Annotated in this window: 47 protein-coding genes (2 of these 47 cut by a window edge); 15 read left to right on the top strand and 32 right to left on the bottom strand. The window is 61.0% G+C overall.

Features of this window, described 5'->3' with window-relative positions:
* Positions 1 to 203, top strand: partial view of a sigma-70 family RNA polymerase sigma factor gene (locus tag N688_RS14665; protein WP_052889974.1) — the 3' end only. It extends 424 nt beyond the left edge of the window; 203 of the gene's 627 nt are visible here — the last part of the coding sequence; its start codon lies beyond the left edge, outside the window; the stop codon is at positions 201 to 203.
* A 127-nt stretch (positions 204 to 330) separates the two neighbouring features.
* Positions 331 to 1,131: an anti-sigma factor family protein gene (locus tag N688_RS14670; RefSeq protein WP_162179565.1), complete on the top strand. Its 801-nt coding sequence runs from the start codon at positions 331 to 333 to the stop codon at positions 1,129 to 1,131.
* A 29-nt stretch (positions 1,132 to 1,160) separates the two neighbouring features.
* On the opposite strand, the gene N688_RS14675 is transcribed toward N688_RS14670, so the two are convergent.
* Positions 1,161 to 1,835: a TlpA family protein disulfide reductase gene (locus N688_RS14675; protein WP_162179566.1), complete on the bottom strand. Its 675-nt coding sequence runs from the start codon at positions 1,833 to 1,835 to the stop codon at positions 1,161 to 1,163.
* 172 nt (positions 1,836 to 2,007) lie between these two features.
* A complete protein-coding gene (locus N688_RS24015) occupies positions 2,008 to 2,220 on the bottom strand; it encodes a helix-turn-helix domain-containing protein (RefSeq protein WP_081838878.1) in 213 nt (70 codons plus the stop codon).
* 85 nt (positions 2,221 to 2,305) lie between these two features.
* Here N688_RS24015 and N688_RS14680 point away from each other — a divergent pair, with 85 nt between their 5' ends.
* On the top strand, positions 2,306 to 3,094 hold the full coding sequence (locus N688_RS14680; RefSeq protein WP_052889977.1) for a hypothetical protein: 789 nt from the start codon (positions 2,306 to 2,308) through the stop codon (positions 3,092 to 3,094).
* A gap of 151 nt (positions 3,095 to 3,245) precedes the next feature.
* Here the strand turns inward: N688_RS14680 and N688_RS14685 are convergent, their stop codons facing one another.
* Positions 3,246 to 4,544 (bottom strand): S1C family serine protease, encoded by a 1,299-nt coding sequence (locus tag N688_RS14685; protein WP_081838879.1) that lies wholly within the window; start codon positions 4,542 to 4,544, stop codon positions 3,246 to 3,248.
* Positions 4,545 to 4,970: 426 nt separating this feature from the next.
* On the opposite strand from N688_RS14685, the gene N688_RS14690 reads away from it, so the two are divergent.
* Positions 4,971 to 6,005: a tetratricopeptide repeat protein gene (locus N688_RS14690; protein ID WP_052889979.1), complete on the top strand. Its 1,035-nt coding sequence runs from the start codon at positions 4,971 to 4,973 to the stop codon at positions 6,003 to 6,005.
* Positions 6,006 to 6,115: 110 nt separating this feature from the next.
* Here the strand turns inward: N688_RS14690 and N688_RS14695 are convergent, their stop codons facing one another.
* Positions 6,116 to 7,588 carry an HD domain-containing protein gene (locus tag N688_RS14695; RefSeq protein WP_081838880.1) on the bottom strand — a complete coding sequence of 491 codons (1,473 nt, stop codon included), beginning with the start codon at positions 7,586 to 7,588 and terminating at the stop codon, positions 6,116 to 6,118.
* Positions 7,589 to 7,976: 388 nt separating this feature from the next.
* Here N688_RS14695 and N688_RS14700 point away from each other — a divergent pair, with 388 nt between their 5' ends.
* Positions 7,977 to 8,876, top strand: a complete 900-nt coding sequence (locus N688_RS14700) for a Cof-type HAD-IIB family hydrolase (protein ID WP_052889980.1) — start codon at positions 7,977 to 7,979, stop codon at positions 8,874 to 8,876.
* Here N688_RS14700 and N688_RS14705 read toward each other — a convergent pair.
* The 4 genes from N688_RS14705 to rpmE all read right to left on the bottom strand — a co-directional run bounded on the left by N688_RS14705 (position 8,813) and on the right by rpmE (position 12,568).
* Complete coding sequence (locus tag N688_RS14705) at positions 8,813 to 9,484, bottom strand: protein-tyrosine phosphatase family protein (protein WP_162179568.1); 672 nt, start codon at positions 9,482 to 9,484, stop codon at positions 8,813 to 8,815. The two genes, N688_RS14700 and N688_RS14705, sit on opposite strands and share 64 nt — an antisense overlap.
* Before the next feature lie 238 nt (positions 9,485 to 9,722).
* The gene (locus N688_RS14710; protein ID WP_202901933.1) at positions 9,723 to 10,721 is read right to left on the bottom strand and encodes a DUF1385 domain-containing protein; all 999 of its coding nucleotides are present in this window, start codon (positions 10,719 to 10,721) and stop codon (positions 9,723 to 9,725) included.
* Positions 10,718 to 12,055: an MGDG synthase family glycosyltransferase gene (locus tag N688_RS14715; RefSeq protein WP_052889983.1), complete on the bottom strand. Its 1,338-nt coding sequence runs from the start codon at positions 12,053 to 12,055 to the stop codon at positions 10,718 to 10,720. Before N688_RS14715 ends, N688_RS14710 begins: the two co-directional genes overlap by 4 nt.
* Positions 12,056 to 12,346: 291 nt before the next feature.
* The gene (gene rpmE, locus N688_RS14720; RefSeq protein ID WP_052889984.1) at positions 12,347 to 12,568 is read right to left on the bottom strand and encodes a 50S ribosomal protein L31; all 222 of its coding nucleotides are present in this window, start codon (positions 12,566 to 12,568) and stop codon (positions 12,347 to 12,349) included.
* 447 nt (positions 12,569 to 13,015) lie between these two features.
* On the opposite strand from rpmE, the gene purB reads away from it, so the two are divergent.
* From purB to fni, 3 genes are all read left to right on the top strand, one after another.
* On the top strand, positions 13,016 to 14,329 hold the full coding sequence (gene purB, locus N688_RS14725; RefSeq protein ID WP_052889985.1) for an adenylosuccinate lyase: 1,314 nt from the start codon (positions 13,016 to 13,018) through the stop codon (positions 14,327 to 14,329).
* Between the two features lie 70 nt (positions 14,330 to 14,399).
* Positions 14,400 to 16,067 (top strand): MptA/MptB family glycosyltransferase, encoded by a 1,668-nt coding sequence (locus tag N688_RS14730; RefSeq protein WP_156025431.1) that lies wholly within the window; start codon positions 14,400 to 14,402, stop codon positions 16,065 to 16,067.
* The gene (gene fni, locus N688_RS14735) at positions 16,064 to 17,236 is read left to right on the top strand and encodes a type 2 isopentenyl-diphosphate Delta-isomerase (RefSeq protein WP_052889987.1); all 1,173 of its coding nucleotides are present in this window, start codon (positions 16,064 to 16,066) and stop codon (positions 17,234 to 17,236) included. Before N688_RS14730 ends, fni begins: the two co-directional genes overlap by 4 nt.
* Before the next feature lie 85 nt (positions 17,237 to 17,321).
* On the opposite strand, the gene mobA is transcribed toward fni, so the two are convergent.
* Positions 17,322 to 17,999 (bottom strand): molybdenum cofactor guanylyltransferase, encoded by a 678-nt coding sequence (gene mobA / locus N688_RS14740; RefSeq protein WP_052889988.1) that lies wholly within the window; start codon positions 17,997 to 17,999, stop codon positions 17,322 to 17,324.
* Positions 18,000 to 18,236: 237 nt separating this feature from the next.
* Positions 18,237 to 18,707 (bottom strand): hypothetical protein, encoded by a 471-nt coding sequence (locus N688_RS14745; RefSeq protein ID WP_052889989.1) that lies wholly within the window; start codon positions 18,705 to 18,707, stop codon positions 18,237 to 18,239.
* A 310-nt stretch (positions 18,708 to 19,017) separates the two neighbouring features.
* Between N688_RS14745 and N688_RS14750 the strand changes: the two genes are divergently transcribed.
* Positions 19,018 to 20,094, top strand: a complete 1,077-nt coding sequence (locus N688_RS14750; RefSeq protein WP_052889990.1) for an N-acetyltransferase DgcN family protein — start codon at positions 19,018 to 19,020, stop codon at positions 20,092 to 20,094.
* 19 nt (positions 20,095 to 20,113) lie between these two features.
* Here N688_RS14750 and N688_RS14755 read toward each other — a convergent pair whose 3' ends face one another.
* Positions 20,114 to 22,573 carry an endonuclease MutS2 gene (locus N688_RS14755; RefSeq protein WP_052889991.1) on the bottom strand — a complete coding sequence of 820 codons (2,460 nt, stop codon included), beginning with the start codon at positions 22,571 to 22,573 and terminating at the stop codon, positions 20,114 to 20,116.
* Positions 22,574 to 23,156: 583 nt separating this feature from the next.
* On the opposite strand from N688_RS14755, the gene N688_RS14760 reads away from it, so the two are divergent.
* Together N688_RS14760 and N688_RS14765 are read left to right on the top strand one after the other, a co-directional pair.
* The gene (locus N688_RS14760) at positions 23,157 to 24,257 is read left to right on the top strand and encodes a cupredoxin domain-containing protein (RefSeq protein WP_052889992.1); all 1,101 of its coding nucleotides are present in this window, start codon (positions 23,157 to 23,159) and stop codon (positions 24,255 to 24,257) included.
* Positions 24,258 to 24,532: 275 nt separating this feature from the next.
* On the top strand, positions 24,533 to 25,018 hold the full coding sequence (locus N688_RS14765; protein ID WP_052889993.1) for a hypothetical protein: 486 nt from the start codon (positions 24,533 to 24,535) through the stop codon (positions 25,016 to 25,018).
* Positions 25,019 to 25,815: 797 nt separating this feature from the next.
* On the opposite strand, the gene lepB is transcribed toward N688_RS14765, so the two are convergent.
* Both lepB and N688_RS14780 read right to left on the bottom strand, forming a co-directional pair.
* The gene (gene lepB, locus N688_RS14775; RefSeq protein WP_052889995.1) at positions 25,816 to 26,664 is read right to left on the bottom strand and encodes a signal peptidase I; all 849 of its coding nucleotides are present in this window, start codon (positions 26,662 to 26,664) and stop codon (positions 25,816 to 25,818) included.
* Positions 26,665 to 26,936: 272 nt separating this feature from the next.
* Entirely contained in the window at positions 26,937 to 27,629 is a 693-nt protein-coding gene (locus N688_RS14780; protein ID WP_156025432.1) for a hypothetical protein, read from the bottom strand.
* A gap of 491 nt (positions 27,630 to 28,120) precedes the next feature.
* Here N688_RS14780 and uvrA point away from each other — a divergent pair, with 491 nt between their 5' ends.
* Positions 28,121 to 31,336 carry an excinuclease ABC subunit UvrA gene (gene uvrA, locus N688_RS14785; protein ID WP_052889997.1) on the top strand — a complete coding sequence of 1,072 codons (3,216 nt, stop codon included), beginning with the start codon at positions 28,121 to 28,123 and terminating at the stop codon, positions 31,334 to 31,336.
* A gap of 148 nt (positions 31,337 to 31,484) precedes the next feature.
* On the opposite strand, the gene N688_RS14790 is transcribed toward uvrA, so the two are convergent.
* The 5 genes from N688_RS14790 to N688_RS14805 form a co-directional block, all read right to left on the bottom strand.
* Positions 31,485 to 32,462 (bottom strand): SMP-30/gluconolactonase/LRE family protein, encoded by a 978-nt coding sequence (locus tag N688_RS14790; RefSeq protein WP_052889998.1) that lies wholly within the window; start codon positions 32,460 to 32,462, stop codon positions 31,485 to 31,487.
* Between the two features lie 318 nt (positions 32,463 to 32,780).
* Positions 32,781 to 33,083, bottom strand: a complete 303-nt coding sequence (locus N688_RS14795; protein ID WP_052889999.1) for a hypothetical protein — start codon at positions 33,081 to 33,083, stop codon at positions 32,781 to 32,783.
* Positions 33,058 to 33,216 (bottom strand): hypothetical protein, encoded by a 159-nt coding sequence (locus tag N688_RS23620; RefSeq protein WP_238321087.1) that lies wholly within the window; start codon positions 33,214 to 33,216, stop codon positions 33,058 to 33,060. The genes N688_RS14795 and N688_RS23620 overlap by 26 nt, the downstream gene beginning before the upstream one ends.
* Positions 33,209 to 34,744, bottom strand: coding sequence for a hypothetical protein (locus tag N688_RS14800; protein ID WP_156025433.1), 1,536 nt, complete (start codon positions 34,742 to 34,744; stop codon positions 33,209 to 33,211). Before N688_RS14800 ends, N688_RS23620 begins: the two co-directional genes overlap by 8 nt.
* Complete coding sequence (locus N688_RS14805) at positions 34,725 to 35,495, bottom strand: ABC transporter ATP-binding protein (RefSeq protein ID WP_052890001.1); 771 nt, start codon at positions 35,493 to 35,495, stop codon at positions 34,725 to 34,727. Before N688_RS14805 ends, N688_RS14800 begins: the two co-directional genes overlap by 20 nt.
* 473 nt (positions 35,496 to 35,968) lie before the next feature.
* Here N688_RS14805 and N688_RS14810 point away from each other — a divergent pair, with 473 nt between their 5' ends.
* On the top strand, positions 35,969 to 36,439 hold the full coding sequence (locus N688_RS14810; protein ID WP_156025434.1) for a hypothetical protein: 471 nt from the start codon (positions 35,969 to 35,971) through the stop codon (positions 36,437 to 36,439).
* A 270-nt stretch (positions 36,440 to 36,709) separates the two neighbouring features.
* On the opposite strand, the gene N688_RS14815 is transcribed toward N688_RS14810, so the two are convergent.
* From N688_RS14815 to N688_RS14850, 8 genes are all read right to left on the bottom strand, one after another.
* Entirely contained in the window at positions 36,710 to 36,976 is a 267-nt protein-coding gene (locus N688_RS14815; RefSeq protein ID WP_052890003.1) for a hypothetical protein, read from the bottom strand.
* A gap of 397 nt (positions 36,977 to 37,373) precedes the next feature.
* Entirely contained in the window at positions 37,374 to 38,030 is a 657-nt protein-coding gene (locus N688_RS14820) for a hypothetical protein (RefSeq protein WP_052890004.1), read from the bottom strand.
* Positions 38,031 to 38,155: 125 nt separating this feature from the next.
* Positions 38,156 to 38,884, bottom strand: coding sequence for a hypothetical protein (locus tag N688_RS14825; protein ID WP_052890005.1), 729 nt, complete (start codon positions 38,882 to 38,884; stop codon positions 38,156 to 38,158).
* Between the two features lie 239 nt (positions 38,885 to 39,123).
* The gene (locus N688_RS14830; RefSeq protein ID WP_052890006.1) at positions 39,124 to 39,408 is read right to left on the bottom strand and encodes a hypothetical protein; all 285 of its coding nucleotides are present in this window, start codon (positions 39,406 to 39,408) and stop codon (positions 39,124 to 39,126) included.
* 76 nt (positions 39,409 to 39,484) lie between these two features.
* Positions 39,485 to 40,912 carry an MraY family glycosyltransferase gene (locus tag N688_RS14835; RefSeq protein WP_052890007.1) on the bottom strand — a complete coding sequence of 476 codons (1,428 nt, stop codon included), beginning with the start codon at positions 40,910 to 40,912 and terminating at the stop codon, positions 39,485 to 39,487.
* 293 nt (positions 40,913 to 41,205) lie between these two features.
* Positions 41,206 to 42,075, bottom strand: coding sequence for a peptide chain release factor N(5)-glutamine methyltransferase (gene prmC / locus N688_RS14840; RefSeq protein ID WP_052890008.1), 870 nt, complete (start codon positions 42,073 to 42,075; stop codon positions 41,206 to 41,208).
* Between the two features lie 73 nt (positions 42,076 to 42,148).
* A complete protein-coding gene (locus N688_RS14845; protein ID WP_052890009.1) occupies positions 42,149 to 42,550 on the bottom strand; it encodes a DUF2203 domain-containing protein in 402 nt (133 codons plus the stop codon).
* A 75-nt stretch (positions 42,551 to 42,625) separates the two neighbouring features.
* Complete coding sequence (locus N688_RS14850; protein ID WP_052890010.1) at positions 42,626 to 44,569, bottom strand: hypothetical protein; 1,944 nt, start codon at positions 44,567 to 44,569, stop codon at positions 42,626 to 42,628.
* Between the two features lie 543 nt (positions 44,570 to 45,112).
* Here N688_RS14850 and N688_RS14855 point away from each other — a divergent pair.
* Positions 45,113 to 45,730 carry a sulfite oxidase-like oxidoreductase gene (locus tag N688_RS14855; RefSeq protein WP_081838885.1) on the top strand — a complete coding sequence of 206 codons (618 nt, stop codon included), beginning with the start codon at positions 45,113 to 45,115 and terminating at the stop codon, positions 45,728 to 45,730.
* A gap of 127 nt (positions 45,731 to 45,857) precedes the next feature.
* Here N688_RS14855 and N688_RS14860 read toward each other — a convergent pair whose 3' ends face one another.
* The 6 genes from N688_RS14860 to N688_RS14885 all read right to left on the bottom strand — a co-directional run bounded on the left by N688_RS14860 (position 45,858) and on the right by N688_RS14885 (position 55,080).
* Positions 45,858 to 46,667: a hypothetical protein gene (locus N688_RS14860; RefSeq protein WP_052890011.1), complete on the bottom strand. Its 810-nt coding sequence runs from the start codon at positions 46,665 to 46,667 to the stop codon at positions 45,858 to 45,860.
* A 247-nt stretch (positions 46,668 to 46,914) separates the two neighbouring features.
* On the bottom strand, positions 46,915 to 48,378 hold the full coding sequence (locus tag N688_RS14865) for a SpoVR family protein (RefSeq protein ID WP_052890012.1): 1,464 nt from the start codon (positions 48,376 to 48,378) through the stop codon (positions 46,915 to 46,917).
* Positions 48,379 to 48,403: 25 nt separating this feature from the next.
* Positions 48,404 to 49,552: a sporulation protein YhbH gene (gene yhbH, locus N688_RS14870; RefSeq protein WP_052890013.1), complete on the bottom strand. Its 1,149-nt coding sequence runs from the start codon at positions 49,550 to 49,552 to the stop codon at positions 48,404 to 48,406.
* A gap of 214 nt (positions 49,553 to 49,766) precedes the next feature.
* A complete protein-coding gene (locus tag N688_RS14875; protein ID WP_052890014.1) occupies positions 49,767 to 51,662 on the bottom strand; it encodes a PrkA family serine protein kinase in 1,896 nt (631 codons plus the stop codon).
* An 843-nt stretch (positions 51,663 to 52,505) separates the two neighbouring features.
* Positions 52,506 to 53,948 (bottom strand): sensor histidine kinase, encoded by a 1,443-nt coding sequence (locus N688_RS14880; protein WP_052890015.1) that lies wholly within the window; start codon positions 53,946 to 53,948, stop codon positions 52,506 to 52,508.
* Between the two features lie 259 nt (positions 53,949 to 54,207).
* Positions 54,208 to 55,080: an SAM hydrolase/SAM-dependent halogenase family protein gene (locus N688_RS14885; RefSeq protein WP_052890016.1), complete on the bottom strand. Its 873-nt coding sequence runs from the start codon at positions 55,078 to 55,080 to the stop codon at positions 54,208 to 54,210.
* Positions 55,081 to 55,516: 436 nt separating this feature from the next.
* Here N688_RS14885 and N688_RS14890 point away from each other — a divergent pair, with 436 nt between their 5' ends.
* A protein-coding gene (locus N688_RS14890; RefSeq protein ID WP_052890017.1) for a hypothetical protein crosses the window boundary here: on the top strand, positions 55,517 to 57,671 show its 5' portion. It continues 191 nt past the right edge of the window; the window shows 2,155 of its 2,346 coding nt (coding positions 1-2,155); its start codon is at positions 55,517 to 55,519; its stop codon lies beyond the right edge, outside the window.

The following is a 57,671-nucleotide window of genomic DNA, read 5'->3' on the forward strand; positions in this document are numbered from 1 at the left end:
GCGGGCTGGCCGAGCTTCCTCCCGAGCAGCGGCTGGCGGTGATCCTCTGCGATATCGAGGGGCTATCGTACGAGGAGATCGCGGCTGTCATGCAGACGATGCTCGGGACAGTGCGCTCGCGCATCGCGCGGGGCCGCTCCCGCCTGCGGGCTTATCTGGCTCGCCATCAGGAACTTTTGCCGCGCCCGTTTCGTTCCCCCTAAGAGGTGCTGTCTCTGGTCTCTGTACTCCTCCGAGCAGGTGGCTTGCCCGGGAAGGAGGAAGGAACAGCGCCATTGTGACGCAGGCTTGCTTGTAGAGGGGCATTTTTCCGGCACTGGAGAGAGAGTCGTGGCACAGGATCATCAGGAGCATCCAACGCTTGAGCAGCTTTCAGCCTATCTGGACGGGGCGCTCTCTTCCGAGGAAGGAGCTTTCTGCGCTGCTCATCTGCCTCACTGCGCTTCCTGTCGCTCAGAGCTGGCAAGTCTGCGCCTGACACGCGACCTGCTGCGGACACTGCCGCGCGCTACGCCTCCGCGCACCTTTACGTTAACGCCTGAGCTGCTTGAGAGCGCATCCACACCTTCCACTCCTTCTGTACCAGCACAGTCGGCAACTGCCTCGCCCGAGGCTGCTCCCTTGCTGCTTCCGCGTCAGCAGCGGCCTGCGGCAGGGGCCCGCGCGGGACACCCGCGGCTGCATCGCTTTGTGCGCGTCCTCAGTACCTTGGCGGCGGTGATCGCCCTGGCGCTGCTGCTGTCAGGACTGCTGGTGCTAGTACAGGGCAGCAACTCGTCGAGCAGCGTGAGCACAGTGGCTCGACCGGCGCCCGCGGTCTCTACTGCTTCTTCTGCTGCTCAGGGGGGCCATCCGAGAGCGACGGCGACTCCTTCAACGGTGGAACCGCACGGCCTTCGGCCTGGTTCGACAGCCCCCCCCGCTTCCTCTAATCCTATGTCCGGCAGCGAGCGGGGACCCAGCCCTACCGCTTCCCTGGAAGCGCTTCTGAGTGCCCCTGTGCTGCTCCTGCTGCTGGGGGGCCTGCTGCTGATCGTCAGCCTGGTCGGCCTGCTGCTGACGCGCAGGGCTGGCCTGCCTTCCTGGCCCCACCAGGAGGGAGATAAGGGGAACAGACAGGCCACTCGCTAGGCCCAGCTCTCAGTCGCCCTTCTCGCCCTTCAGGGAAGCTGGACTCCAATGTCGGCCAGCCCTTGACGCAAGCTCTGCTCGTTGAGCTCGGTAATGGCTACGGCGCGTACAATGCCCTGGCGATCGATAAAGTAGGTGGTGGGAATAGCTGTGACGCGATAGACGGCGTTGACCTTGCTACCGGCGTCGAAGAGGAGAGGATAGGTGACCTTGAAGGTCCGGCCAAAGCTGGCGATGTCTTCTTTGGGATCAGCCTGGTTGATGCCTAGCAAGACAAAGGCCCCCTGGGCGCCATATTGTTCGTAAGTGCGCTGGAGAAGGGGGACTTCGCGCCGACAGGGATCACAGGACTCCGACCAGAAGTTGATGACGACTGGATGGCCACGCAGGGCTTTGAGATTGACGGTCGGGCCGCCACGTCCACCATAGACGGGCAGGGTGAAGTCGGGAGCCGCCTGCCCGACGGCGATCCCCGGAGTCGGCGCCGTCGCTGGCGCCGGCAATAAGGTCAGCACAATATAGCCCCCGGCCAGCAGGGCGACCAAGACCAGGACGCCAATGAAGATGAGCCGCCGCCGATTCCGTGGCCTGCCTACCTGCTGCTCATAGTGAGCAGCCAGCTCTTCTTCAAATTCGCGCCGCTGCTCCCGCACTCGTTGCTTCTCTGTTTGCTCTTTGTTGATGACTCCGCGTTTCTGTGCCATGCCTTTGCTCGTGAGGGGATAGAATGCGCTCCGCACAGGCGGATCTGCCTCCTCGATCTCTCCCATACTATAGGCCGGGCTCCTCCTCTCGTGCAAGTCCTGGCCCCAGCATCAGGCCCTTCCTGCTCCCCCTCGCCACCCGCTCACTCCTGCGGCGGGTTCGGCACTTCTTCTAGCAGATCCGCAACGCGACACGCAGCCCTAGCGCTTTTGCCAGTTGCTCTAGTGTGTGCACCGTCGGGCTATAGCTCGGATCATTGCAGATTCGGGTAATGGTGCTAAAGGAGATATCCGACATCCGCGAGAGCTTGCTCATGCTGATGCCACGCTGCGGGGGGAGACCAGCCAGCAAGGAGAGAGGGCGGCAGGCAGTGCAAGTTTGCATAGGTTTTTGTATAATCTACACGATCTGATCAAGCTTTTGCAGGGTTGACCGCTCTCAAAAGGGCACCGCCTGCGGGAGGCCATGTATGGAGACAGCTCTACTCGTCAGCTTTGCCATTGTCAACGTCATTGTCACCGCCGCCTTCGCCGGTGTCGTGTTGATGCAATACGTGCAGCGTCATCGTCCCCATCAGCTCTACTGGTCGCTGGCCCTCGGGATGGCCTTTGTGGCCACGCTGGCCTATGTTCTCATGATTCCAGCGCAGCCGACGAGCGGACTGGGGACCATCCTTTTCCGTATTTACTACATTCTCGGCGCCGCCCTTACCTCAGCCTGGCTGGGTCTGGGCAGCATCGCCCTGGTCGGAGGTCGGCGTGTGACCCTGGCCAGCCTCATCGTGCTCTCCCTCGTCAGCGTGCTGGCCATTATCTCGATTGCCACGGCGGGCGTCGATCAGCAAGCCCTCAGCCATGTGGTTGGCAGCTCTGGCCGCGGCGTCCTCCAGCTCGGGGTGGGCGTCGTCACCATCATCATCCTGAATACCGCCGGCGTCGTGGCCGTCGTCGGCGTGCTGCTCTACTCCCTCTGGAAGCTGCTGCGGCGCCAGCCCTCGATCCGCGGTTTGCAGACCAGTAACATCTTTTGGGGGAACGTGCTCATTCTCCTGGGGGAGCTGCTCAACGCCGCCGCTGGCAGCTTCGCCCGCTTCATGGGCCTGGAAAGCACCTTCTGGCTCTTCATGGCCCTGGGCTGGCTCGTCTTCTTCTGCGGCGTTCTTCTCACCGGGCGCCGCGCACCCCGAGCGGCTCCAGCCAGCGCCGCCGCAACCACGACTAGCGTCCCAGCCTCTAGCCAGCAACCAGCATCATCCTAGACAGCCCGCCAGCGGACCGCTCAGGGCTGGGCCGTCACCTGCTTGCTTATTTGACCGCCCCCAAGAAACAAAGGGGCGAGCGAGAGGCTGTCCTCAACCAACCTCTTGCTCGCCCGTTGCAGCCCACGCTATGGGATCTAAGGGGCCAGCCTTAGCTGTTCGCCTGCAGCTCACCCAGGGTCACGTTGATTGTCAGCTGCTGATTGCCGCGATAAACCGTTACCCGGGCGGTTTGGCCAGGACTCTTGTTGACCAGGATATCGCTGAGCGTCTGGTTATCGGTGACCTTCTGGCCATCGATGGCTACGATGATATCACCAGCCCGCAGGCCCGCGCGAGCCGCTGGCCCGTTGGCCGTGACCGAGACGATCAAGGAGCCGTAGTCAACCGGCAGGTTATCCTGAGCCGCCAACTGGGGCGTCACTGAAGCCACGCGCACGCCCAGGGCCGCCCGCCCCGTATGCGTGACCTGGCCTGTAGCGATAATCTGCTGTGCGATGAAGCGCACGCGGTTCGAAGGGATGGCAAACCCCACGCCGTTCGCTGGCGTATTGAACTCGGGATCGATGGCCGCCACGGTCGGGATACCAATGACGTTGCCCGAGAGATCAACCAGCGCTCCGCCGCTATTGCCCGGGTTGATTGGGGCATCGGTCTGAATAGCGTTGGCGATCACTGCCGACCCCTGGCCCTCCTCAGAGACCGTGCGCCCCAGTGCACTGATGATGCCGTGGGTGACCGTCTGCGTCTCGCCCAGGGGGTTTCCGATGGCCAGCACCTCCTGTCCAACCTGCAGCTTCGACGAGTCGCCCAGGGTGGCCACCGTGATATTGCTCGGTGGATTGATCTTAATGACCGCCAGGTCGTCGGCGGGATCGGTGCCAGCCACCTGAGCCTGCAGGTGGGTACCATCGGCCATTACCACTTCAATCTGCTGGGCGCTCTCCACCACGTGATAGTTGGTCACGATGTAGCCGCGCTTATCAATAATGACGCCGGAGCCGATGCCTGAAGCGCCTGAGGACGTCGTGACATTGATCTGCACCACGGCAGGCTGGACCTTAGCAATGGCGGCTTCTCGCGCCTGCTCGGCGGTCGTCACCACCTTGGCGCTCGTCGTGCTGTTACTGCTGCCGGTCTGCAGGGTCGCTGAGGCCACGCCGTTGGCATTGCCAAATTGCCAGCCGGCAGCGAAGAGCAGCCCCCCAAAGATCGCAGCCAGAACCAGGGTGATCACCACCGCCCGGAACGAGGACCCGCGCCGTGGCGGTGGCGCCGCCGGCGTGAGCGGCCCACCTGCTCCATAATAGGGACTGCTAGCCGGCATCGCCGTATTAGCTGGCCCGCCCGTTCCCGCTGCGTTCTCGCTCGGACGATAGTGAGCAGCTACTGTCTGCTGATCGTAGGGATCGCTCATCCCTGCTTCGTCTTCTGCGTGCGGATTATACATGAGCCTGCAACCTCCGTCGATACTCTCTCCCGACACTGCTTTCTATAATACTACTAAAGAGAAGGTCCCCGGGTGAGACTGTGAGCAGGCAAAGCAGGCACGAAGCTCCTTCTTTCGCCGCCTCGTGCACACCAGACCGCCTGGCTGACCGACGGTCTCGGGCAACGCTGCCTTTACGTGTACTCTGTGGGGATGATGTCGATCACAACCGGGTTCGCGCATTTGTCTTGCTGTTTGTACTATAGCGGGAGATCGTCAGAGATTCTTCAGACTTCTGTAAAGGATTTGTAAGCCAGCAGCGAGATGAGAGCGGAGACCCCTCTTGCCCGGACGCTCCTTCTCATGCGATAATGGCCCCTACAGATAGTGAGGCTGCGCACTCTGCTTGCAAGACAGAGAAAAGGCAGCCCTCAAGGCAGAAAAGGAATGGCAGAGAAGCAAACACCTCAAGGGGAACAAAGGCCATCAACCGTCGATGACCTCTGGAGCGAAGCCAGAGAGCAGCTTCAGCGCCACAACTGGCAGGCTGCCGTCGCCAGCTATCAGCAATTGCAGGCGCTCAATCCCGAGAACGAGGAAGCCCTCACCGGCCTGGCCCTCGCCCTCGATGGCAGCGGAGCTTATGAGCAGATGCTGGCCATCAGCGAGCAGGCGCTGGAACTGCAGCCTCATTCGGCCCTGGCCCTGGCCTGCAAGGCGCGCGCTCTGCAAAAGCTAGAGCGCCTCTCTGAGGCCACAATTGCCAACGATCAGGCTCTGCTGCTCGATCACCAGCTGGCGCTCGCCTGGCTCAACCGCAGCGGACTGCAGATTCTCCAGCAGCGCTTTCCCGAGGCGCTGCGCAGCGCCGAGCGCGCCCTGGAGCTTGATGCCAGCGACGCCCGTGCCTGGGCCAACAAGGGCACGGCCCTGCTCAATCTCAATCGGCTGCCCGAGGCCCTCGAGGCCTTCAACCAGAGCCTGGCGCGCGACCCGGACTATCTCTTCGTCCTTCAGATGAAAGGTGAGCTCCTACGGCGCCTGGGTCGCCCCCAGGAAGTGCGCGAACTGATGCATCGCGCTCTGCAGCTCGCCCCGAACGATCCTTTCTCGCTCTCACTGCTCGCCCAGGCCCTGCGCGCCCTGGGCGAGATGGAAGAACTGTTCGAGGTGACCAGCCAGCTGACGCGCCTGACCCCCGGCAGCCTGCTGGCCTGGGAGATGCACATGCGGGCCTTGCGCAGCCTGGGACGTTTCGAGGAAGCCGTCGAAGCCATCGAGCGCGTGCTGGAACTTGATCCGCACAACGTGCGCTTCTGGACTATCAAGGCCGATAATCTTTATCGCCTGGGCCGCTACCGTGAAGCAGCCCGCGTCGCCGGCTACGCTTTGCAGCTGGCGCCCGACTATCGCCCGGCTCAGCGCATCCACGAAAAAGCTGTCCGCCTGATGTACCAGCACAAGGAGCGCCGCCTGCGCTGAGCGTGCGCGAGCGCTGTCCAGTTCCGGCCAGGCTGGGCTAATGACAGTCGCTCCCCTCTCAGCGCAGATCAGGCGCTTTGTCCGCCTCCGCCCGCCAGGCTCTTGCTCGACTACATCACGAGCAGCCGCTGCAGGAGGGGAAGCAGCAGATCCTGGCGATGAGCGCGCAGCGGCGCTCGCAGGCGTTCGGGTACCAGCACCCGAATGCGCCGCTGATGTTGCTCATAGCGCGCCAGATCATCGGGCTGCAGGCCCGTCGCCTGGACCCAGGTCACCAGGGCCTCCATGCCAACTGGCGGATTGGCAAACCAGACCCAGACGTCCATCTCCCAATTAACCGGACGAGGAATGTCGATCAAAACCTCGTAGTCGGCAATCTCCGTCTCCAAAGCCGGGGCTAATTCCGCCGCCAGAGCCTGCTCGACGCGCCGCCGGCGTTGGGCATCCCAGTAGAGGGCATCCAGGCGCTGGAAAAGCTGGCCCGCTGGGCGACTGATCTCCAGGGCATCCTTGTAGGGCCGGCGCAGCTCCAGGGCCTCCGTCAGCGCCCGTGAGGCTGGCGGCATCTGTGGCTCAGCCAGCAGGGTCAGGAGAGAAGCATCGTCCAGCCCGGTCAGCCGCTCGGCGCTCAGCGCCCCCGCCAGCAGCGCTTCTTGCACGGCCCGCATCAGCATCACCTGAAAGGCGCGATTGGTATGATGCCAATAGATATTGTCAAACATCTCCTGGCGGGCGTGCAGTAACGAGTGGAGCGGACTGATCCCCTTATGCGTCACCACGATGCGCCGCTGCCCCTGGACACTGGGGTGAACACGCAGCGCTCCCAGCAAACGTGCCACATCGACACCCCCATAGGGCACGTTGCAGGCCCGCGCATCTCGCGGCAGATAGTCCAGCTTGTCGACGTCCAGGGCCCCGCTCAGCAGATTGCGCAGCAGCTCGTCGTCTTCGGGCAGGCGCTTGCCCGGCGGAGGATCGATAAAGTCCGCCACACGCCCAGGCGAGAGCTGGTACTCTTCTTCCAGAATCGTAGCAATCTCGCTCCGCTCGATGATCGAGCGCCCGACACGCTCATGGGCAATAATGGGATGGCCCAGCTCCTCAATGACGTGCGAAAACGGGTAGTGCCCGATATCGTGCAGCAGGGCCGCCACGATAAGTGCCTGTACGCTCTTGAGGGAGACACCATAGAGGCCGCCGTTGCTGCCACGCTGCAGCAGCGCGCGCACGGCACGCACCGCCAGATGATAGCAGCCCAGGCTGTGCTCATAGCGCGTATGCGTCGCTCCCGGCCAGATGCGATAGACAAAGCCCAACTGCTTGACCTTCTGTAGGCGCAAGAAGGGGACACTGCTGATCAGCTTGATTTCACGAGGACCAAGAGGGATCAGATCGTAGAGGCTATCTCGCACTGTGCTGACGGGATCTTCATCGGGCAGAAGCGGCAGGCCACGACGATCACGCCAGGGCTGCCACATGCCTGGCTGCGCCACCTCCGGCCCCACCGGCGCCATCTCCTCCGCCGCCAGCGCTCCTTGACGCTCAAATGCGAGCGAATCGCTTGCTTGCTCCTTTGTGCTCATGCTTCGATTCTACCAGCTTCCTGGAAAAGAGAGCCAGTCCCGCCGTGTCACAGCCCCTTGCTCTCTCTGTCGACAGCGGGCGGAACCAGGAACAGAACAGCCAGCACAGCAGAGCAGTCAGAGGGCGACAGCCTGGCACGGCCAGCCAGACAGACAGGACAAGACAGGACAGGACTCTTGCCCTAGGAATGGCCCCCTGCGCTTGCATTCCCCCAGAGCGGCGCCTATAATTAGGCTTGTCTTTCAGGGAAGCCAGCCAGCGTGCTGTGCAATGTGCAAGCGACGGGCGCTTTATTCCCGTCGCTTTCTCATTTGTGTCGCGCTTTCCTGCACAATCGTTTTTTCTGTCTATCTCTGGACTATGTGGAAAGAGGGAGAACCAGCATTGATGACTACCCCACCAGATCAACCAACCTGCAAGCTGCTGGTGATCGATATCGACGGCACGCTACTAACGCCCGGGGGCGAGATCACGGAGGGAACGCGCACCGCCATAGCGGAGGCCCGGGCCGCTGGCGTCACTGTGACCCTGGCCACTGCCCGCCGCTATGGAAATACGGCCAGCATCGCGCGCGAGCTGGCCTTGAGCACGCCACTGATCCTCTACGACGGCGCCCTGATCGTTGAGCACCCCAGCGGGCGCATCCTCTATAGCAACCCCCTACCGGACCACATTGCCCAGCAGGGGATCGCGCTCCTCCTGGCCGAGGGCCTGCAACCAGTGATTCAGCCGCTTGGCGATCCTCTGCACGAGGAAGTATGGACCGGCCCCGCCGAGCTAGATTCCCCCTGGCAACAGCGCTACTTCACGGTCCACGCCGCCGAGCTGCGTCGGCTGCCGCGCGAGCAGCTATTGAAACCGCGCAGGCCAGTGCTGCGCCTGGTCGCCCTGGAGGACCCCGAGCGACTCCGCCTGCTGGCGCCAGCGGTGGCCGCCCTTGATTGCTCCTGGCTCCTGCTGGAGCGCGGCAACTACCAATGCGGCGAGCTGTCACTGTTGTGCACCGGCTGCTCTAAGGCCACAGCGGTGGCTGCCCTGGCCGACCGGCTGGACATTCCACTGAGCGAGGTCATGGCCATCGGCGACAACGAGAACGATATTAGCATGCTCTCTCTGGTCGGTCTTGGGATCGCTATGGGCCAGGCCAGTGCCGCCGTCAAGCAGGCTGCACGCGCAACAACCACCAGCAACAGCGAGGATGGTGTAGCTCACGCCATCGAGCGCTACTTACTCCGTTCCGCCCGTACCAGCGATTCAAATTCGCGCAGGCGCTCGACCTGCTTGTGATTCGGGGCCGCCTGCCAGCGCCGCTGCTGCACCAGCGCCAGGGCATCGCGCGCATGCATGCCCCCATAGACCAGAACGGCGCAGGCCAGCAGAGCGCTGCGACCTACCCCATGCTCACAGTGGACAAGTACACGCCCGCCACGCTGGATGCGCTCGTTGACCCAGCGTGCCCCCTCTAGCAGCTGCTCCCGCGAGAGCGGCTGCGTGTCGGGCGTCGGCAAATGGAGTAGCTCAATGCCAACCCGGGCCAGAGCCTGGCGATCGTCGACATACTCGGCGCGTGTATCAACGACATGCGTGACGCCCAGACGCGCCAGCGCCTTGACGTCCTGGGGATGGATACGCCCCCCGACAGCCAGCTGATCGGTGATCCAACTGAGATTGAGCTGATCAGGAAGAGGAATATGGAGAGCACGCGCCAGGCGCTCACTCAGTGAGTTTTCGGGGAAGAGGTGCGCCGCAATGCGCGTCCAACGACGATAGAGAACGCGGACAACCCCGGTCAAGGCCCAGCGCCAGCGCGAGAACCGGAGGCGTGGAGCCTCGCTAAGCACCGGGGCCGCGGTCGCCGTCGGCGTCGGCGGATCAGCGTAGCCAGGATCTCTCATGAGTGGTTGCTGCGGCGTGTTGCCTTCTTTTCGTTGTTTGCTCGTCTGCTTTTGCTCCATGCTCTCTAAGAAAAATGCCCCCTCATCTTCTTTTTCTTCTGCATCGCATGCATCTCCTGCATCGCCCCCCCTTTCACCACAGTCCCAGCGGTGCGAGGCCCGGCCCGCCGGCGGCAGCTAGAACCTTCACGGGTCTGGACCTGGCTCAATCCGGCCACGGCCAGAGGCGCAGCAGGAACTAGCGGGAAGTTACAAATGGCGGCACATCAGCGTCCTGCCCCTGTTCTTCGGCGGCGTCGTGCTGCATAACGCGCTCTAGCGCCACAATTGCACACTCTATCATGCTATCATCAGGCTCGCGCGTCGTCAAACCCTGAAGCGCCAGGCTGGGAGCTAACAGGAAACGTACCGGCGGCAGATGATACCAGGCTGCTCCCAGACGCAGCAGTTCGTAGGCGACAGTCGCAATGACGGGCACAAGCAGAACACGCGAGAGCAGTCGCAGCCAGAGCGAGGGGAAGCCAAGTAGGGCAAAGGCCACGATCGAGACGACAACGACCAGGAGCAGGAACCCGGTGCCGCAGCGCGTGTGGACCCGTGAGGCGGCTCTCACGTGAGGCACATCGAGCGGCTCGCCCTGCTCCATCGCATTGATGGCCTTATGCTCGGCCCCGTGGTAGCCGAAAACACGCTGAACCTCGGCCAGGCGCCCGATCAGGAGCAAATAGCCAATGAGCAGCGCCAGACGGATCAGACCTTCCACCAGGAGATTGAGCCAGGTCTGCCCAGGCGGCTGCGGCACCAGACCGGCCAGAAAGACCGGCAGCAGGAAAAAGAGCACGATAGCGAAGCCGAGTGAGATCACCAGCGGGCCAGCCAGAGCTATCCCCCCAGGCCGCCCCGACCCTTGAGCTCCAGCAGCCTCAGCTGTCTTCCCTGACTCCTCCTCCAGTCCAAGGGCGACGTTGGCCGAGAGCGCCATCATGCGCGTCCCCAGGACCAGCGTCTCCCACAGGAGCAGCAGGCCGCGCAGCAGTGGAAGACGAAACAGAGAATTGCGATAGAGCCGCGGCTCCAGCGGCTCTTCGTAGAGGTAGATACTGCCATCGGGACGGCGCACAGCCATCGCGACCGAGGTGCGCCCGCGCATCATGACGCCCTCCATGACGGCCTGCCCGCCATAGTAGAATTTGGAGAATCTCGCTTTGACGCTCGCTTTGACGCGCTTGGCCATCATTTCCCCTTCATTTTGGCAATGGCAGCCTGGGCCACGGCCTGCCGCTCTTCCCAGGGACCAGGCTGACCCGGCGGCGGCAGATAACTGAGGATGAGACGAGCGATGTCAAAGGCCGCCTGGGGCCGGCTCAGGCGCCGCGCGTTCTCGATTCGCTCCTGGAGGAGGGTCGACCCTGGCTCTAGCAACTCTTGTAGCGCACGCACCAGTTGCTGTGGCTTTCGCGCCAGTACTCCCACCCCATTCCGCTCAACAAAGGTGACGTTTCCCTCCTCTTGACCCGGAACATAGCCGCTGAGGATGATAGGCAGGTTGCAGGCCAGAGCCTCGCAGATGGTACCCGGGCCAGCTTTGGTGACGATGACGTCAGCGGCGTGCATCAGCTCGGGCATATTGGTCACAAACCCCATGATTCTGGCAGGCACCTGCCACTTCCCCTGCTCTTTCTGCAGCTGCGCATAGAGACGCCGGTTGCGCCCTGTGACAACCAGCAACTGCACCGGTAGTCGCGCCTGCGAGATGGCTTCTACCGCGGTGCGCAGGCCGCCACTGCCTTCACCCCCTCCTACCAGCAATACGACTGGACGCTCCGGCTCAAGCCCAAGCTGCTCCCGCAGCTCCTCACGGCTGGCTACCGGCAGAGTAAAGCGCGGGTGAATCGGCATGCCGAGAAGGTGAACGCACCCCGCTTCCAGGCCACGCGCCAGATAGAGCTGTCTGGTCTCTTCGGTAGGAAGAACGTAGGCTGTGGCTCCTTCAGTAAACCAGGAGTGATGAGCTGAGATGAGGTCGGTGACAACAACCAGGAAGGGCACCGGGCGCGCCAGATGCCGCAGTGCAGCCACCGTGACATAGTTGAGTAAAGGATGGGCCGAGACAATGACATCAGGCCGCAGCTCGCTGAGGCGCTGCTCTAGCCTCTTGAGCATCAGCGGGCTGAGGAGCTGCTGCACTTCGTTGATGCGCCCAGGATGGTTGGAAAGATGGAAGATCAGCCCATAGAGGCCAGGGGTATAGCGACTGGCCGGGCCATATAGCCTGGCAAACTGGCGCAGGGGAAAGGCTCCACACTCCTCAAAGGCTTCGACAATCTCTAGACGAAGCGGCGTAGCAGTCTCCTCTCCCTCAGCCATTTCTGGGCCAGCACCAGCTCCATTGCTCGGACCTGGCCACGCCCCCGCTGCTACTTCAGCCTCGCCTCGCTCTCCTCGCTTGATGTCTCCGTTACCTGCTGCGCGCTCCTGCAGCAGCTGAATGGCGCTGCTGATGGCCAGAGCCGCACTACGATGGCCTCCTCCCGTATCGGCGATCAGAAAGACAATACAGCGTTGACTCACTGGGGCACGCTCCCCCTTCCGTTCACTGCCCGGCTCCCTGATAGGAGCCGATAGGCCGAGTATAGCATAGCCCAGAATAGAGAAGCAAGCAGCGATCGCTCTGCCGCTCCTGCATGAGATAGCACCGTTTGCCTGGTGAGGCAGCAGAGCAGACAGCAGGGCCGACCTCCTGCCCAGAGGCTGCGCGCGGCCCTGCTCACTTGCGCTCAGCGTCGTCTGGCTGAGCGAAATAGCAGACCGGGTCACGCGGCGAAGGACAGGCGATCGGCCCGCGCCATCTGTCAACTGCCCTCACTTCATGGCCGCTTCTTCTTCCTGCAGGTTAAAGCGCTTGCGGAAGCGCTCCACACGACCAGCCGTATCGAGGATGCGCTGCTGACCCGTGAAGAACGGATGGCACTTTGAGCAGATGTCGACCTTGAGCACCGGCTTGACACTCATGGTCTGGAAGGTATTGCCACAGGAACAGACAACTGTGGCCTCAACGTAGGTTGGGTGAATACCCTTCTTCATGACACAGACTCCCTAGTCGTATTGACACGTAGGATTAATAGCGAGCACAATGGTATCGCGTACGCTGGTAGCGACACGATTGTAGCGAGAGGAATGGAGTACGTCAAGGCGCGGCAGCCCCGAGCATGCGGGGCCGCTTATGCGCTCGCGAGACCGCGGCCAGCCCTTGCCAGCCCACTCCCGCAGATGGGGAGCTTTCCCTTTCTCTCTCCTCCCCCGGCCAGGATGAGCCACCCTGGCTTCGCCGTGGGGATGGATATCCGGGACTATTTTATCATAGTAACACAAATCTGGCAGGATTTATGCCCGATCCTCCTGCCGACCTTCCGCCTGTCCCGGCCACCGAGCCTTCGTCAGGCCCTTCTCATGTGGTACACTGCACTTGGACAAGGTGAGCTATTCCCGCCCGTGAGTGTGGGGCGGTCAGAAGAGGAGGCTCTTGCCCATATGATCGAACGCTATACTCTGCCGGAAATGGCCGCCATCTGGTCGGACCGGCATAAAACAGATACGTGGCTGCGGGTGGAGTTGCTGGTCTGCGAGGGCTGGGCGCGCGAAGGCGTGATCCCCGCCGAGGCTCTGGAGAAGATCCGCCAGGCCAGCTATAGTGCCGAGCGCATGCGCGAGATTGAGCGCGAAACGCACCATGATGTGATTTCCTTCCTGCGCTCGATTCAGGAGCAACTGGGGCCAGAGGGGCGCTTCATCCATCTGGGCCTGACGTCTTCGGATGTCCTGGATACGGGGCTGGCGGTGCAGATCAAGGAGGGCGGTGCGTTGCTGTTGGCCGGCCTTGATCGCTTGTTGGCAACGGTCGAGCAGCAGGCTCGCACTCATAAGCAGACGGTAATGGTTGGGCGCACGCACGGTATCCACGCAGAGCCGCTGACCTTTGGGTTGAAGCTGGCGCTGTGGGTCGATGAGCTACGCCGTGCTCGCCAGCGCCTGGAGGCCGCTCTGGCCGAGGCCACGGTCGGCAAGATTTCTGGCGCGGTGGGCACGCACGCGACGGTTCCCCCGCAGATCGAGGAGTTCGTTTGTGCGGAGCTGGGCATTGGGGTAGCACCGGTCTCCAGTCAGATTGTGACGCGCGATCGCCATGCTCAGTTGATGACGGCCCTGGCTCTGGTCGGCGCTTGTCTGGAACAGATGGCGCAGGAGATTCGCCATCTCCAGCGGACCGAGGTCGGCGAGGTCTTCGAGCCGTTCGGGTCCGGTCAGCAGGGTTCGTCGGCTATGCCGCATAAGCGTAACCCCGAGCTGTGTGAGCGCATTTGCGGCCTGGCCCGTGTCTTGCGCGGCTTCGCGGTGACAGCGCTGGAGAATGTGGCCCTCTGGCATGAGCGCGACATCAGCCATTCTTCGACAGAGCGCATCATTCTACCCGATGCCTTTACGCTGCTGCATTACATGCTCCATATTTTCACACAGGTGATGGCCGGCCTGGAGGTGGATACCCACCGTATGCAGGCCAATCTCCAGATGACTGGCGGCCTGATCTTCTCGCAGCGGGTGCTGCTGGCACTGATTGAGAAGGGAGTTGGACGCCAGGAGGCTTACAAGATGGTCCAGCGCAATGCCCGGCAGGTTTGGCGCCTGGCCAGCGATGGCCCGATCCGCGGTCCGGCCCTTTTGGAGGCGCTGAGCAGCGACCCCGAGGTGACGCGCTATCTCTCGCCCGAGGAACTGCAGCAGCTGATGCAGCTCGATTACTATCTTCCCTATATTGACACCGCCTTCCAACGTCTGGGATTATCTTAGGCAGGGAGGCACCGGGCACATTGCTGCGTCCGCGTCGCCATTGATTTTGGCCCGGTGAAGAATCTGACGTGTGACTAGAACATTGTTTGCCTCAACGGTCGAGCAGCCGCAGGTCATCTCTCGGCGCCCCTGGCCTGCGCTGCTCGGTCTGGCTCTCGTGAGTGAGGGGCTGTATCTGCTCCTTTTGCTGACGCTGCGTCCGATCGCGGGCCTGGGATTGGTCCCGACGCCGCTGCCGGCCCGGCAATTGTGGAACGGTTGGGATCTGGCCCCTCCCTCTTCGCGCGTCGGCGCCATAAGTCTCTTACTACTCCTCTTGCTGGCGCTGGCTGCTTGCTATGCCCTGGCCGCCTGGCGAGCTTTGGCGAGCGGGGACCCGAGTGGCGCTGGCTCGCTACTGGGCCTGGTACTGGGTCCTTCTTTGCTCTTCGGTTTGACGCTGTTGTGTTTGCCGACGGTTTTCAGCGATACAGCTTTCGCCTCTTTATTTAGCGGGCGCCTGACTGCGCTCTACGGTCTGGCCCCCTGGCGGACGGCGCCGCCCGCACTTGTCTCTGACCCATACTGGCCCTGGCTAACGCCGCTGACCCGCCATAGTCCCCTGGTCTACGGTCCACTCTGGGAATGGCTCTGCGCCTTGCTCGCCCTCGTGCCCGGAGCGTCGTCGCCGGCCCTGGGCCTGCTCCTGCTCAAGGGCCTGCTCCTGCTAGCTCACCTGCTCAACACGCTCTTGATCTGGTCCCTGCTCGGTCGGCTGGGGGCCTCATGGCGCGCGCGCTTTGCCGGTAGTCTCCTCTATGCCTGGAACCCGCTGGCCCTGCTGGCCCTGGCCGGCGATGGACATAACGAGGGGTTATTGTTGACGCTGCTGTTGGTCGCCCTCTGGTGGCTGCTGCGCAGGGAGGAGGTGAGGCACTCACGGGGCCGCGCGCTGCTGGCCGAGAGTGCCGGCCTGGTCGCGCTCGGTCTGGCTACCGCTCTCAGCTCGTTGGCTTTGCCACTCTGGCCGCTGCTGGCTGGCTTCTCGCTCTGGCAGAGAGCCGACACGACAGGCTTCGGGTGGGGCAGGCTTTGGGCCTGGGTCTGGCGTTTGCTCCTGCCAGCTGTCGTGGTGCTGATCCTGGCGCTACCCCTGTGGCGTGGGGCCGACAGCTATCGTGCTATCATGGCCGCCTCGGGCTGGTCCTCCTTCTCTCGCTCGCCGCTGGCGCTGCTGGTCCCTCCTCTACGCTGGCTCTATACGCCTCTGGCCGTGCTGCTGGATTCGCCGCGCCATCGCCAGCCGGCTCAACCTGCCGAGCTCACAGTCAAAGGCGGGGCCCTCTTCTGCTTTACCCTGCTCTTCATCTGGCTCCTGGCCAGGATGCCCGCCCGGCTCCGCTCGCGTCTCTACGATGCGCCAACGTCGCCCGCTGCCCCATCCCTATCGGCGCTTATTACTGCCTGTTTGCTAGCGCTTGGAGCCTGGCTGCTGCTGCTCAACTTTCATTTCTGGCCCTGGTATGCCCTGCCCGTTCTGGGACTGGCAGCGTTGCGCCGTTGGGACGCCCTGAGTTGGAGCGCACTCCTCTTCTCGCTGAGCGCGTTGCTGAGCTTTGGGCTGCTGGGAATCGGCAGTACGCTTGGGCTGGCGCTAGAGGGATTACTCATCTTTGGGCCTCCTCTCGTCTATCTGACAGGAGCTTTTTTCTGGAGAGGAAGACGAGCCATTTCCGAGGAGGCGCAAAGCAGTACATGACAGAGGAGATCAAACAGCGAAAGCTCGAACATATTACCGTGGCATTGGAGGAAGGGATCGCTGTGAGCCAGCGAGCCGGCTGGGGCGATATTCACCTGGTGCATCAGGCGCTGCCCGAGGTAGACCTGGAGGAGATCGACACAACGGTCTCCTTCCTGGGGCGACGCCTGGCCTGCCCGGTGGTCATTTCGGCCCTCACTGGCGGTCACCCGGAGGCCGTGACCATCAATCGCCACCTGGCCCGGGCCGCGGAACGCTACGGATTGGCGCTTGGGGTAGGCAGTCAGCGGGCTGCCCTGGTCAATCCTGAGCTAGTCCCAACCTACGCCGTTGTCCGCGAGGAGGCACCTCATGCCTTTATCATGGCCAACATCGGGGCGCCGCAGCTGATTGAGCAGGCGCGCCATCCTGCCTTCAGGCGCTCCCAGGTCGAGGCAGCCATCGCCATGATTCAGGCCGATGCCCTGGCGGTGCATATGAACGCCCTTCAGGAGGCGACCCAGGTCGAAGGCGACCGACGCATGCGTGGCGTGGCCGCGGCTTTGCAACGGCTGACGGCTGAGGTCACGGTGCCGGTGATCGCCAAGGAGACGGGGGCCGGCATCTGCCGTGAACAGGCCCTGTTGCTGCGTTCCTGTGGCGTAGCTGCCATCGATGTGGGCGGGGCTGGCGGCAGCAGTATGTCAGCGCTGGAGGCCGCCCGGGCCCGCGCTCACGGCGAGACACAGGCGCAACAGATCGGGCAGCTCTACCGCGACTGGGGCATTCCAACGCCCATCGCCCTGGTGGAAGCAGGAACAGCAGGGTTACCGCTGATCGCCACAGGCGGCGTGCGCAGCGGGCTGGATGTGGCACGCGCCGTGGCCCTGGGTGCGACGCTGGTCGGTATGGGCTTTCCCTTCCTGAAGGCGGCCAGCGAGAGCTACGAACATGTCTGTGAGTTGCTGGAGCAGACGCTGACGGAGCTGAAAATCGCCATGCAGCTCAGTGGAGCAGTCAATCTGGCAGCCCTGCGCCAGGCGGATGTGGTCGTCTCCGGCGAGACGCGGGCCTGGCTCAGCTTGCGCGGCTTTGAGGAGGAGCTGCGGACTTTGGCCAATCGCCGCGCCAGAGCCGCCGCCTACCGCCTCGCTGTGGCCGAGGAGACCCAGGCAAGAGCGCACCAGTAGGCCTCGCAGCTCTATGGCTACCCCTGAGCGAACCAGGCCGCCGGTGGTCCGTCTGCCGGCGCTTTCTTCCGCCTCACTGGCTACGTCACTGGCTCAGCCGCTCTTCCAGCAGCTGCCAGTCCTGAAGGGTGTTGACGTTGAGAAAGGAGCACAGGTCGGGATCAAGAGGCCGTAGCTCTTCCTCGCTAAGCCAGCGGACGGGAGCGACAGTGAGCAAACTGCGCGGATTGCGCTGACCGCGGGCCAGCAGAGCGGCGATGGTGCTCACCAGGAAGCGCGGATAGCGGGCCAGCAGGACCTGCGGACGCTGCTCAATCAGGGGGACATAGAGCCGCTGATCGTGAGCAGGCAGAGCGAGCAGCCAGGCCAGCAGCTGAGAGCGCAGCAGGGGCAGGTCGACGGCCAGCGCCACCGCCTGCGGAGCTTGCAGGGCGAGCAGGCCACTATAGAGACCCATCAGGGGGCCTTGATCGGGAACAAGATCGACAACCAGGCGGACCGCCGGGGGAAGATAGTCAGCATAGCGCGCGGCGGTGCACTGATCGCGTACAACGACCAGCACTTCCGGCGTGAGAGCAAGAGCCAGGTGGGCCAGACGCCCAAGAAAGGTCTGATCTTTCGCCTCAGCCGCCGGGAACGGCAGCAGGGCCTTATCATACCCCATGCGCTGGCTGCGTCCGCCAGCCAGGATCAGGCAGGCTGTGGATGGACGGCTAGGCGCGGCGACTCTTTGACGCTCGGCTGGGCACAGGTGCTGCTTCATAGGACGTGGGCACGTGTCATGTCGGGTTGCTTCAGGGTGGCCCGGACTCATGGCTTCGTCAGCAAAAAAGCCTCCCTCAAGCCCGCGCTCAGTCGTGGCGAGAGCACGAGGGCAGGCCCGATGCGATGGCTTTCTTGTACGCTGGCGCGCAAACTAACTCACAAGTAAGTGAGCGGGCGAAGGAAAAAGTCGCTGTTGCTGCCGCTGTTCACTGGAGCAAGGCTGAGCGCTGAGCGATCAGCGCGAGGCCGCCCGTGCCTTGGCCTTGCGGCGGCTGTTCTTGGGAATGTACTGTTGGCGCTGCCGATAGGCCACAAAGCTCGCCTGTTCTTGGGGGAACTTGCGCACCAGATAGACCAGCCACCAGATCGCCCAGCCTACCAGCCAGAGCAGCCAGAGATAACGCCAGACCCGCCAGGCAAAGAAGTACTGATCCAGATAAGCACGTGCAAAGATCAGCGGATAGCCAACCAGGCAGATGGCCGCGAACCAGCTCAAATAGCGATCCAACATGTACTTGATCACGGCCTGGTTCTTGAAGAAGCGCTTACGGCCCTCGACCGCGTAGTAGAAGCAGATCAGCAGCCCGGCGGTACAGAAAATGAGCCAGGGCACATAGAAATGGAAGGCTTCGGGGCCGCCTAGGCCAGCGTTCTGTCCTGCCGTCCAGGGATCGGAGAAAAGCCAGCTAATCAGGTTAAAATTCATCGTGCTCCCTTCTGCTCCGAGCGAATGAGTTCGCTGCGCTGCGCAGATATCAGCAGATATCAGAGGACATGATACCATGCTCGGGCTAAGGAGTCTAGAGGTTCTGGCAGGCCCTCCCCCCGCGGCCCTTGTCCGCCGTCTGGCTGCCCTGGCCGCTCTGACCGACCGGCACCTTCCTGCCAGCGTCCAGGCAGGCGAGCGGTGAGCGCCAGGGGCGACTGGCAGCGCCGCCTCTGATATAATGAAGAGCAAGCGGTCTCAGCATGCGCTTCTCCGCTAGCCTAACCTGACAATGTCAAGGAGTCCCCTTATGCCTCCGACGCGACGCATCGTGATCATGGCCGAGGGCCATTTCGAGTGGCACTACGGCAAGACGGCCACGGGCATCATCCGCTACAGCCAGGACCCGGTGGTAGCTGTGATTGATAGCACCCGAGCCGGCCAGGATGCCGCCCAGGCACTGGGCGGAGATCTGGGGCACGGCATTCCCGTGGTGCGAGACATCCACGAAGCCTTGCGCTACCAGCCCACAACGCTCATCATCGGCGTGGCTCCGATCGGGGGTGACCTGCCGCGAGCCTGGCGCGCGCAGCTCCTCACTGCCATCGAGGCCGGGCTGGAGATCATCAGTGGCCTCCACTATTTCATCGCCGACGACCCCGAGCTGCGGGCTGCTGCCGAGCGGCGCGGTGTGACCATCTGGGATGTGCGCCGCCCGCCCGACAAGAAGGTCGTGGCTGCCTACCAGCCACACCGTCCCGGCAGCCACACGGTGCTCACCGTCGGCTCCGACTGCGCCACTGGCAAAATGACCATTGCTATCGAACTCGATCGCGCCGCCCGCGCCCGTGGGCTGAACAGCGCCTTCTTTGCCACGGGACAAACAGGGATTATGATCGCCGGGCGCGGCATACCCGTCGACCGCATCATCAGCGATTTTATCGCCGGCATGGTCGAAGAGATGACGCTGGAATTGACGGCCCAACATGATTGGGTCTTCGTGGAGGGCCAGGGTTCGATCAACCACCCCGGCTACTCGCCGGTGACGCTGGGCCTCCTGCACGGCTCGCTCCCAGACGCCATGATCTTTTGCCACCAGGCCGGGGCCACCACGATCGAGGGCTACCCTCATTGTCCGCTGCCGCCTCTGCCTCGCCTCATTCAGATGAACGAAGAGGTCGTTAACTGGCTGCATCGCCAGCGCAACAGCAAAGTAGTGGGCATCTCCCTCATCACGCGCGGCCTCTCACCGCAGCAGGCCGAGGAGGCCATTCGCCGCACCGAAGATGAAACGGGCCTGCCAACTACCGATGTGCTACGTTTCGGCCCCGAGAAGCTGCTGACGGCCTTGCTACAGCACTTCAGCGCCGCTACCAGCACCAGCTAAGCAGCGCCTGCTCACTCACTCAGGCGCTCAGGCTCACAACCGTCACGCCATCGCCGCCTTCGCGGGCTGAGCCCGGCTGATAGGACTTGACCAACGGATGCTTGGCCAGATGCTCGCGTACTGCTGAGCGCAGAGCGCCGGTCCCTTTGCCGTGGACAATGCGCACCGCCGCCAGACCCGCCAGGGCGGCATCATTGAGGTAGCTCTCCAGCTGCTCCAGCGCCTCCTCGACGCGCCAGCCGCGGATATCAAGCTGCATGGAAACCTCGGGGCGATCCTCCGCACGCGGCAGCACGACTGCCGAGGCCTGACGACGGCTCTGCTGCTCGGCTGCCTGACGTCCGCCGAGACGCCGCAGGTTCTCCAGCGGCACCCGGAAGCGCAAGGCCCCCATCTGAACCTCGGCCTCGCCGCGCTCAGGCGCCAGGCTCACTAACTCGGCATTCTGGCCAAAATTGAGCACCCGCACCAGGTCGCCAACCCGCAGCGGTCCCTCGCTTAGCTCTTCCCGCTCTTCTTGCGGCTGACTCTGCGCCGGTTCGGGGAGCAGCTCCAATCTCTCGTCAAGCTGACGCACCTGGCGCCGCGCCTGATCGAGACGTTCGCGCGTCAAATTGACGCGGTGCACGTCTAGTTTGATACGCGCGAGCTGAGCCTGTACTTCCTCAACCTCACGCCGCGCGCTGGCTCGCGCCTCGTTGAGGATACGCACGCGCTCGCGCTCCAGGAGTCGCCGCTCCTCCTCAAGCTGACGACGCTGATGCTCGGCCTCAGCGCGCTCCATGCTCAGGCGGAAGCGCTCATCGGCCACGGCCTTGCGCTCGTGCTGCAGGCCCTCTAGCAGTGTCTCCATGCGCACACCGGCGCTGCCCAAGAATTCGCGCGCCCGCTCGATGATGCGCTCATCGAGGCCCAGGCGACTGGCAATGGCCAGAGCATTGCTGCGGCCCGGCAGGCCGATGCTCAGGTGATAGGTTGGCGAGAGGGTCTCGATGTCGAACTCTACCGAGGCGTTCACAGCCCCAGGTTGCTCGTGGGCAAAGGCTTTCAGCTCGGTGTAGTGTGTTGTGGCCACGGTGGTAATGCGCCGCTCCAACAGGAAGCTCAGGATGGCCCGCGCCAGCGCAGAGCCTTCGCTGGGATCGGTGCCAGCCCCCACCTCGTCGAGCAGAACCAGGATAGGTGGCACCTGCTCGCCGCCCCTGGCGCTGCTGGCTAGCAGCTCATGGGCGCTCCCCCCACCGATGGCAGGCCGATTGCGCTCTTGCCAGTCCTCGATCTGGCGAACGATCTCGATGATCCGGCTCAGATGGGAGGAGAAGGTGCTCAGGTTCTGCTCGATGCTCTGCTCGTCGCCAATGTCAGCAAAGACCTCCTCAAAAACGGCAATCTCGGAGCCGTCTTCGGCAGGGATATGCAGCCCAGCTTGAGCCATAAGGGTCAGCAGGCCCACCGTCTTGAGGGCGACGGTCTTGCCACCGGTGTTCGGTCCAGTGATGACGACCATGAAGAAGTCGCGCCCGATGTGAAAGTCGATCGGCACGACCCGCCCGCTCAGCAACGGGTGACGGGCCCCACGCAGCTCGATGCGCCCCTCGTCGTTGAGGCGCGGCGCGCTACAGCGCAGCAGGCGACTGTAGCGGGCTTTGGCCAGGTGCAGGTCGAATTCGGCCAGACGCTCGACCATGTCCGTCAAAGCCTCGGCCTCACGCCCAATCTCGTGCGAGAGGGTGCGTAAGATGCGCTCGATCTCTTGCCGCTCCTCAATCTGCAACTGGCGCAGATGGTTGTTCATTTCGACGATGACCAGTGGCTCAACGAAGAGCGTGGCGCCGCTGCTCGACTGGTCGTGGACGATGCCCCGCACGAGGTTGCGGTTCTCGACCTTGACCGGGACCACGTAGCGCTCGTTGCGGATGGTGATGATCGGCTCCTGTAGAGCGGGCGCCAGTTCGTTGACGATGGTGCGCAGCCGCTCTTGCAGACGTTGGGTGGCACTGCGAATGTCGAAGCGCAGCCGCCTCAGCAAGGGGCTGGCGCTATCGAGGATCTCGCCATCTTCATTGACGGTCTCTTCGATGCGCCGCATGAGATGGGGCCGCTCGGGAATGGCTTCCCCCAGGCTCCGCAGGAGCGGAAACTCTTCGGGATCAAGCTTCTCCAGCAGACGCGCCACCTGGGCGGCGCTGCGCAGGGTATTGAGCACCTCCAGCAGTTCGGGAGGCGTCAGCACCCCCTCACGGGCCGCTCGCACGACCAGCAGACGGATGTCTCGCGCCGGCCCTACACTGGCATTGGCCTGGACATCGAGCAGACGCGCCGTTTCGCTGGTGTAAGCCTGCCGCTCACGCACTTCTTCAAGGCTGGCCGCTGGCTGCAGTGCTAGCACCAGCTCTTTGCTGGCGGAGAAGCTGGCTTCTCGGGCTACTCGCTCCAGAATTTTGGGATATTCAAGGGTCTGAATACTTTTTTCGTGCATAAATGTCTATGACCACCTGCCAATATTCGCGTGCAATGAGTTCTCTTGATATCGACTGCCCAGCGCAATAGCTCCTGTCTTGGACGCCTTTGTCTCATCCGGTCAGCATCATCAGAGCGGGACCAGGGCGTCAAAAAAAATAAGATGGCTTTAGCATACCATAGAAAACAAACACGAGGGAACGGCGAAACTATGCCCGGTGGGGTCCCCGATCGCCAATATTTTGGCCCCCAGTGACCCGGCCCCATCAACTTCTCTCGCTCCTTTGCACAACGCTGGCAACGAGGAGAGCGACACTCTGTTCTACCTTCACCAGACCGTAGTACTTTGCAACTACAGTCCCGCTTATAGTAAGGCACCTGCTGATTCTTTGAATAGAATTGGTATTAGCTATATTGCATATTTCTATGCATAGATGCTAACCACCGTTCCTCAAGGTGTTCCTGAGTCGGGGATCGCGGAGCTGCGACACAACCAGAGCCGGACGCTAGCGAGGTTGCTTGTTCGCTCCTTCTTTGCCGGGCAATGGCCGGGACCTGGCCTTCTAGGGAGACGGTGGACAGTAGGAAAGGAAGAGCCAACGATGAAAGCGCGTACGTTTGCACCTCCAACGCTGCTCTGCCTACCATTGCTGTTCGTGTTGTTGATGGCCTGTGGGAGGGTTGCCTCTAGCACAGAGGTCACTGGTCCTCAGACCGTCAAAATTACCATTGGTGATTTCCTCGTGCGCTCGCCGCAAACCACCTTTGTCACCGGTACGCGATACCACTTTGTGGTCACCAATCAGGGCCAGCATCACCATGATTTTCTCATTATGCATCCCATGAATACTGAAACAATGGTCATGGATGAGGTTTATCAGCGTGCCCTGGCCTATATTTACAATATCGCTCCCGGCGAGAGCAAAACGCTTGACTTTACTTTTGATCACACGGCCCCGCCCGGCATGCTTGAATTCAGCTGTCATTACGGTGGCCACTATGAGGCCGGCATGCACCAGTCCATTGTTGTCAAGGCTGCCCCAGGGGCGCAGGTGACTCCTTATCCTAACAATGGCATTCCGGTTCAGGCCACCAGCGCGACCGGGTCCGGAGGGACATGCGATCAGCCGGTCAGTGTGATGATCCGAGAAGATGATACCTTCGATCAGCGCAGTGTCTCGCTTAAGATGGGCGATACGCTGACCATCGTCAACACCACGCAGCAAACCTTTACCTTGACCAGCCGACCGGATGCCGGGCTACGCTTCACCGTGGTTGACCCGGGCGAGACAGAATATGTGCCCTTCCCCAAAGCCGGCACTTTTACCCTCTCTTCGCAGGAGCATCCTTCGGCTCAGCTGACCGTGCAGGTCTCGATGACGCCCGGGGTCACCTGCGGCTTCGAGCCTGTGGCGACGGTCAGTTTCGACGCAGACTATACCCGTCCGAACAATACCTACTTCTTTGTGCCTACGTCGGTCAGGCTGAAGGAGGGTCAGAGCATTACCCTTTCGAACCTTTCTGACTACGACCTGACCTTTTTTGCGCAGCCTGATCCCGGCATCGGCCATGTGGAGCTACGCCGCAACGAGCACCAGCTGATCTTCTTCAAGGAGGCCGGAACCTATACAATCGCCTGCCAGCAGTTCCCCAATCAGCATTTCACAGTGATCGTACAAGAAAACGGCGGTGATCAGGACTAAGCAGCGCTGCGCCTTCCCACGGCTAGCGGTCGTGGGGAGCGCCAGGGTCGACACGGGTGCAAGGATGCACCCTTTCAGCCTCTTTTGCTTCCTCTGCCGGCTGGAAAGAGGAGCTTTCCCAACGTTTATAGCTTTCTAGAGGCTGTCTGTTCAGTCTCCCCTTCAGGGGCCGGCAGCGTGCTAGTGAGCGTGAGGAGGGAGAGGAGAAGAGCGGCACCGTCCCGAGCTGTCAGCAGCTCCGGTGGAAGAGCAGAGAGCAGAGAGGAGTATCTGCGATGATCCTGCATCTGGGTGAACAAGTTTATTGGGGAAGCGTCGAGGTGATTTTTCTGACCGGGACGATCACCGCGCTGGACGTGGAGCGCCAGACCGTGACGGTGCGCATTGAGCGGGCGACCCCCAATGCGGCCCACTTGATCGGTCAGGAGGCCGAGTTTTTTGCCGATGGCCTGGAGCCGCTGACGGCCCTGGGCGAGCTGCCCCCAGGTCTGACGGACCATCCTGTGAGCGAGCGGCAGCCGTTGCCGGCGATGGATGACGCCGAGAAGCTGCGTCGCGCCGCCGCTGCCGCCGTGCACCAGCTCTACGGCTATCGCCGCCTGCCTGCAGAGCAAGAGCAGGCGCTCATTGCCGAGGTGCGGGCCATGCTGGAGGCTGACCCAGCCCTGCGCGCTCGGACACTGGCGACGATGGATGAGATTCTGCGCCTGGACTTCTTGGGGAGCCGGCGCTCTCCTCGTGAGCCTGACCAGCCGGCCTGACCGCCAGGAGCAGCAGAGGGTTGGGTCGAGAGGGCCAGCACCCTTTTTTCACCCCTTCACTAGCGAAAAGTCCCCGCGTTAGCACAGATATGATATGCTCTATGCGAGGGGCGTGACAGCGAGGGGAGGGAAGCACTCGATGCGCTGTCACGCCGAAAACCGAGACGAGGTGAACACCGTGCAATGCCCGCATTGTTCCGCACCCATCGCCCCGGCGGCGCAGTCTTGTCCCGCCTGTGGCGCCGTTCTGAGCGCGCCAGTCAGCCCTGGACCTGGCTTCTCTGGCGACAGAGCGGCCACAGCATGGACGCCGCAGCAGCTGGCCAGCCGCAGCAGCGTCGCGGCTCCTGCACGCCGGCGGCATGCTGGCCGGCGCTGGCTCCTTGGCTGTCTCGGCACGCTTGTTATCTTGCTCGTCCTGCTCCTGGCCGCCTGGGCCTTGCTCATTCGCCCGACCCTCAACCAGCTAGCTAAGGAGCAGCTCAACGCCACTCTCGACAGCGCCGTGCAAGAGATCGACCCTGCGCGCACCGCCCAGCTGCCCGGCGGCCCAGTACGTATCAGTGAGACCGTGCTCAATAACTTCCTGACCCTGGCTCACTCGCCCAGCAGCCCTATGCAGGACGCCCACTTCAGCGTCACTCCCAGCGCCATCACCCTCGACTTCACCCTCTATGGCCAGGCCAACCACATTAGCGCCGTACCCCAGGCCAGCGCTGGTCAACTGCACGTCAGCAACCTCCACATCCAGGGTCCCCTCAGCTGGATTCTCTCCGACGACGATCTCACCACAATCGTCAACCAGCATCTGGCCACAGCCCAACAGCGGCTACATCACCCGGTGCTGGCTGTCGCGCTCCAAAACCACGCCGTTGACCTTCTCCTTGGTCCCTCTTCCAGCGCCAACGGCTCGTCTGTTTCCGGACTGCCTGGCGTCCAGATCCGAGGATAAGCGAAGGAAAGAACAAGAGCGCCAGCAGGGACTGATCTGGCTGTAGCGGCACAGGGCGGGCGGAGGCAGAGGCCCGTGTCACGAGCGCCGATGACTGCAGCGTGGCACTTTGGCGCTGATGAACCTCGGCAAAGACCGAGGAGACATCGGGCAGGAAGCCATTGTTATCCTCCCCCAGGGGCCAGTAGACCAGGGCCGCGCGGCCAATGATATTCTTACGCGGCACGAAGCCCCAGTCGCGCGAGTCCGAGCTGCCAGCCCGATTATCCCCCAATACGAAATAGCTATCGGGCGGCACAACGCGATTGGAAAAGGAAGAATAGGGGTTGCCCTGCCGACGCGGATCAACATAGGTCTCATGGAGGGTCACACCATCGACAATGACCGTCGTTCCCTGGATCGTGATCACATCGCCTGGGACGCCGATGATGCGTTTGACATAATCCTGACTGGGATTGGGAGGAGCAACGAAGACAATCACGTCACCACGCGCTGGCGCATGGAAGAGGTACGACCACTTGTCAACGAGGATCAACTCTTTGTCGTGGAGATTTGGCTCCATGCTCATGCCTTCAACGTAGAAATTCTGGATGGCAAAGCGAATGATGAAGAACATGAGCCCTGTGAGGACGAGCGTCTCGATCACTTCGCGGACCAGACGCCAGCGCTTCTCAAAATCAAGCTCTGGATTCATGCGAACTCCCGGCGCTAGACACGCCAGTGTGCTCAGGGTATTTCAGCCAGTACTATTATAAGGCACCCTGGCGGCAAACTCTACAGCCCCGGAGCATCCCCCACCAGACGAGAGGCCGCAGCAGACCCGTCTGGCCGGCTCCGCTCTCACTCATCTCCCCTCCTCCTTTCGGGCTATGCTCCCGGCTAGCAGGTGGCTCACCTCTATTTGGCCTGGCCGACTGCCTCTCCGCCTGCCTGCCAGAGCGGCCCACCGTTGCATCGGTTCGCCCTTTAGTTGAGGAAGCGAAAGGATTGCAACATCGGGGCAAAAGCGTTCTGATAGAGCTGCTGATAGCGCTCCGCCGGCGCGACGAGGTAGATGCTGAAGAGCCTGGTCTGGGCGGAATGCGCCGGGTGATTGGTCGCCAGCATCAGGATCTCCATGCGAACCTGCTTCCCCAGGATCTGCACATCGCCTGTGGCTCCTTGCTGCTGCCAGGTCTGGCCCCCTACGGTCGTAGTGGGCGCCAGGCTGACCCTCTTGAAGTTTTTATAGAGGCCGCTTTTCTCGAAAGTATCCAGGCTTACGCTGACGGTCTCTTCCGGCGAGGTGGCCGCGTTGGAATTGGGCACAACCTGTACTGAAAGAGTAGCATTGTCAGCCTGGTGGCTGAATTCGACACTGCTGCCAGCTGGACTGGCCTGCCAGTCCGGCAGATAGCCGATGCTGAAGCCATCGCCCTGGTAGAGCCTGAGCTGCACACCTCCAGGCGCTGTGATCAGAGCAGCGGTCGGGCTGGCATTGGCTCGCATCCCCGTCGTCGGGGTTCCAGCGCCAGAGTTGCTGCCCTCTCCACCACAGGCGACCACCATCAGGGCAAGCGTTGCGAGGAGTATGAACAGCGAGAACGGTGAGAGAGGCTTAGAGCCTGAGTGGCTGCAAATGCGTCGTCGTCGACAGGAGGAGCAGGCGGATCGAGACATAGCACTTTTCCGTTCCTCATAGAAATTATCGCCGCTTCTCTGCGTCTTCAGTGCACCGAAGCGCCGGATCTCGAAGAAGCTGGCTTGTGCGACAGGTTGCGCAACGGGCGTTATTATAGCATATCCTGGCCAGCCAGCAGAAGGGAATTTCTGGCTACCGCCCACGGCCTCGCCCTCGCGTCAGCAACAGCCGCTCAAAAGAGCTGAGCTGTGGATTAGACCGCTTCCCATCCAGGGTGCTCTGGTAGGAGAAACAAGAGATCAGGCCCTCCAGTCTTGACGCCGTGGGTCCTGTGTTGTACCCTTGATAACAATATGGAACGTTTGTCTTAGTCACATTGGCTCGCAGCCCCCGCCTACCTGCCCAGGACCAGGAACCTCCTCCCCCCAGGACAGGACTTCTTGAGCCAACCGCAGTACGCTCGACCTATTAGATAGCTTCATCGCAAAAGCGACAGAGACGAGAAAAGAGAAGCTTGGGGATCGCAACAGTGGATAAGATTGTTATCCGTGGCGCACGAGAACATAATCTGAAGAATATTGATCTGACTATCCCTCGCGACAAGCTGGTGGTCATCACCGGGTTGTCAGGCTCCGGCAAGAGTAGCCTGGCTTTCGATACCATCTTCGCCGAGGGCCAGCGCCGCTACGTTGAGTCGCTCTCGGCTTACGCGCGCCAGTTCCTCGATAAGATGGATAAGCCCGATGTCGACCACATCGATGGGCTGTCGCCCGCGATCTCGATCGATCAGAAGGGAGCAACCCATAACCCTCGTTCGACGGTCGGCACGGTGACGGAGATCTATGACTACCTGCGCCTCCTCTACGCCCGCGTCGGCCATCCTCATTGCCCTCGCTGTGGGCGCGAGGTGAGCCGCCAGACTGTCCAGCAGATCGTCGATGCGATCTTGCAGCTGTCCGAGGGGGCGCGCATCATGCTGCTGGCTCCGCTGGTACAGGGACGCAAGGGTGAGTATAAGCATATCTTCGAAGAGATGCGCCGCGCGGGTTACGTGCGCATTCGCGTCGATGGCACTATCTACGACTTGAACGATAATATCGAGCTAGATAAGCAGAAAAAGCACACGATCGAGGTCGTCGTCGACCGTCTGATGATCCGCAAGGCGGGACGCCGGGCTACACTGAGTGCGCTGACCCCCAGCCAGGCCGGCAGCAACACGGAAACTCTCTCTTCCTCGCAAGCGAGCGAGAGGCCAGTGCTGCGCCGCGTGGCCGAGGAAGCGGTCCCCTACGCCTTGCCTTCGCGCTCCCCAGCGGGCCAGGACGGCAGTGATGGCCAGGGAGCCGCATCGCGGGTGGCGACTCCTGCCGAAGAGGCAACAGCAACGCAGGCAGAGCAAGATGAGGTCGATGCGGCTTTCCGCCAGCGCCTGGCCGATTCGTTAGAGACCACGCTCAAGCTGGGCAACGGCGTAGCCCTGGTCTCCATCGTCGGCGGTGAGGAGGTCCTTTTCTCGGAGCGCTTCGCCTGCGTCTACTGCGGTATCAGCCTGCCAGAGATCGAGCCACGCACCTTCAGCTTCAACAGCCCGCACGGCGCCTGTCCGGCCTGCACGGGGCTGGGAACTCAGCGCGAGCTGGACGCCGAGCTGCTGGTAACCAACCCTGACCTGAGCATCCAGGAGGGTGCCATTGCCCTCTGGAGTAAGATAATCAATGGCAGCCAGTGGGAGTCGGCCAAGTTGAAGGCGCTGGCAAAGCGTTTTCAGATCGATCTCGATCTTCCCTGGCGCGAGCTATCGCCTGAGCAGCAGCAGCTGATTCTCTACGGCACCCAGGAGCCGCTGACGATTCGCTATACGCCCCAGCACGGCCAGACGCGCTCGTATACGGTAACCTTTGAGGGAGTGATCCCCACCCTGGAGCGCCGCTATCGTCAGACGGAGAGCGAACTGATCCGCGAGGAGATCGAATCGTATATGTCGACGCGGCTCTGCCCCGAGTGCCGGGGAGCGCGCCTGAAGCCGGAGGCGCTGGCGGTGACGGTCGGTGGACGCAATATCGTGCAGGTGACGCGCCTCTCGGTGAAGCAGGCCCAGCGCTTTTTCCAGGAGCTGGATGCCGGCCCGGCCCCTTCCCTGGGGGTGCAGCCGTTGACCGGCGGTCATAGCGAGGACGGCGAGCCGCGCGCACCCGATCCGCTGGCCCCGATCCCTCCCAACGAGCCGCTGGTCAAGGTGCGCCTGAGCGAGCGCGAACGCCTGATCGCCCGCCAGGTTCTTAAGGAGATCCGTTCCCGCCTGCAGTTTTTGATCGACGTGGGCCTGGACTACCTGACGTTGGAGCGCACGGCGATGAGCCTCTCCGGCGGCGAGGCCCAGCGTATCCGCCTGGCTACACAGATTGGCTCGGGACTGATGGGCGTCCTCTATATCCTGGATGAGCCGAGCATCGGCCTCCATCAGCGCGATAACCATCGCCTGATTCAGACGCTGTTGCGCCTGCGCGATCTGGGCAATACGGTACTGGTCATTGAGCACGACGAGGATACGATGCGCGCCGCCGACTACATTATCGATATTGGTCCAGGCGCGGGCGAGCATGGCGGCCAGGTTGTGGCCGCGGGCACCTTCGACGAAGTGGCCGCGCATCCGCAGTCGCTGACGGGGGCCTACCTCTCGGGCCGGCGCCACATTGCAACACCTTCCCAACGCCGGCCCGGCAATGGCCACTTTCTGACTATTGTGGGCGCTCGCGAGAATAACCTGAAGAATGTTACGGTGCGCATCCCGCTCGGCAAGTTCGTCGCTATTACCGGCGTCTCCGGCTCGGGCAAAAGCTCGCTGATGATCGATATTCTGTATCGCAAGCTGGCGCAGGTGCTCAACCGCGCCCACGAGAGGCCAGGAGTCCACGACCGCATCGAGGGCATCGAATACCTGGACAAGGTGATCGATATCGATCAGTCGCCAATCGGACGGACACCGCGCTCAAACCCGGCCACCTATACCAACGCCTTTACGGGCATCCGCGATCTCTTCGCCCAGGTACCCGAGGCTCGCCTGCGCGGCTACCAGCCGGGCCGCTTCTCCTTTAACGTCAAGGGAGGACGCTGCGAGGCCTGCAAGGGCGAGGGCATTGTGCGCATCGAGATGAACTTTCTGCCCGATGTCTACGTGCCCTGCGAGGTCTGTAAGGGAAAGCGCTATAACCGCGAGGCGCTGGAGATCCGCTATAAGGGAAAGAACATCGCCGAGGTGCTGGATATGACCGTCGAGGATGCCATGCACTTCTTTGAGCACGTGCCGACGGTCTACAGCAAGCTGAAGACGCTCTACGATGTTGGTCTGGGCTATATTCGCCTGGGGCAGCCGGCGACCACCCTCTCGGGCGGTGAGGCACAGCGTGTGAAGCTGGCCACTGAGCTGTCGCGCCGCGCCACGGGCCGAACCCTCTATCTGCTAGATGAGCCGACAACGGGGCTGCACTTCGCCGATATCGAGCGGCTGCTCAACGTGCTCCAGCGCCTGGTCGATGCCGGCAATACGGTGCTGGTCATTGAGCACAACCTCGATGTGATTAAGTGCGCGGACTGGATTATCGATCTGGGACCGGAGGGAGGCGAGGCCGGCGGCGAGGTGATTGCCGAGGGCCCCCCCGAGGAGGTGGCCAGGCAGGAGCATTCTTACACGGGCCAGTTCCTGAAAGAGATCTTCGCCCGCGAAGGCCGGGAGGTCAGGATCTGAGTGCTCCCTCCCGGCCCTTCGCTCCTTGCTTCTCTGCCACGCAGCACCCTCCGGCTGGCTGGCAACCGCTCAACGGTAGCTTTCCCCCGCCGGGGGCGGCAGCAGCCCTGCCCGTTGTCTTCCTGCTCCAGCACCCTCTTGGTGGCCGCTAGCTGGCCCAATGGCGCATTGGCAGTCCAGGCACGGGCGAGCGGAAGGTGGGCAGGCGCGACATCACCAGCGAGCCAATGTAGACGGTTCGCAGGTCAGGCCCTCCAAAGGTGATGCTGGTCAGCGATTGGAGCGTCTGCCCGGCGCAGGCGGCCATATCGGCAGGGGTGGCGGTACCGCTGGCGATCTTCTCTTCGAAAGTAGCCAGGACCTCCTCGTTGGCCTCTTCGAAGACGACATGATAGTCACCGTCGGTGGTGATAATGCCGAGGCCGTTGCGCAGCGGGGTCGTCACCCAGACATTACCTTCGGCATCAAAGGCAAAGCCATCGACGACGGCCCCCAGGCCAAGACCATCGGGGCCAAAAACCTCTTTATCGCTCAGGCTGCCATCAGGCTGGACACGAAAACGCAGGATGCGGTTTTTCATGGTCTCGGCTACATAGAGAAATTCCTCTTTGGCATCCAGACGGATCTCGTTGGTGAAATAGATGCCATCGTAGACGATGCGGGGACCCTTCTCGTCGAGCAGGACAATGTAGCCATCGGGACGTGGCTGGGCGGCGGCGGGCCACCACTGCTGTTCCCGCGTTGAGAAGGCCAGCCAGAGGCGATCTTTGCTGTCGATAAAGACATAGTTGGCGCAGGTGGTGGGGACGCCATCGATCTCGGTCAGCACGTCCTCGCTATGGCCATCGGGATAGAGGCGCTGAATACGCCCATTGCCAATATTGGCGATGTAGAGCGAGCCATCGCGCGCCAGCGCCAGACCATTGGGTTCGCCTCCCAGGCCGCCGAGGAATTGCTGGCTGCCATCGGGGGCAATGCGCATGACACCGCCGCGACCGTCTGAGGTCCAGAGGGTGCCGTCCGGCTGCGCGATGATCGACTCGGGGCGGACAAGGTCATGGCCAGTGTAGGTGAGATCGCTCAGCTCAAGGCGAAATTCCTTGATAGGGGGATGGCTCTCGCTCATGGTGCTTCCTCCCTTTCTTCTTTGAAGAGGGTCCTGCTACCTGGACCAGTCGTTGATCGCCATAGATGACGGCCTTCGTCATGGCGCCGCTACTGGCCTCAGAGGCCGAAAGAGGCACACAGAAGTCACTGCCTCATTCTGTGACAGATTGTATACTACCGCGTCAGGATGATGCAATGGCATGCTGCGGGAGCAAGAGCCAGCTCGGTTCCGCCTGCGCTTGCAGGAGTTCAGCATCCGGAGAGTAGCGAGCTGCAGCACAGGTTGACTGTACTGCAGCCCGGAGCAGGACAGTGCACTACCACGAGGGAGGCGCAGCTAGATGCCTGAGCCGGTGCCGCTGCTGGTGCCGCTCCTCCCCAGACCCAGGAACCAGGCCGGGACGGTACAGAGCAGGGCTAGAATGCCTCCAATGAGCGCCATGTTCTTGAGATCTAGCGCTATGCTAAAGGCTGAGCCCCCCTCTAGCTCGGCGAGTGGCAGCGAGAAGAGCGCCAGATGCAGCGACTGCCCCGTCAGCATCCCATAGGCTACCAATCCCGCTACTCCCAGAAGCAGCAGCAACAGAGCCGCGAAAATCCCAAACATCAGACATTCAAACAGGCGCCTGACCAGCTTCATAAGGATCACTCCTCTCCTTCTTCCTTGCGCCGGTAAGCGAATCAATCCGCTTATCCATCAAAGAGCTATAAGAAATTCCCCTGTTCTTCTCTTCCAGAGCCAGTCTGTTCTGATGGCTTGCTTCTTCAATCACGCTCGTGCTCCAGGTGGGTGGTTCCCAGCCAGAGGCTGCCTCTGTAGAGGGCCAGCACCAGCACCAGGGCAATAGCGACTTCGATCAGCATCTGTACCCAGCTGCCGCCAGGCGAGGCCGGCAGCACCCTCTGTATGGAGAGGTAGAGGATCGAGAGAGGCAGATCAACGAGAAAAAGCGCTAAGCCCAGCGTCAGCATGCTTAGCGGATCATCGGGAGAGTAAGGTAGCAGAATGCCCATGAGGAAGCAGAGTGGCGTCAAGATGAGAGCAGGCGGCAGCCAGAGCAGCAGCAGAGCAGGCAGGCCGGCCACCAGCAGCAACACCAGGGTTGCCAGTGCCCAGAGCAGCAGCGTCAGCCCCAGGCAGGTCCAGAACTTGGCAGAGAGCAAGAGACGCAGCTCAAGCGGGGTCGCCGCCAGCAGGCGGTAGGCTCGACGGTCGCGCCCCCATGAGGACTGTCCGAAGCCGGCCAGCAGCGGTAAGAACAAGGGGGGGACCGCCTGCGCTAGCGTCAGGTGGAAGAGGGGATTGGCCGTACGTGTCAGGAGCAGGCCCACCAGTGCAGCCAGCCACACTCCAAAGATCATCACTCCGTCGATGACCAGGTAGGGAGAGCGACAGAGACTCTTCAGCTCGTAGAGGCAGGCTGTCCACCAGAGCGGTGGCGCGAAGGGCAGCCGACGCAAGGGCGCCCACTGACCACGTGTGCCACTGACCAGACGTTCGCAGCCTTCCAGAAGCAGGGCATAGAGTAGCCCAGCCAGCAGTGTCGCAGCCAGCAGGAGTACGACCCCACTGAGGATGGCCTCCGGATGCGGCTCCAGAACGAGCGCCATCCAGCGGGCCGGCCAGAGCAGCGTCCAGAGCGGCAGGGCAGTCGACAGCCCCGGCAGGAGCGTGAAGATGGGCGCTTCCAGTAGGACCAGTCCCAGGGCCAGGCTCAGACCCAGTACGCTGAATCGTACTCCTTGATGCTCTCCCCCGAAGAGGCGCAGCGCTCCATAGAGCATCGCCTGATGAAAAGCCAAGGTCAGGAGATTGTAGCAGAGAAGGGCCAGCACCAGCGCCAGCACCAGCTGGAAGGGGGTAATCACGCCCAGGGTCATCAATGCTAACAAGGCTGGCCCCCAAAGCAAGCCCTGGACAACCAATAGTGTCAGCAAGCCCGGTAGCAACAAGCCAATTCGCAGCTGCAGCGCCGAAAGCGGAAGTGGCAGCATCATGCGCCTCAGCCGCGTATCATCGGGCGAGAGCATGATAATCAGAGTAAGAATGATAAATGAGAAGATGAGGTAGAAATTGCAGAGACTCAGCGTTACCAGTGGCCGTAGCAGTTCTCCCAGGGCACCTTTTGTCAGCAAGCTCTCGCCAAGCTCGCGGAAGAAACCATACATCAGGAGGCCGGTCAGAGGTAGCACTAGTAGCAAGAGTGGGAGAAGCAGCCACAGCCCTGGGAGGCGGCGCAGTAGCTGAGCCAGGCGATGGCGCCAGGTTGTGATCACCAATCTAGAAACGTGCCAGAACACGATCAAGCTCCTTCTCCTGCTGGGCCAGCCCAAGGGCCTGCAGAAAGGCCTCTTCCAGGTTGGCAACACCATAGCGCTCCAGTAAGGCCCGCTGGGCCCCCTGGGCCACCACCTGGCCCTGATGGAGCAGGATCACCTCATCGCAGAGGTCCTGAGCCATGAGCAGGTCGTGCGTGGAGATCAGCACGCCTACCCCGCGCTCCCGTAGCCGGCGCAATAGACGCTTGACCAGAATGGTCATCTCGGGATCAAGTCCCGAGAGCGGCTCATCGAGCAGCAGCAGGCGCGGCTGATGCAGCAGGGCTGCAATGATCTGTAGCTTCTTGCGCTGACCGTGCGAATAGGTCTCCAGAAGATGGTGAGCCTTCTCTTCAAGCCGCAGGAGGGCCAGATACTCCCCAGCCAGATTCCACTGTTCTTCAGAGAGGCCATAAATGCGACGGAGGAATTGGAGATACTCGAGGCCAGTGAGGTGATCGACGACATCCTGGGAGTCAGGAACAAAGCCAAAGAAGGCTTTCTTGCGCGATGGCACGCGCTGAAGCTCTTCGCCATCGAGAAGAATGGAGCCGCTCGTCGGTGGTAGCAAACCGACGAGCATTGAGAGTAAGGTAGTTTTGCCTGCTCCGTTGGGGCCAAGGAGGCCCACAATCTGACCTGCTGGTACCGCGAATGAGATGCGATCGACGGCAGTAAAAGTACCAAAGCGCCGGCTGAGCTGGCGTGCTTCGAGCAGCGGTGTGTGTTGCATCCTGCCTGTTTCCCTCCTTCATGTAATGGGGCCAGAGCAGGCCCTAGCTCTGCCTGGTAGTAAAAGCGGGGGAACGTGTCCTTACGTCTCAGGCGTCGCTGCCATCTCGAACAGACCTGGCTTTCCCGTGAGCGTTGTGTGTTTTCAGCTCTTTCCCGCCGGCTACTCCTGATTGCAATCCTTAGCCAGGACTCTCTCTTTGATTAAACGTTTCACTCTCGCTTTTTCCAAGCGCGACGCGGGTAGCTCTTTCTAAGAGGATACCATATCTTCTCTGGAAGCTGTTGCTCCTTCCTGATGGAATGACATCGAGATAGCGAAGTTGAAATATAGAAGTTCATGCTTTATAATCCCCTGCAGAGAGCAGATCCCTGCCCTCTCCAATTTTCTGCTATCTGACCGCGACAGGGAGGTCGGAGGCGATAGCCATGAAGCGCAGGGGGCCAGCGCTGGGACAGGAGCCAGCCCTGGTCATGCGCTTAGTCGAAGCTGTTGGTGGCTTGCCTCTGGCCTTGTTACTCCTGGGCAGCCACCTCTATGATGAGGAGTCGCTGTACGAGCAACCGCGCCGTATTGTAGCGGCTTTTCGTCATCTTCTTGAGCGGCCAGCTCGCTGGTTCTCGCTCTGCTTGCCAGCGAGTGGCAGCCATGCCGGCCTGCTCAAGGAGAGCCTGCAGCGCAGTCTTGCTTGTTTGCCTTCCGCTGCCCTGGCGCTTCTCCATTCCCTGGCAGTTTTCTCCCTCCAACCTGACAGCTTTAGCGAGGAGGCTGCCGCTGCAGTTTGTCAGTGTGAGGCGACGACCTTCACTACGGCGCTCGATCTCCTCTGTGACAGCGGCCTGCTGGAATGTCGGACTGCCCGTTATAGCCTGCACCCGGACCCGGAGTCAGGGCCTCTCTTCGGCTTGATCAGCCCGAGCAGAGCGCCGCCGAGCGCGATTTAGTTGACTCCTATGCCGCTCTGAGCCGGCAGCAGCTCGCTGCGGGCAGCCCTCTAGCGCTCGTTGAGCGAGAGAATCTAGAGACAGTCTTACGCTTGGCGAACAGCACGGAATGCTTGAGGCGCAGCATCTCCTTCTAGCGACTTTGGAGGCTCTGGCCGGGAGTGCTTGTCCTTGAGCGGCCAGGTCCACTGAACCTTTAAGAGCAGCAGAGGGAGCAGTCTCTGCAGGCTGCCCCTCCTGCTGCTCTGGCCGGTCAGTCCAGTGTCCTGCTTAGACCGTCAGGATCTGCGGCTCCTCGAGGCTGGTCCAATACTCGGTAGCCCCGCTGCTACAGCTCTCGGCCTCCAGCAGACGGCTTGCAGCCGCTCGCAGCACCTCTAGTGCTTCCTGCAGCGCCTGCTGCCGCTGATGACGCGCCCGCCAGGTCTTCACGCTCAGCTGGATCTCTCTAACAAGCTGGAAGAGAGTCACCAGTAGCCCCACACTGAGCACCGGGATCGCAGCCTCCAGGATCATGACCTGCTCTGGACAGAGCATCTCAGAAACCTCCTTTGAGCGTCAAGAAAAGAAAAAAGCCAGTTGCCAATAGAGCGACGAATACACCTATCGCTCCAATCAGTTGCCCTACACGTTCTGGACCAGGAGGCAAACGCCACACTCGTAGCCAGAGGACCACATCGCTGACCATTAATACCAGCAGGCATACAAGAGCAAACACTGTAGGCAGCACGTTTCACTTTGCCTCCAGACAGGGTCTATACAGCTCGCCTGAGTTCTAAAGCAACGAGCAAGCTGTTGCAGCGTCCTGCAGCCCATCGCCACAATAGTGCCTATCACAGCTTCACAAGCTATGCTCACTCAGACGCTATCAGGGAAACGACGACAGTTTCGTTGAGATACGCTCTGGTCTTATGACACCAATCGCCGGCCCGACCTACCCCTTGCTTTCTTCAGCCTCGCCAGCAAGGCCAGGCCACATCTCTGTCTCGTGGAGAATCAGCAGGGGCAGATAGGATGCTTCTTGTTCTTTGAGGTAAGCTGTGATCAGATAGAGACCTGACGCAGGAGCAACAAACGTCACGGCTTCCCTGATGATACTCATCCTGAGCGAGCTTGGAGTCCGAGAGGATGGATGATACGTCAGCTCCTTCCACTCTAGGCGGCGCGGATGCGACGTGATCAGGCGGGCCGGCTGCCTCCCCTCTCCAAGAGGCCCGTCAAGCGACCAGGAGAATTCTCCCAGCCCCTCTCCACAGATAATCGCATGAAGCACAGCATGCACCTGGTAGGGGAAAAAGGCCGTCACCAAGCCATTCCCCAGCACTTCCAGAAAGGAGGCCCGTGGCTGGATGGTCAAAGGCCAAAAGGCTTCAGAGCGTGTATTGCGGGGTCCTGTTACGGTGCTCTGCCGAAAGATGGAGATTACTTCGAAACCAGTGACAGGATCTTCCTCGCTGATGGCTCCCGTCACTTTCTCGACTTCCAGTACACCCGCCTCCCTCATCCTTTGCCGGGCAAGCTGGGAGATTATCGGCGAGGGGCGTGCCGAGAGCAACAGGAGCGATTGAATCCAAATCGGCGGATGCGACATGAGGCTTTCCTTTCTTGACTGCACCACCTGCACATTAACAGAAGAGCAAAGCCCTCGTATTATATACTTTCTCTCCTACCACTTATCCTCTCCTAGTCTAGGAGAGCGTTAGTAGAGCCTCAAGGCTACGGTTGCCATGCCCAGACATCCGCTTCCGTCCATAGAGTCGGACCCCACCAGAATTGTGCAGCCCCAGAAACATACCATTCCCATAGCGTGTTAGAGGCAAAGCTCCAGCACCCTGTTTCGCCCGAGGTAGCAGTCCAGTCCGTGGTCGCAGTACCGTCTTTCCAATTTCCGTTTACATAAAGATCTCCCTGTTCGTCCACCGTGGCTGTCCAGGGACTGGCTTCAGCTCCACCAAGCCCATAACCGCATAGGAAACTGTTATCCCAGTACACCCAGACGAGTGAAGCGGTGACTATGAGTAGATAGTTCCCCGACGAGGCCGTAGCGTCTGGAGCAACCGCCCGAGCTGCCACAGAGCTAGCCTTCTGCTGAAGGGTCTTAGCAGTTACAAAGGCAATCCCTGGCGTCTTCCTCAACTTCGCTAAACTATATTTTTTCACAACTCCATGTGTTGTCTGTACCGTCTGATCAGGCTGGGGAGCAGAATCAGCAGAAACTCGAGTCACAGGAACGAAAGCGATGACAAGAGCAGTCAGGACAGCCAACCCCCAGCGCTTGCGCAAGGCCTTAGCTTCAACCAGTCCGGTAGCTGCCACTTGCCGCGCCTGCTGCCGCTGACGACGCGCCCGCCAGGTCTTCACGCTCAGCTGGATCTCTCTAACAAGCTGGAAGAGAGTCACCAGTAGCCCCACACTGAGCACCGGGATCACAGCCTCCAGGATCATGACCTGCTCTTACCAGTCCAGCTGCCGCACAAAGGTGGTACGAAACACAGTCTTTCTGCTCTTTCAAAGCACGCGCTCTGAGCAGAGCAATACTGCTTGACTTCTCTTAAAGAATAAACGTCTACGCGCTGCAGTCTTCCAATAGCCCAGGCAATAGCGTGGATAACTGGAAGCTTTTTCAGCATCCACAGCCATAAAAGAGGGCTGTTCCAGCTCAGGCCGGGTTTCTCTCTCTGTTCTCACTCCTGAACCAGCACATGGGCCAAGCGTTTGCTACCCAACCAGGAGGCAACCATAGCAATACCAGCGACCAGGCTCACCGCCAGCCCTCCACCCATGATGCTCGTCTCAGGAGTCAACGAGAGAAGGCCGACACTGTGCCGAAGCTGCGCTGGCAACGCTGGCATGAAGAGCAAGGGAGTAATCAGGATCACGCTGAGCAACAAGGGCACCCCGAGGATGGCCGTCGGCAGGAGAACAGGGAACGCTGATCGCCCCGTCAGCTGCCTGGCAGGCAGGGTCAAGAGGTCTCCTTTGGAGAAGTCACCGGTTCCCTTTTACGGGCAATGGCCTTGAGCCAGCCAAGCTGGCTCAAGGCCACTAATATAGCTGATCTATACCGGTTTGCAGTCGCCATTCACCTGGCTCCAGGCGAGTGGCCCCCTCGCTGTCTGAGGTTGGCTCTGGCCAGCCATTGCCGCTGGTCTGATTCGTTTGAGGGGCAGGAGCCGGGGTCGGGGCCAGGTCTTCCGTGGACAGTAGCGTCTCCTGCTCCTGAATCGTTGCCGAGACAACAGCGCCATCGGAATTGCCAGCAGGAGAAGGAGAAGGATCACCGAGCTGGAGGCGTCCCCCGCGCTGACGCTGGCGATAATCGATCCAGACGATCAGGGCGACCATAATCACCACGACTAGCAGAATACTGATAAACTTAAAGAGATGGGCATTTTGCCGATTGGCAATATCAAGCGACAAAATCGAGAGGCCAGCGGCCAACACTCCAAAGGCCAGGGTCACACCATAGAACAGATAACAGATCTGCTTCACCGTCAATCCGGCGGCCATCAGCCGATGATGCAGATGGGTCTTATCATAGTGCCAGGGACGCTGACCGTGTCGAATGCGATTGATCGCCACCACGGCCACATCGAGGATCGGCACCCCGAGCAGCATCAAAGCCAGGGCTAGCTTGGCTCCGCCGATCGTCGACATCACCGCCAGCCCCAGGCCCAGGAACATCGCCCCTGTATCGCCCATGAAGATGCGCGCCGGATTCCAGTTATGCGGCAGAAAGCCCAGCACAGCCCCGGTGAAGATCGCCGCCAACACCGCGATGCTCTCCTGATGGAAGACCCAGCTAATCAAAGCCGTAAAGAGAGCGGTGATCCCTACCACACCCGCCGCCAGCCCATCGACCCCATCGATCAGGTTCACCGTATTCATCATGCCCACCATCCAGAACCAGGTAAAGCAGAGGGCCGGAATCGCCGCCAGCGTGATCGCGTTATCGTGCACTCCCAGATAGACCAGACCGGGAGCAAAAGGATTATTGAAGGAGAAAAGAAAGATCCCGTGAAAGCGACCCTCCCAGGGAGCCAGGAGGATCGCCGCCGCCACCGTCTGCGCCACCAGCTTGATCAAAGGTTTCAAGCCAATCAAATCATCGATGAGATGTACCACTACCAACAGCAGCGAGGCCAATAGAAATAGCCAATAAACAGTACTCTCGACATAGAGGGAAGTAGGAATATTATGAGCTGGTGTATAGAAAAGCAGCGAGGCGATAGCAAATGAAAGGAAAATAGCCACGCCCCCCAAACGAGGGACAGGAACCATATGGACTCGGCGTTCAGAAGGATAATCGAGCCATCCCATGTGCAGGCAGAGAGAGCGCACAGCAAAGGTCAGCAGATAAGTCAGAACAAAAGCCGCAATGCCTCCGAGCAACGGCAGCGCCAGCGGAGGAAGCCAGGAAGCCACAGGCAAGAGCGCCGCCATAGTCAACTGCAAGTCACTGGCCTGGACCATGTACCGTCTCCTGTGAGGAGCCTGTCGCTGCTCCTCACCGTGTTCTTCATGCGCCTCACCGTCACCCTGGCCAGCCAGCTTGACCACTTCCAGCGTGGTGGCGGCCACCCAGGAGTCTAACGGTAGTCGAATTATACGGATTTCCATAAAAGGAACGCAATGAGTTCACCGATTTATACTAGTCTAGAAAGAGAGGAGAGGAGATCTTGCTCCTATGTTCTCACGACGTTCAGCGTAGTCTTCCGCGCGGAAGAGTTGCCCTTTGGTCAGCCAGCCTGCAGAGAGAAGACGCCTCAGAAGGCCAGAATGAGGAAGCGCTCCTGACCCGCATAATCGCGTCGGCAGGTCAGTCGCAGCCCTGGCCAGAGCCGGCGAGCGAGCCCCTCTAGCGCCTCACGCTGCCGATAGCCGATCTCGAGAAAGACCATCGCCCGCTCTTTGAGCACAGGACGCTCATGGAGTTGCCGGAGCAGGCGCTCCAGCAGCGCTAAACCCTGGGGGCCGGCAAAGAGCGCCTCCGCTGGCTCAAAGTCACGCACATCTGGGGCAAGCAGCTCTCGCTCCTCAGTGCCAACATAGGGAAGGTTGGCCACCAACAAATCGACTGGCTCGGGCAGCGGCTCCGCCAAATCGCCCAGCAGCAGGCGCACGCGCTGACCGACTCCATGCCGCTGACAGTTGAGCTGCGCAACCTCCAGCGCCGCCGCCGAGCTGTCGCAGGCATACAGGTAGGGCAAACGCGGCTCACTCACCGCCAGCGCCACGACGATCGCACCAGAGCCAGTGCCAATATCAGCCACGATCGGCACCTCTTCCCGCCTCAACCGCTTCCGCGCTTCAGCAAGAACCTCCTCCACCAGGAGCTCCGTCTCAGGACGCGGGATGAGGACGCGCCGATCGACCAGCAGGTCAAGCCCGAAAAACTCCTTGTGGCCGAGCAAATAGGCGACTGGCTCACCCCGCTGGCGCCGCTCCAGTAAGGCCGCCAGGCGCTGCCACTCTGTCGCTGTCAGCTCCCGTTCAGGATGAGCATAGAGGGCCGCGCGCTCGACAGCCAGGACATGGCCAAGCAGCACCTGCACATCGCGTCCAGCTTCCTGAGCAGGCTGGCCGGCCTCCTGGAGAAGACGCCGCCCCCACTCCAGGGCCTCTCCGACAGTCATCAGCCTTCCTCCCTCGTTCGCTCCGGCTCACATCGGCTCAGCAGCCCGATTCACCCCCCGTTCCCCCTCCACTCTACTTCTCATCCAGCGGGCGTCGTCCCTGAAAGCCCGCATCAAGTGGATGCCAGTACTTGATCCGCTCTTCCCCTAGATGCCAGCACAGATAGACTTCCCGCCCCTCGCGCAGGCTCAAAAAGTCAACGAGGCCCATATCGGGATCTTTCAACTCACATCCCAACTCGTTGAGCTCCGCCAGTGCCTCCTGAAGCCGCCGTAGATGGAGCACCTGCGCCCGCTGAATCTCCATCATGGTCTCATTAACATCGTGGCCGTTCTTCATGATGCGCAGCCGAATCGCATGAGCACGCTCCTCCCCTTCCCTGAGCCGACGCCGCTGCTCCTGAATATGGCGCAGGATCGGTGAGATGACCGGTAGTAGAGCCTCGGCCTCCTCGCGCGTAAAATAATGAGGCATCCCAACCCTCCTTCTTTTAGGACTACTGTCACTCCAGCTGCCTGCCCTGCCGCTCTCCCCCATCCAGGCGCGTGGCTAGTGACCAGCGGAAGGGGTGCCCTTGCTCGCAGGGGGCGGCGTTGGAGTCACCAGCGGAGAAGCCGTCGGAGATGGGGTCGCCGTTGGTCCAGCGAGCTGAATGCTCAAATCGTCGAAGGTCTTAAAGACCATCACCTGCCCACCGCTATCATAGTAGTCACCTTTGACGACATCCCCAGGCTGCACCAGCGGCAATTTCGGCGAGAGCGAGAGATTGGCCGTAAAGATGTACGGCTGGCCAGCAAGCTGCAGGTAAAAGACCGTATTCGACCCTTCCTGTACGGAAGCGATGCGCACCACCTTGCCCAGCACGGTCTTGACGGTGCCGCTGGTGGGACGGTTGGCGGCTGACGCCTGCTGCGTCAGCCACTGCTGATAAGCCTGCAAGGCGCCGCTCAGCGTCGTATCGTACTGGACATTGCTCCCGTTGAGGTTACGCGCGTCCACAATGCCCACCGCCTGAAAGATGCTGCCGCTGCTGACATGTTGGACAAAGATAGCGACCCAGGTCGGTTCTCCATAGAGCTGATAGAGCTGCACGCTATCAACATCGTAGCTGCGCAGATTAGCCCGCGTCGACTGAATGGTATTCTCGACATTGCTCCCGATGCCAATCCCCGTCAGCGGGTAGAACGTTCCGCGATTGGTATGGGTATCAAAAAGAACGATACCCGTACTGGAATTGTCATTGAGCGACGAGGAGGTCATGGGCACCAGCCAGACCGGCTGATCGACACTGTTATAAAGCAGCTGGGGTTCGCTCGCCGGCACCTGCTGATTGGCGCCCGAAGGATTGAACCAGGGAGCGGCATGGTAGAGTCCCCACCACTGCAGGTACTGCGTGACAGTGGCCGCCGGCATGACGCGATCCACCCAGCTCGGGACCTCCTGGGGACGATAGCGCGTGATCTGGCCTGTATGGGCATCAACCAGCAGGACCTCGCTCAGCACGTCGCCGGTGTAGCCTCGCGAAGGCTGCATCAGCGAGATAGTCCAGTAGGGATGATAGCGGTCATCCAGCTCTAACGTTGGATCAACCAGACGCCCATAGGTGTAGCCGCTCAGATAAACGTGACGCAGCAGGTCCTGATTGAGCAAGGCCCCCGGTAAATAGGCCAGCGTCTTATCTCCCCCAGTCATCAGCCGCGGCGTCGCTTCGGGATTCTCAGCATCGACCACGACAAAGCCAGGGGTATGGGAGTTGGAGAGATTGACGAAGATGTTGTTGTAGCTGAGAGGCGCCACGTAGTAGAGGTGATGGTTGATGGATTGCAGGGTGTAGCTATTGGGATCGAGATTGTAGGTCGATCCGAGATTCTGGCCAGTGGACCCCAGAATTTGCTGCCCCTCGTAGGCCGCTACGCCCGGACTGACCAGCACAATATGGTTGGGATCAGTCGGCGGCAGCGTTGGCGAGTTGGCCGCTTTGATCTGCGGAATGGCTGCCAGAGCTTTGGCATTGCTATCAAACCAGGTACTGAAGACGACGATGAGTCCCGAAACCACCAGCCCCACAATCCCCACCACCACCAGCCCAAAGAGGCCAGCCGCCACGTTCCCACGCGCAACAGCCTGACTCTGCCTGCCCACCTCCTCCTGTCGTACCCCTTGCCCTCGTGTCACCCGGCGTCTCTCCGTACCCGCCGCGCTCTCCTCCCCTGCCCTGAGAATCGGACGCAACAGCGATAAGAGGTTCGCCAGGCTACTGATCGCCAGCGGCCAGAGCACCCACTGCCAGCCTCCCAACGGTCCAGTCAGCGCCGGAAGCTCAAAATAGACGAGTAGAAAGCAAAAGAGGACGTTGAAGAGGAAATACCCCCCGAACCAGCGCAGAAAGCGGCGGGCTTCAAACGCCTCCCGCCGGCCAAATCCCAGACGCCCCACCGTCAATATAGCCATGACAATCAGCGCTCCGCCGATTGCCAGAAGCACCGTAATCATCGCACGCTCCCTCCTGCCCCTGCCTCTAGCAAGGTAAATCCACGTCGTGATCTGCTCACTGATAACCTTCTCCCACCCCTTCAAGGGTGGGCTTCCCCCCTTCACAGAAAGAAGCTCACACGGATAGACAGATGCGCCCCCCACTATCCGTGTAGCGACCTCCCTCCCCCAGCGCTTGAGCCTGGATCTGTCCAGCCCTACAGCCTGATCATGGCTCAGGGAAAGCGAGGGATCTACTCAGGCTGGCGGCTCCGCACTCGCCCACCATTCTCTCCGGCAACCCTGGCCTGATCTTGCTTCATTCCCCACGTGGTCTGGTCCCCGCCAGACCGGCTCCCTCACTTGTACAGCCGCCCCTCTATTGTAGTGCCTGGCTGGACAAAGCACAACACCCGCCCATCAGCAGTCTTCTGGAGTTCCTCGTCAGCCCCAGGGGAATTTTACCCTGGGCGAGACTGTTATGACTGTTGTAATATACTGTCTACCTGACCTTTGCCAGCTACTGCTCACCTGGAGATTACCAGGCACAAGGAGTCAAGCCGCATGAGTCTGTTTAAACGACAGGCATCCGAAACAGCGATCAATCCCACCGCCAAAGAAGGAACGGGAGCAGACCGGCTGCCGCCCGGCCAGTATCTGACCAAGAAATGGCCTGTATTGAGCTACGAGCGCACGCCTGGCTTCCCACCCAACTGGCGACTCAAGATCACCGGCGAGGTCGAACAGCCTTTTGAATTGACCTGGGAAGAGTTCCTCGCGCTGCCACGGGTGACCATTACAACCGATATCCATTGCGTCACCACCTGGAGCCGTTTCGATAACACCTGGGAAGGCGTTCATATCCGCGAGCTTCTCAAGCGTGCCCGTCCACTGCCGAGCGCCAGGTACGTCATGGCCCATTCCTGGACCGGCTATACAACCAATATGCCGCTCTCCAGCCTGGACGACGATGATGTGCTGATCGCTATCAAGCACGATGGCAAGGACCTGGAACCGGAGCATGGCGGCCCGGTGCGCCTGGTCGTGCCCAAGCTCTACTTTTATAAGAGCGCGAAGTGGCTCGACGGGCTCGAGTTCATGGCTGAGGATCGACCGGGCTTCTGGGAGATGCGCGGCTATCACAACCGCGGCGACCCGTGGCAGGAAGAACGCTACTGGTAGCTGCCTTCTCACCAGCAGGGAACAGAGCAGAGACCGCGCGCCGGTCGCCCCGTTTCGCCATTGCCAGAGCTTGACCTCAGCAAGGCTGGCCGGAGCACCGGCGCGGCGCGGCAGCTCAGACAGAGAGCTAGAAGCGGTTCCGGCGCAGCAAGTCAATCACGACCGCGATCAAACTATAGAGCGAGTCGCTCGCTCCGTAAAGACAGCGCTTTCTGGCCTTACCGCGGGGGTTCATCTTCCCTCCACTACCACTTTCTGGCGTGAGCCTTCCCTCAAAAGCCAGTGGATGAGGCTCATCCGCTACATCGTCGCTCCAGTGCAGCTCAGGAAAGGTGCGCACCGCCACCTCAGCCGTATAGTCTCCACAGGCGATCAGCGTCGCCGGCGAGAGGACCCGAAAGCGCCATTCCTCCTCCACCCCCTCCAAGAGGAGGAGATCATCCAGCTTTTTGACGCTCTCAAAGGAGCCATCCAGGTTGAGACCGAGCGCCTCACGCGCCGCCTCGATGAGGACATTCATGTTGTGCACCGCGACGCTGCTATGCTCATCGTGAGAAAGGCGCGGATCACGCAGATCGACCCGCCGCTCCAGCTCCTCCTGGAGCATGCGATAGTCCGGGTCCAGCTCCCAGCTGAGAGGGAAGCGCAGCACCCAGCCCAGGGCCTCTGGGCTGAAACCCTCGGCCTGCAGCACCTCCACCTGAGCCGCCGTTAAGGCCTCTTCCCCTTGGAGAGCGACGCGCACCATGATTCCCTTGGGCAAACCACGCTGATAGGGCAGCGCAGCCGTCACCACATACCACCGGGCCTCGTCGATTACCTGACTCAGCGCATTGGCAAAAGTCTCTCGATCGTCCTGCAGTGGTTCATAGTAAACGCGGTTCAGCACCCACTGCTCTGCCTCAGAAGAAATCAGCAAATGAGGGCCAAATGGCATGGAATCCTCCTTTAGACGAAATCACCGATCCATGCCAGGAGAGGAGAGGAGAATCTATCAACGATATGCGAGACCCCTCAAGTGCCTGGAGGAGATGTAAGACAAGATACTATTGCGCGTAACAAGTATTATAGACGAAGTTTCCCAAAAAGACAAGAGCGCGGCAGCGAGCTGAGCTGATCCTCAACACCTGCGGCTGCCGCGCCAGCCCGCTGGAGCAGGCCCGGAGAAGGCGAGCTACCAGAGTTTAGCGCTCAAGCGTCGTCTTACTACTGCGCTCCCCATCGTAGGAGAGCAGAATACGCTTGCCATCGTAGACCGTCTCCAGATGCACCGGGCGGCCCCAGAGCTGGTAGACATACTGCAAGGTCCTCTCAGCATAGACCAGGTCAAGATCCTGGCCCTCATGCAGATGACGCAAGTACAGCTCGCGGTTGCCCCGATAATCGCCGTCGTCGACCACAATATAGGGGAAGCCAAAGTTGGTCATGCTGGTCACGATGCCGTCGCGCACCTTCTCCCAGTTCTTTTCCACAATCACCCACTCATCGCCCTCCTTTTTATACAGGTAGAGATCCAGCTCCTCGACCAGCTCCTTGGTCAGATAGTTGCGCAAAAAGGAGACATCGTTATCCAGCTCACGGACCTCAAAGATCTTCTGACGGCCCATCCCCGGCTTGCGTCCAAGGCGCTCCTGCTCCTCCCTGGTTGGATGATCCCAGCGACGTTCAATATCCTCGAAAATCTTGTAGCCCAGGAAGTAGGGATTGAGCGAGGTGCGCGAAGGCGAAAGGACGCTGGCATGCATGCGCGCAAACTCCACCGTCTCGGCATCGGAGATCATGCCTCGGTCAGCCATCTCGCGCATGATGCGCGAATGCCATAGAGAGGCCCAGCCCTCGTTCATAACCTTCGTCTGCATCTGGGGCACAAAGTACAAGAACTCCTGACGCACAATCTCGATCACATCGCGCTGCCACGGCTCCAGAATAGGCGAATGACGGATCAAAAAGAGCAGAAGGTCCTTCTGGGGCTTGTCGGGGAACTTCGGAGGACGGCCCCGGCGGCGCTCGCGCTCCTCCTCGGCACGACGCTCCTTCGCCTCGCGATCCAGCGCCCAGAGGTCGTCGTACTCCGTCGAGGGCCGCGTGCGTGACTCCTCGCCCCGCCAGAGCTGCTCCCCTCCCTCCTCATCATCCTCGCCCTTCAAGAAGAGATGGTAGTCAACATGCTCCTGAACCGAGAGCACGGAGTCGAGAAAGTGCTCGACCTCCAGCTTGCCATGATCGAACTCATACTTGGCAATGCGCTCGGCATTGAGGCTGGCGCGTTCGATCATACGGCGCGACGTATGCTGGAAGTAGACATTATTCTTAAAGAAATCGGTATGCCCGAAGACATGCGCCGCCACGAAGGTATTCTGGAGCAGATCATTCATCTCCATCAGGAAGGCGTAGCTCGGGTTCGTGTTGACCACCATCTCATAGATCTTGCTCAGCCCCAGATCATAGAGCATCTTCTGACGGTAATAAGCCTTTCCGTGAGTCCAGTGGCTGAAGCGGCCCGGCAGGCTGTAGGAAGCGAACTCATACATGATGGTCGCCGGGACCAGCTCGAAATGAGTCGGGAAAGGGTCCAGCCCGAACTCACGGGCAATCTCCCAGGCATAGCCGATGCGGTCACGCAGGCGCTCCAGATCGCTATCCGCCATAGGCATCTCTCCCTTGCAGTTGCACTTATCTGCCAGCAGGCACAGCATCGCCGCGGCGTGCGAAGAACTTGCGCAGCGCCGGATAGACTTCCTTCTTATCCGAGATCGTCACCGCCACAAACTTCTTGTCCGTGATGCGGCTATAGGCCGACATCAGCGTACTGGGAGAGCGATAGTGGCCCTCGCGGATCTCGCCGTAGCCGAAGATATTGCACAGCTCGATGAGCTGCTGCACCAATTGCACGCAGCGATCATTATCCCAGGGAAGGTTGTCGCCATCCGAGAAATGGAAAGGGTAGATATTCCAGTCGTGGGGATTGAAGCGCTCCTTGATGATTTGCAGCGCCAGCTCATAGGCCGACGAAACCTGGGTGCCGCCGCTCTCGCCCTTGTGGAAAAACTCCTCTTCTGTGACCTCCTTGGCCTCGGTGTGGTGACTGATAAAGACGATGTGCACGTTATTATACTTTGTGCGCAGGAAGCGAACCATCCAGAAGTAGAAGCTTCGGGCGATATACTTCTCAAACTCACCCATCGAGCCGGAGACATCCATCATGGCAATCACGACGGCGTTCGACTCGTAACGAATGGTTGGCTCCCAGACCTTGAAGCGCAGATCCTCGTTCTTGATGTCCTTAAAGCGCGGCTCGCCCTTGGCGGCATTGCGCTTCATATTCTCCAGAATGGTGCGCTTCTTATCGAGATTGGTCAGCGGGCCATGCTTGCGGATATCGGTAAAGCGGACCGCATCGGTCTGTAGCTCTTGCTGGCGCTTCTGCTCCAGGTTCGGGAGTTCCAGATCCTCGAAGATGAGTTCTGACAACTCCTCCATGCTGATCTCGGCCTCATAGTAGTCATAGCCGGGATCTTTGCCGGCCTCGCCCTTCTTGCCGCGGCCCGCACGCGGCTCCTGAGCAATGACATCGCCGACGCGGCTCTTGCCATCGCCCTGACCCGCATGAGACTGGCGCCCGGGATCATAGCGGAAGCGGTACTCCTCCAGCGAGCGGATCGGCACGCGGACCGTCTTCTTGCCATCGGAGAGAATTATGCTCTCTTCGCTGACAATCTCCTGCAGATTCTTCTTAATAGCCTCGCGAATCTTCTCCTTGTGGCGCTCCTGGTCAATCTGCCCTTTGCGGTGCAGCGACCAATCGTGCTGCGAGACGGACATAGCGTACACTCCTTCCTGGCTGGAAGCGGAAGCGAAAAGAGAACAGGGGATGAACCACCGGCCCGGCAACGGGCAGGCTGCCAGGCCCTGCCCCCCCTGTCGGCCCGGCTCCTCACCTCCACACCCTGGCGGAGAATGGTGTGGCAGGCCACGAGCACGCCAGGACCTGGGCACTTTGGCGGCGCGGCTGGTTCACCCCCTGGAAGACCGTTTCTTAGCGATTCAACAGGCTCCCGACGTAACGCAAGATCTCATTGGCGCAGACATAGCAGTAGCCATGCTCCGCTACCAAACGCTCGACTACCTCATTGATCTTGCGCCGCTGCTCCTTATCGGGCGTGCGCGTCGAGGTTGTGATCTTGACGACATCGCGCAGATCGGCGAAGAGCTTCTTCTCGATGGCCTCCTTCAGGCGCTCGTGGCTGGTATAGTCAAAGGTCAGCCCTTTGCGCGCCAGCGACGAGATGCGGATCAGGATCTCCTCACGGAAAGCCCGCTTGGCGTTCTCCGTGATCCCGATCTGCTCCTCGATCGAGCGCATCAGCTGCTCATCGGGATCGATCTCCTCATCGGTGATAGGATCGCGCAGCTTCGTCTTGTTGCAATAGGCCTCGACGTTGTCCAGGTAGTTATTGAGCAGCGTGCGCGCCGCCTCCTCATAAGAGTAGACAAAGGCGCGCTGCACCTCCCTCTTGGCCAGCTCGTCGTACTCTTTGCGCGCCTCGCTGATGAAGTTGAGGTAACGCTCGCGCTCCTCACGTGTGATGCTCGTATGCTGATCGAGACCATCGCGCAGAGCGCGCAGTGCATCAATCGGATTGATGCAGGTCACATTCTGGCGCACCAGAGCATTCGAGAGGCGGTTAATGACATAGCGCGGCGAAATGCCGTCCATGCCCTCGCGCTGGGCCTCCTCTTGCAGCTCGCGAACATCCTTCTGCTTGAAGTCCTCGATATCCTCACCGTCGTAGAGACGCAGCTTCTTCATCAGGCTCATACCGGCCTTCTTCGACGGCTCCAGGCGCGTCAGTACCGCAAAGATGCTGGCTATGCGCAGCGTGTACGGGGCAATATGGACGTTGTGCAGGGCACTCTGCTTGAGGAGCTTCTCGTAGATCTTGATCTCGTCGGAGACGCGCAGGTTGTAGGGCACTTTCACCAGAATGATGCGGTCCTGCAGCGCCTCGGACTTCTTGTTGCCGACGAAAGCCTGATACTCATGCTCATTGGTATGGCTGACCACCACCTCGTCAGCATAGATCATGCTGAAGCGGCCCGTCTTGATGTTCTGCTCCTGGCTGAGAGTGAGCAGCACATACAGGAACTTCTCATCGACCTTGAGCATCTCGATGAATTCCATCAGGCCGCGATTGGCGACGTTCAATTCGCCGTCGAAGCGGTAGGCGCGGGGATCGCTCTCGACACCGACCTCACCGATCGTCGAGAGGTCGATGCCACCAACCAGCTCGCTGATGTCCTGGCTCTTGGGGTCCGATGGGGTAAACGTGCCGATGCCGATGCGATACTTCTCGCTGAAGGCGATGCGCTGGACAGGGACATCTTCAATACGCCCGTGATACTCGTTATCAAGCGTGTAACGGCAGCGCGGACAGAGATCGCCCTCGATGTAGAGGCCAAACTCCTTCTCAATATCGGGGCGGAGCTCCTGGGGGATGAGATGCAAAGGCTCCTCATGCATCGGGCAACCTTTGATCGCGTAGACAGCGCCGGCCTCGGTGCGCGTGTAGGCTTCCAGGCCCCGCTTGAGCAACTGGACAATGGTCGACTTGCCGCCTCCAACCGGCCCCATCAGCAGCAGGATGCGCTTGCGCACCTCCAGGCGCTGGGCTGCCGAATGGAAGTAGTCGACGATCTGCTGCAGCGCCTTCTCGATGCCGAAAATCTCCTGGCTGAAGAAGTTGTACCGCAGTTCGCCGTTGCGCGTAGTCTCGACCCCCGCCTCCATGATCATGTCGTAAATGCGCTCATGCGAGAGGCGGGCGACTTTCGGCCTCTTACACGCGATCTCAAAGTATTGGGCGAACGTCCCTTCCCACGCAAGTGCTCGCTCTCGGTCCCGATATTCCTCTAACCGCTTCACCAGGTCCATAGGTTACCCTTTCTTCTTCTGTCTGCTAGGCTGCCGGCCAGTTCTGCAGGCGGGACGCTTCGCCTCAGACCAGCGCCGGCGGGACGGGAAGAACGCTTACTGACTGTTACACCGGGTGTACGCCTTTGCCGAGGTTCCTTTCCTTCTATGCCAGCTATGACTACAATGACTGCTGCTCCTTCCGGCGCGAAAAACAGGTAAACTATGATATCAAAGGGCTGGTTTTCTGCTCGATCTGCATGCCAAGCTAGAGAACCAGCCCTTTCTACGTTGCAACATGCGATATGACTGTACTTGCTGCCTGCATCTTCTGCTCGCTCTCCTTCCGCATCTCCTCTCGCCTACCTTCAGTACCCTCTCGCGGCTCGCCAAGCTGCAGAGAAGATGGGCCACTGTGCGTCTGGCCCTCGGGCCGCGCGGAGCAAGTGCTTTCCCTGCTTTCTGTTCTCTCCCCTCCTTCTCCTCGCCCCTGCGCTCCCCCCGAGAGGTCCCACTTGTTCCCCCTGCAGGGGATACCGTGTCTGGTTGAATGCCATATGCTGCTTGATTCGACCGTGTTCCAGAGTAAACAGTAACGGTAATCGTAGCATACAGTACAGACCGGCCCCTGTCAAGTGGCGACCGCCGCTTTTCAACATCCCCCATCTGGGTCATCTTCTGGCTGCTCCCTCCGCCTCGCTGCTGACCAGTCTTCCCCACTCACCGTCGACTGGTCCACACCGGCTCTTTCTTTTGGCAGAGGGGGAAAGCGGCAAGGCGTTCTGAGCGAGATGGCGCAGGCGACAGCCGCAGAGGGCTGGCTGTCCGAGACTGCGTCGGACCTCTCTAAGAGAGCAGCGCTGGTTATCTTTCTCCGTCGTGCTCTTCACGGGAGAGGTCGCGCCTGACATCGCGTGGGGCTTCGATGAGAGGGATACTGAGGTCAAGCTGACAGCCTCCGCCGGCGGGCCGACAGAGACGAAGCTCGCCTCCTAGCTCGTGCACGCGCTCGAGCATGCCGATCAGGCCGTAATGGCCCGGCCCCGAACCGGCGTCCGTGAGCGGAGCGACAAGGCCGTCGCTGGCAACGAGAGCCTCGTCTCGGCTGAAGGCCGCGAGCTGGGCCTGCACCTCCTGCGGCAGACCAACGCCGTTGTCGGCAATGGTGAGCTGAAGCCGGCCAGCGTCTGTGCGCAACCGCAGCCAGACCTGTGTGGCCTGGGCATGCTTCTCGATGTTGGTGAGGGCCTCTTGAATGATTTTGAGCAGGGTCTCAATGATTTTAAACAGGGCCTCTTGCCGGTCACCAGGCAGATGCACCAACTCGGGGGGAAGGTCTAGCTCCAGGCTCCAGCCGCAGCGCGCCGCCCGGCGCTGGGCAATGGAGGTAATCGCTTGCCGCAGGGAGCCTTGCAGCAGCACAGGTGAGCGTAGATTCGCGATGGAGGCCCGTAGCCCGCTCATGGCCTCGCGCGTGACTTGCAGCGTCTCGACAATCTCCCGCTCGCAGCGCTCCGGGTCCCGACCGACAAGGCGACGCAGTACCTCTAGCTTGACGCTGACCAGGGTCAGGGCATGACCAAGAGTATCATGCATTTCGCGCGCCAGGCGCGTGCGCTCGCGCAGGACGGCCAGCTCCTGTTCCTGAGCCGCCGAGAGCGCCAGACGCTGATGGGCCTCCTCCAGTTCACTATGGGCCTGGGCCAATTCCTGTAAAAGGCGCGCATTGCGTTCCTGCTCTCTGAAGAGGCGGGCAATGGTAAGGGCCGAGATAACCGCAGAGCTGAGCGAGAGAAGCAGTCCCCCCAGCACACCCAGATCATTCAGCTCCAGAGGCCAGTGGAAGACCCCGCTGAGCAGCAAAAAGGTCAGGAGCGAGCAGAGTAGCGGCCAGGCGAGGAAAGGCAGCTCAAAGATGGAGAAGCAGAGACCAAAGACAAGCCAGTAGTCCCAGGCCAGGCCACGGTCAATGCAGGCCAGCGCCAGACAGATGAGATAGCAGCAGGCCCAGAGGATCAGGGCATAGGGACGCGCTGGGGGCCAGCGACGCTCTCGCCGTAGCCACATACGCCCAAAGTGGAAACCCTGGACGAGGAGCAAGAGTAACGAGAGCAGGATAATGGTCACAGCCCGCCAGTCATGAAAGTAACTGGGAGAAGCGCTAAGTACTACATAGTCAGCGATGGTCAGGGCAACGATGTAAAAGAGGAGCCATTGCAGACCAAACAGACGCAGACGACGGTGAAATCGCTGCTCAGCTTCGCTGGCAGCCGCCATGTGCTCCTCGCTCTTCTTGACAGCGGTCATGGCCTTCGGCTGCCCTCCTCTCTAGAGCCTGCTGAGGGTCACTATACGATGCGGCCGGAGCTTTGCCGCTCCACACGTTGCTGGTAGCAGTAGCGCAGCATGGAGCAGTCGACCCATCCGTCTTGACCAGGCTCCCGGATCGGATGGTCGCAGCGACGCGACGGGATGGGTCGACCCGCGTTCTCTGTTCGCGTTGTCAGTCCCTGTCTACAGTGATCAGTATAGCCACTGGCTCTGACTGGCGCCAGTGCCGAAAGAACTAGGCTTCCTCTATGACTAAAGTCACGGCTTCCCCTACGGAGACGCCCAGGGCGACAGCGGCGTTGCCGTTGCGAATGGCCACCCCTACATAGCCGGCACTGTCGCTGTAGACGAACGGCTCGCCTTCGCCCGCTGCTCCGGCAAAGAAGGGCTGCCGCCGTTCGATGGTCAGGTGACGCCCGGGTATGAGCAGGCGCACACGCGAGGCACTGAAGAGGTCGGGCACGAGGGTCAGGGGAATGCTCGTTACCAGGTTGCCGAAGTGGTCAATGTAGATGACGCTGGCCTCGATGCGCCCTCCCTCACGCCGCGGCTGGCCGAGATCGAGGCGCTGCAATGAGCCAGGATCAAGGACGGCACCGAAGTCCGAGAGCGGCACCCCACGCGCCAGATGGGCCGCCGCCGGCGCAAAGATGTCTCGCCCGTGGAAGGTTGTGCTGACCGCCGGCAGACGATAGGCCGGGTTCTCTAAAGCCACCACCCGACGCAGCGGCTGCTCGGCCAGCACATAGCTGAAGAGACCATTGTCCGGCCCAACAAAGAACCACTCGCCAGCTTCCAGCGCAATGGCCCGCCGCTGGCTCCCAACTCCGGGGTCAACAACACAGAGAAAAATGCTACCCGCCGGGAAATAGCGATAGGCGGTTGAAAGCAACCAGGCCCCAGCCGCGACGTTCTGGGGCGCAATGTCATGGCTGATATCTATGAACTGCGCCTGCGGCACAATGCCGGCAATGACCCCTTTCATGATCCCCACAAAGCCGTCGCGCAGGCCAAAGTCGGTCATGAGGGCAATGACAGGACTGGAGAGACGAACGGCCTTCTGCTCGTGAGCGCTGGCCGTTCGCGGCTGCTCTTCTTTTTGTACCATGATAGCTTCTCTCTTCGCTTCGTTTCAGCCAGCCTTGCAGGGAAGGCCAGGCCTTTTCTCCTTTCTGTGTAGTCGCTGGCAGGCACGCTGTCAAGAGGGATCAAGAGGGCAGGCCAGCGAATCGCTCAATGGTACTGGCCAGCTACCCTTCTTTAGCCATTGTATGCTATACTAGCCACGATATAGAGCGGTCCTGAAAAGAATACAGGTAGAATAGAAGAATAGTCCAGGCAATTTCAGTCTTTCTTGAGCCTGTTCTTTCTGCGCTACGAGCGGGTGGTCTGGGTATTCCCGGCCAAAACGCAGCTTTGCAGTGAAACATTCCCTATTTGATTCATTTGCACACGATCATTACAGACAGTCGAAACTCGATGGAAAAGGAGGCGGCGCTTCTTCCCCACGTCTGCAGTCAGGGAGATGCGCTCTGCATGAGCCGATGAATGTCAGTACCGGTGGCTCGCATATCCTTATTTTTGAACGCGATCAGCAACTTGCCGCCTTGCTCAGTAGCGAGCTGCAGCTGGCAGGCTATGAGTGCCATATAGCTCGCACGGCAGTGGAAGTCTTTGACGCGATTGCACGCCATCAGGTGCGGCTGGTCTTGGTCAACCTGGCCCAGGCGGCGGCAGGGCGCCGTGAGTTCTGGGTGGCGCTAGAGGCCCAACGTCGGGGGCGCGGTGTACTGGTGCTGACCTATCGCTGCACCAACCTGGCCGGCTATGGTCCGTATGATCCCGAGGAGCATCGGCAGAGCGTTGATGTGGAGGTTGATGGAATGCTCGGCATCATGCGTCTGGCCGAGGCGGTCCGGGCTCAGGTGCCTTTGCCAGCCACGGCCTCGCATCCCCAGGTGCGTCTGGCCGATCTACCAACGCAGGCGTCGCCCTCTCCTACTCTGACAAGTCTGCAGCAGACGGTTCCACACCCGGCAGTCTTTTCGCCAAGCCAGAGCCAGGTCAGCGAGCTTCAGCGGCAGTCACCGCCGGCTCCGTCGACCTATGCGACCAGTCTCCAAGCGGCCCCTGCTGTTCCTCCGTCGCCGACCTTCACTGATAAGATCCGGGCGGTGATCTATCCGGGCAGCCGCAGCTTTTCGCCGGCCCCTGCCGCTGTCCCGGCTCCGGCTCCTGCGCAAGAAGCTGCCTGGGGGGCAGCGTTCGGAGCAGATGCCTTCCAGGGTCCCGATGGGTTTGTGGCCTCCGCCTCCCCTTCCTCAGCGCGCATACCAGCCGTCTCGCCGGTGGCCAGCCCAGGCTCGCGCCAGCCACCGCTGAACCAGGCTGGTCAGTTCTCGCCTGCCTCTCACGCTTCGCCCTCTCCGGCGCAGCCACCATACTACCCTCCTTCGGCCCAGGCTGCGCCGCCGGAGCTCTATGCCCAGCAGCGATCTCAGCCGCTGGAGCCGCTCGTCCAGGAGTCGGCGGAGCCCTTCTATCAGGCAACGCGCTCCCAGGCTTCTGGGCCTCTGCCCCAGCCCCAGACAGCGCTGGCTCCCCAGGACGCACCGCCGCAGATGGCCCATCTCCCTTCTATGACTCAGGCGAGTCCTTCGCCTTTTGCTTCGGCTCCGCAGCTTTCGCAGCCAGCACCAGCCTATCAGCCGGTCTTTCAGGAGAGCCCCTATCAACCCAATCAGGCCTATACCCAGTACGCGCCACCCGAGGAGAAAGGAGAGTCGAGCCTGGCGCAGCTAACGCGCCTGCTGCGCGAGCGTTCTGCCCTCTCTGCTCCGGGAGAGCGAGGGCCAGAGTCAGGCGAGGCACAGATGCCGCCTGGTGGAACGGCGGCGGCCCCCGCGGCCCCAGCTCCGCCTTCGCCGTTGAGCACAGCCTCGCTGCGAGCAGCCCCGATTCAGGGCTTACAATCAGATCAGGAGCCTGATTATCGTCCCTCGCGTTCGGAGGTTCATGCCGCGGCTCGCAGCCATTTGCAGGCCCTGGCAGGCGCCAGTCCGACCATCGGCGAGCTGTCTTCGCTGCGCATGGCTCCCCCCTCTTCGGCCTCTGCCCCGGCTGCGGCTCAGAGCCAGGCGGCTCCTCATACCCACACCGCCCAGGCACGGGCTTACACCGCCGAGCAGCCAGCGGTCGAACGCCGTCCGGCCTATAGCAGCCCTCACGAAGCCCGAGGTGAGGACCTCTCTCCCGTCCAGATGCAGATGAGGAACGCGGGACCAGTCGAGCGAGTCGAACGGGAGGCGCCTGCAGCCCCCAGCCAGCCCCTGGCCAGCGACGACCTGGCCGCTACGGCTGATGAGGAGACCAAGAAGGAGATGATGCATGCTGAGGCCGCTCCGGTCGAGTCGGCGCGCCGCCCTTCGTTCGAGCGCGAGTCGATCACGTCCGATACGACCTTGCTCGATATTGTGCAAAGCTTGCCACCGATGGAGCCGCCACCGCAACGGCAACAGCCACAGTCGCCGCTGATCCTCAACGGACGGGCCACGCGCTCGCTCGGCAGCGTCTTGTTGGAGGGCCATCTGGTGCCACCCGAGCGCCTGGAGGTAGCGCAGAACGTTCAACGCATGCTCCGCGGGGTCGATCTCAATTATCAGTTGGGGGAGATTTTGCTCATGTTCAAGTTGCTGACCC

This window comes from Thermogemmatispora carboxidivorans (genome assembly GCF_000702505.1).
GTDB lineage: Bacteria > Chloroflexota > Ktedonobacteria > Ktedonobacterales > Ktedonobacteraceae > Thermogemmatispora > Thermogemmatispora carboxidivorans.

What these genes read in the sequence shown, in the direction of transcription:
- purB (WP_052889985.1), top strand. Translation starts at nt 13,016, where the DNA reads ATGATCGAACGCTATACTCTGCCGGAAATGGCCGCCATCTGGTCGGAC.
- N688_RS14875 (WP_052890014.1), bottom strand. Translation starts at nt 51,662, where the DNA reads ATGGACCTGGTGAAGCGGTTAGAGGAATATCGGGACCGAGAGCGAGCA.
- N688_RS14780 (WP_156025432.1), bottom strand. Translation starts at nt 27,629, where the DNA reads ATGTCTCGATCCGCCTGCTCCTCCTGTCGACGACGACGCATTTGCAGC.
- N688_RS14750 (WP_052889990.1), top strand. Translation starts at nt 19,018, where the DNA reads ATGCCTCCGACGCGACGCATCGTGATCATGGCCGAGGGCCATTTCGAG.
- N688_RS14760 (WP_052889992.1), top strand. Translation starts at nt 23,157, where the DNA reads ATGAAAGCGCGTACGTTTGCACCTCCAACGCTGCTCTGCCTACCATTG.
- lepB (WP_052889995.1), bottom strand. Translation starts at nt 26,664, where the DNA reads ATGAATCCAGAGCTTGATTTTGAGAAGCGCTGGCGTCTGGTCCGCGAA.
- N688_RS14865 (WP_052890012.1), bottom strand. Translation starts at nt 48,378, where the DNA reads ATGGCGGATAGCGATCTGGAGCGCCTGCGTGACCGCATCGGCTATGCC.
- N688_RS14690 (WP_052889979.1), top strand. Translation starts at nt 4,971, where the DNA reads ATGGCAGAGAAGCAAACACCTCAAGGGGAACAAAGGCCATCAACCGTC.
- N688_RS14710 (WP_202901933.1), bottom strand. Translation starts at nt 10,721, where the DNA reads ATGATGGCCAAGCGCGTCAAAGCGAGCGTCAAAGCGAGATTCTCCAAA.
- N688_RS14805 (WP_052890001.1), bottom strand. Translation starts at nt 35,495, where the DNA reads ATGCAACACACACCGCTGCTCGAAGCACGCCAGCTCAGCCGGCGCTTT.
- N688_RS14685 (WP_081838879.1), bottom strand. Translation starts at nt 4,544, where the DNA reads ATGTATAATCCGCACGCAGAAGACGAAGCAGGGATGAGCGATCCCTAC.
- N688_RS14765 (WP_052889993.1), top strand. Translation starts at nt 24,533, where the DNA reads ATGATCCTGCATCTGGGTGAACAAGTTTATTGGGGAAGCGTCGAGGTG.
- N688_RS14835 (WP_052890007.1), bottom strand. Translation starts at nt 40,912, where the DNA reads ATGGTCCAGGCCAGTGACTTGCAGTTGACTATGGCGGCGCTCTTGCCT.
- N688_RS14680 (WP_052889977.1), top strand. Translation starts at nt 2,306, where the DNA reads ATGGAGACAGCTCTACTCGTCAGCTTTGCCATTGTCAACGTCATTGTC.
- N688_RS14755 (WP_052889991.1), bottom strand. Translation starts at nt 22,573, where the DNA reads ATGCACGAAAAAAGTATTCAGACCCTTGAATATCCCAAAATTCTGGAG.
- N688_RS14825 (WP_052890005.1), bottom strand. Translation starts at nt 38,884, where the DNA reads ATGATCCTGGAGGCTGTGATCCCGGTGCTCAGTGTGGGGCTACTGGTG.
- N688_RS14695 (WP_081838880.1), bottom strand. Translation starts at nt 7,588, where the DNA reads ATGAGCACAAAGGAGCAAGCAAGCGATTCGCTCGCATTTGAGCGTCAA.
- N688_RS14675 (WP_162179566.1), bottom strand. Translation starts at nt 1,835, where the DNA reads ATGGCACAGAAACGCGGAGTCATCAACAAAGAGCAAACAGAGAAGCAA.
- N688_RS14845 (WP_052890009.1), bottom strand. Translation starts at nt 42,550, where the DNA reads ATGCCTCATTATTTTACGCGCGAGGAGGCCGAGGCTCTACTACCGGTC.
- N688_RS14855 (WP_081838885.1), top strand. Translation starts at nt 45,113, where the DNA reads ATGAGTCTGTTTAAACGACAGGCATCCGAAACAGCGATCAATCCCACC.
- yhbH (WP_052890013.1), bottom strand. Translation starts at nt 49,552, where the DNA reads ATGTCCGTCTCGCAGCACGATTGGTCGCTGCACCGCAAAGGGCAGATT.
- N688_RS14820 (WP_052890004.1), bottom strand. Translation starts at nt 38,030, where the DNA reads ATGTCGCATCCGCCGATTTGGATTCAATCGCTCCTGTTGCTCTCGGCA.
- N688_RS14705 (WP_162179568.1), bottom strand. Translation starts at nt 9,484, where the DNA reads ATGAGAGATCCTGGCTACGCTGATCCGCCGACGCCGACGGCGACCGCG.
- N688_RS14745 (WP_052889989.1), bottom strand. Translation starts at nt 18,707, where the DNA reads ATGAATTTTAACCTGATTAGCTGGCTTTTCTCCGATCCCTGGACGGCA.
- N688_RS14810 (WP_156025434.1), top strand. Translation starts at nt 35,969, where the DNA reads ATGCGCTTAGTCGAAGCTGTTGGTGGCTTGCCTCTGGCCTTGTTACTC.
- N688_RS14790 (WP_052889998.1), bottom strand. Translation starts at nt 32,462, where the DNA reads ATGAGCGAGAGCCATCCCCCTATCAAGGAATTTCGCCTTGAGCTGAGC.
- N688_RS24015 (WP_081838878.1), bottom strand. Translation starts at nt 2,220, where the DNA reads ATGCAAACTTGCACTGCCTGCCGCCCTCTCTCCTTGCTGGCTGGTCTC.
- N688_RS14860 (WP_052890011.1), bottom strand. Translation starts at nt 46,667, where the DNA reads ATGCCATTTGGCCCTCATTTGCTGATTTCTTCTGAGGCAGAGCAGTGG.
- prmC (WP_052890008.1), bottom strand. Translation starts at nt 42,075, where the DNA reads ATGACTGTCGGAGAGGCCCTGGAGTGGGGGCGGCGTCTTCTCCAGGAG.
- N688_RS14885 (WP_052890016.1), bottom strand. Translation starts at nt 55,080, where the DNA reads ATGGTACAAAAAGAAGAGCAGCCGCGAACGGCCAGCGCTCACGAGCAG.
- N688_RS14795 (WP_052889999.1), bottom strand. Translation starts at nt 33,083, where the DNA reads ATGAAGCTGGTCAGGCGCCTGTTTGAATGTCTGATGTTTGGGATTTTC.
- N688_RS14850 (WP_052890010.1), bottom strand. Translation starts at nt 44,569, where the DNA reads ATGATTACGGTGCTTCTGGCAATCGGCGGAGCGCTGATTGTCATGGCT.
- mobA (WP_052889988.1), bottom strand. Translation starts at nt 17,999, where the DNA reads ATGAAGCAGCACCTGTGCCCAGCCGAGCGTCAAAGAGTCGCCGCGCCT.
- fni (WP_052889987.1), top strand. Translation starts at nt 16,064, where the DNA reads ATGACAGAGGAGATCAAACAGCGAAAGCTCGAACATATTACCGTGGCA.
- N688_RS14700 (WP_052889980.1), top strand. Translation starts at nt 7,977, where the DNA reads ATGACTACCCCACCAGATCAACCAACCTGCAAGCTGCTGGTGATCGAT.
- rpmE (WP_052889984.1), bottom strand. Translation starts at nt 12,568, where the DNA reads ATGAAGAAGGGTATTCACCCAACCTACGTTGAGGCCACAGTTGTCTGT.
- N688_RS14880 (WP_052890015.1), bottom strand. Translation starts at nt 53,948, where the DNA reads ATGACCGCTGTCAAGAAGAGCGAGGAGCACATGGCGGCTGCCAGCGAA.
- N688_RS14815 (WP_052890003.1), bottom strand. Translation starts at nt 36,976, where the DNA reads ATGCTCTGTCCAGAGCAGGTCATGATCCTGGAGGCTGCGATCCCGGTG.